The organism is Pseudoalteromonas sp. SANK 73390, from assembly GCF_054966645.1.
In genome coordinates this window covers 57,672-115,342 of record NZ_ARPN01000128.1, presented here as the reverse complement: position 1 = coordinate 115,342, position 57,671 = coordinate 57,672, and the positions used below count along the sequence as shown (strand labels likewise).

The window sequence follows — 57,671 nt, the reverse complement described above, 5'->3', positions numbered from 1 at the left end:
TAGCAGCAAAAAATAAGAAACGTTTGACTAAAAAGGCACCTAAGGGTGCTTTTTTTGTGCCTGAAATAGGCATGTATGGGTATTTTTCATAAAAAGTACACCGCCCTATGTTCTTGCTTTAACTAGATCAGTAAACCTTACAAAATAGCTTGATGTAGAGTTTTAACTCTAATTCTTTGTTTTTATCTCCACTATTCATTGTTTTGCATTTGTTAATCAATTTTATAGCGCTATATTTTAAGTCTGTGATAAGGCTATATTTGCTTATGAAGGTTGGTTTGATGCATAAAAATGCTAACTGAAAGAACATTATTTTCTTGTTGTAAATTGCAAACGTGTCTCTATTATTGTTAATTTAAGGGTTAATTTCGGTTATATATCGTTATTTTGTAGTTTTTTATGATTGGCTTTGGTGTTTAGCTAGGTTGCATATATTCCCCTCAAACAAACACCTTTAGTAGCACATTTTGGCTGCGTAAAATTGGTTAATATAGGTTAAATGTCGGTAAAAATGCAGCTATTTTCGGTTAAATTAGGCTTAAGTGGATCGACCTCAAATAGCTTGAATATATTTATAAACAAGGTATGGTTTAACTAATTTTGCGAATTTTATCTCACTCTCACTTTTAACTTCTTAGCAGGAAAAAATCGCGTCATGGCAAACTTTCGTGAACAAGCACTACATTATCATGCACACCCCGTTCCAGGTAAAATCAGCGTCGAGCTGACCAAGCCAGCGGAAACTGTAAAAGATTTAGCGTTGGCTTACAGTCCTGGTGTGGCAGAGCCAGTACGAGAAATTGCAGCTGACCCAACCGCAGCATATCAATATACAGGTAAGGGCAATATGGTGGCAGTGATCAGTAATGGTACTGCTATTTTAGGGCTCGGCAATTTAGGCCCTTTGGCGTCAAAGCCTGTTATGGAAGGTAAGGCGCTATTATTTAAACGCTTTGCAGGCCTTGATTCGATTGATATTGAAGTGAAGCATCGTACTACTGAAGATTTTATCAATACGGTGGCCAATATTGCTGATACGTTTGGTGGTATTAACCTTGAAGACATTAAAGCACCAGAGTGCTTTGAAATTGAAAAAGCGTTGATTGAGCGTTGTGATATTCCCGTTTTTCATGATGATCAACATGGTACTGCGATTGTCACTGCTGCAGGTATGCTCAATGCATTAGAGATCCAAGGTAAGGATATTCATGACGCTATTATCGTCTGCTTAGGCGCTGGTGCAGCAGCAATAGCTTGTATGGAACTACTCATTAAATGTGGCGCTCAGCGAGAGCATATTTATATGCTAGACCGAAAAGGTGTGATCCATACACGTCGTGATGACTTGAACGAATATAAAAAGCTATTTGCCAACAATACAGATAAACGTACCTTACAAGATGTGATAGCAGAAGCTGATGTGTTTGTTGGTGTGTCTGGACCTGACTTGCTTAAGCCAGAGGAGCTAAAATTAATGGCGAATAAGCCAGTGGTATTTGCGTGCTCAAATCCAGACCCGGAAATTAACCCAGAAGTTGCACATGGTGCGCGTCAAGACTTGATCATGGCAACAGGACGTTCGGATTATCCAAACCAAGTAAACAATGTACTGTGTTTCCCGTTTATTTTCCGAGGGGCGCTCGATGTGCGTGCAACGGCAATTAATGATGAGATGAAGATTGCAGCGGTAGAAGCGATTCGTAGCATTGCCAAAGAGCCTGTTCCTGCTGAGGTACTAAAAGCAGCTGATGTAGAGAGTTTGGAGTTTGGCCCACACTACATTATTCCCAAGCCAATGGACCCGCGTTTATTGCCTCGGATTGCTAAGGCAGTGGCAAACGCAGCAATTGAGTCGGGTGTGGCACAAGTTGATTTACCTGATAACTATATGGCTCATCATAAAGCACAGTAATTTTGATTCAGTATGTTACAAAAAAGGCAGCCCTATTTGGCTGCCTTTTTATTATAAACACACTTTGCTATAAAATATCAGTAAGTAAAATCCCCACGCCAAAGCGCTGAACATGCGCGTTATAATCAATCATGCTCTCACCATAGCCATTAAAATATTGCGCATAGCCGCGTAACCTTCCCCAAATAGGGAATGACCAATCAAGTTGAATTGCGCCTTTATTATCACTGTTCAGGTTGTTACGCGTCATGAAGCCAAACTCATGTTGTTCATGGCGATACACACCACTAAACTCAAAATAGCCCATGTATTTATAAATATCAGGGTTGTCATCGCCTTTTGCGATTAGCTGATCTTCTTTCTCATCTTCTGGGAGCCTATACCAGGGCTTGAAACTAAACACAAAGCCATTGTTTTCCCATATGAAATTAGCATATAAACGATTCCAAGAGCGAGAGTTTGGTTGGCTTCGCCCGTTAGACTGGTGTGATATACCTAATATGACGGCCATTTCATCGCCCCAGAGCACATTCTCATCATCTAAGAAGTTTATCCAAAATAATTCTGGTTCGTAGTTAGTTTCGCGAAATGGTGACGAGATGTCTTTGTTATAAAATTGCCAAAATGATTGCAAGGTAAAACCCATATATACGGCTTGATCTGGGTCAGAAAATCCGTTGTAAACAGGGACCTTTAGTGAGATTTGATATTTTACTTCAACATTGTCTAAAGGTTCACCTTGTTCATCATCAATTGCACGCAAGCCACTAAAGGGTCGATTGTTCGGGTTGCTGATATAAGATACAGGTAAAATATAATTACGATGATGTGGCGTGATCACATTGCGGTTTTTTTGTGTAATTTGTTCTCTAGCCACTCTTTTATCAAGTGCACTCAGCTTCTGTGCAGCCTCTAACTCGGCGCACTGTGTTTTAAGTTGGGCAATCGTTTTATTTTGATCGCCAGAGAGCACCCCATTTAAAATACACTGTTTGACTAAGTCAATTTCATCATCGTCTTGTGACTTGTTTGCCATCGTATGCGAAGAAGAAACAAAGAGTAAGGTACTAAGAATATAAAGGTGTAGCTTCATCAATTATTGTTCCATCAAATATTTTAACGCTAATTATACATAGCTTTACAGGTGTTGCGGAATAATTATACGTTGCGGTAAGGTTTAACAGGCAATGCATTATAGACCATGGTAATGTTTGGTTTCATATGCTTTGTATTTAAAAATATATTTATAACAGGAAAAGAAAAATGATAAAAAAGTTCAGCGCAATCATATTTTTGATGCTAATGACGTTCCCAAGTTACGCAAATATTGTAGGTTCTGCGATTGATATTCATCGTGCTTATCCCAGTGTCGATGTTGATTATGATGTGGCACCAGTGACAACCGTTGTAGCACAAGGGCCTGCTGATAACGTGGTCTTGCAATATGCAAATATAGATATTGAGCAGAATAAAATAATCATTGAATTTTTTGCTGGCAGTGCTTTTGAAGGGGTCAGTGGCAGCACATTTGATGGCTATGTATTTAGAGGATTTAATGGCAAATTATCTGATGCAAATTTAATTAGTAGTGATCTTGCACGAAGCCAAGTGATGTTTGATGCAGACTCAATTTATGTTGATCTGGGCGGGAGCTTTGCAGCTAATTTCAAAGTAGTTATTGGCTTTACTGCTGAGGTTGTTCAACCACAAGGTGCGCTAACAATCAGGTTCACACCAGAAGATAGCATTTTAAATCCTTCTGTTTCAGCACAGGGAGGGCAGCTCTTTTTTACTAAGTTTATTAAAAATCTCGCTACAGAGCCTGCATTGGTTGAATCTTTTGTTTACGTTACCTTTCCAAATGGTGAGGTGCGCAATATTGATATTCCTAAAACACATAAATTATTAGCAGGGCAAAGTCTTACGATGCAAAACTGGGCATTAGATGTTAAACCTTGGTTTCCTGCTGGTGAGTATCGAGCGGTGTTTACAGCTATTGATACGTTAAATGGTGCCGAATTTTACAATACAGTTAAATACTTTACGAAGCAGTAAGTGTGAGCACTTTGATACATAAAGATAAAAAAGGCTGGCGGCACATGCCGCCACACCTTAGTAAGCTTGCCATAGCTTGCTTACTCTCACGCAATTTTTTGTAACTATTACAACTCAAAGTAATGAGTAAAGAATTTATACAGCTCAGTGCCTTGATTGACCGAGGCGGATGCAAAGTGCAAAATAGCAATCGCATCTTGCTCAATAGTTAATGTATGTAGTGGCTCCTCAGCCAGATAGCGCTCCATTCTCAGAATATGTGCAATGGGTTCACCTGCTTTTAGGTGAGCACCCAGTTCAGCACTATATTCAACCATGCCGCCCATAGGGGCATAGTATGCTTTATAATCTTTAAGCATACAGGCAAAGCGTTTCATCGGTTTTGGTGTAAAAGGAGAGTTTAATAGTACTTCTTTGTGAGTCAGGTAGCTCAATATTCCTTGTGCATCTTCAGCTGCTTGAGCTAAATCAATTTTCTCTTGTGAGCCAAGTTCTACAGTAAAAGCTTCTACTAATACCGGTATTTCTCTGCCTCGTGCTTTGAATGCGTCACTCAAAGCCCACCAAGGGCAAAAGCTGGCTTCATCCAATGCCCCATCAAATTCATTGGGAATGAGCAGAGTGTGAGGTATATCGAAGTAACTTGCACTGCTTTGTGCATACTCAGGGCAATATAAATGTTGAGCAGAAATGGGGCCAGTATGTAAATCTAATACAATGTCAGCCTCATGGGCTAAACGTTGTAAGTTCAACGCAATACGCTTTCCAGTACTAATACTATGTGCAGGCCCATTAAGTAAACTTTGAGTTTGCTCAACCAACAGTGCATGAAACTGTTGCTTAATATTGCTAATAGGGCTTTCTAGATGCTGTTTTACAAAGTGTTCAATGAGTGCATTATGATTGTGGTACATGCGATTCCAATTAACACCTGTAATTGGGTCAAAGCGGCCTAAGGTAAATTCTCCCGATTTTTGGTTGCATCCAATAGGGTTTGCATAAGGCACTAAGGTGATCTCAGCAGCAAGAGGTTGCTGTTTTAGTTGTTCCAGCAATTGATAAATTACGGCATTGCCTTGTACTTCTGCACCGTGCATATTGGCTTGAATATACACTTTAGGACCAGTACCATTGCCTTTTATTCGATAGACGGGAATGGTCAGAGGCAGGCCGTTGGCGACTTCTCCAACTTGAATATTCTCTTGATATATTTGGTTCATAGTGCGCTACCTTAAATAAGTACTTGCGGGCTGTGACGTTCGAATGCAGTTAATGGCATTATTTTCAATCACATATTCGGCAGGCAACTCGTGACATAAGAAAAACGGCATACTCTCAGTAAAGCCGTACGCACCACACTGGCTAAATACTATCCAATCTCTATCATGCATATCATTGGGCAAATTATGGCGACCTAAATGGTCAAGTGCGGTGCATAAAGGCCCATGCAGCAAGTAACTGCTTGTTGGGGCGGTTGACTGCCTAAGTAACTCACATGGAAAATCTTGACTGGTTACTGCTGGGCGTAATATATGATTAATGCCGCCTGCGACAATCAGTTGGCGTTCACCATAGTTTTGTTTTTGCTCTATTACAGGGTCAACATAGTGGCCATATTCACCCACGGCATAGCGACCAAGCTCCATCCAAAGTTCATCAACCCCAGCAGCCGCTTTAATAGAGGCGAGCGCGTCCAGCAAATGTGGCCAGTTTAAACAAGCATCGTGTTCATGATATGGAATACCTAGCCCACCGCCTAAATCGAGTACCTTTAATTTAAAACCAAGGGTGCTTGCTAGTGCAACAAGTGGTTTTACCATTTGCGACCAAAGTGCTGCCAGCTTTTGGGTGCTCAGCATATTGCCCCACTGAAAGATATGAAGGCCGGTAAAGTGCAAAGCTGGAAAAGCAGTAATATCGAGTGCTTGCCATTGTTCAATGCCTAAACCAAATGGGGTCAGGCTATCGCCACCTAGTGGATTTTTTTCACCCTCAGGCCAGCGCAACTGTACGCGCAATAAAACTTGTAATTCAAGTTCTTGTTCGCAGGCAGTTTGGTTGAGTAAATTAACTTGGTTGAGACTTTCTGCCACAAAGGTTCGCACCCCTTGTGACAAAAAGTATTGGATCTGCCTTTTTGATTTAGCAGGTCCGGTGTTGAGCACCCGAGATGAACTAACGCCTTGTGTTAAGACTTGTTCAAGTTCGCCAGCGCTTGCAACGTCAAAGTCAAACCCTGCCTTGTCTAAAGTTTGGATCACTTTTGATAAGGGGTTAGCTTTAACGGCATACCACAATTTAACTACAGACTGTTCAGTCAATGGTTTTAAGTGTGATAGCAAGCCGTCTAAGTCGTAGACAAAAAACGGCGCTTGCTCAGTCTGTGTGATTTTTTCAATCACTTGGCGGTGTGCGGTGCTCAAAAACGGCATTATCGTAATACCTCTTCCAACTCTAATGACGCATCGCTTTGCTTATCACGGTATTTTACGATAAGTGCACAAGACATGCTTAAACCTTGCTCGCGGCCCCAAGCACTTGAAGATGGACGAGAGCCCGGGATCACGATGGCATTCTCAGGGATCGCTTCACCTTTATCTAGTACTCGTTCGTTGATGCAATCATAAACAGGGATCGTGGCTGATAAGCGCACACCTGGGGCAAGTACTGCGCCTTTTTTAACCACAACGCCTTCAACAATCACGCACCCTGCGCCAATAAATGCGTCATCTTCAATCACCACCGGACTTGCGCCAATAGGCTCAAGCACACCGCCTAATTGTACGGCTGCACTAAGGTGAACATTTTTGCCTACCTGAGCACAAGAGCCAACTAACGCATGACTATCAACCATAGTTCCTTCATCAATATAAGCGCCAATATTAACGTAAGCTGGTGGCATAATAATAGTGCCTGATGCGACATAAGCACCTCGACGCACACTCGTACCTCCTGGCACCATACGCACACCAGCATCGGCTGCAAAGCCTTGAGGCGCCAGATTATCTTTATCTACAAAGCCACCGGGGAACTCAGTATTGGTTCCGTTTTTAAATGCCTCTAATATGCCTTGTTTAACTTCTACATTGGCATGCCAATGGCCTTGTTCATCTTGTGTTGCTGCACGCACAGTGCCATTTTCTAAATTATTTAATAATTCTAACCAGCTCATGATAATTGCCTTAATTCCAAGATAAAATTGATTTGTTTGCGATGTTAAGAGCTTGGTTACATGACAGCTCTTGGTGCGTTAAGGGGGGGCGAAGATTAGGTGTTGAAAGCCTGCCTTGGGTATGCATTAGCACTTTAACGGGAATTGGGTTTGCAACAGTAAATAAACTATTCACCGCACCAGTCCAAGTGGTAAATAAGTTTGGAAAGGTACCAGCAAGAGAGCGCCTAACGAATTCGGCTGTTTGCTCTGGCCATGCATTGGCAGCGACAGACACTAAGCCAGCGGCACCCGCTTGAGCAAAATAAGGCATTAAGCCATCATCGCCACTGTAAATAGCAATATTGGGTGCGGCATCACGGAAAGATTCAAACGTTGCAATGTCGCCACTGGCTTCTTTAATAGCCCAGAAGTTATTGTAATGTGTTAAGTTTTTTATAACTTTTGCGGTAATGGAGACGGCACTTCTACCAGGGACATTATAAAGCATACAAGGGCGTTGAGTTGCGCTGAGTAGTGCTTCAAACCACTGGGTTTGACCTACCTCGCCGGGCTTGGCATACAAAGGGGAGCCTAGTAAGTAGGCATCAATGGGTTGCGTGTTACAAAACTCCAGCCAAGCTAATTGCTGCGTTAGATTAAAGCCACCAACCGCAACCATGATAGGTACGCAAAGGGACAGCGAGCAAACATATTCGACAATAGCGCGTTGTTCACTTATTTCAAGTGCTAAGCCTTCGCCCGTACTGCCTAAAAGCAAAATGCCATTATTTGCTTGTTGTTGCTCGTTAACGAGCGTTTTTAATGTGTCATAGTCAACTTGGTTAAGCGCATCAAAGGGCGTAACCAAAGCGGTCCATAACGGATAGTCAGATAAATCTAATTGTGATTTCATCTCTAGCGAACTTATAGCGTGTTCGTAGTAAGGAGTGAGCCCACACCTCGAACAGTTAAAATTCGAAGAGCAATGGACTTAAAAATGACAAGGCAAATGGCCTTATTATTTTAAGACCAGAAGCTCTCCACCAAAATTATGTGCTTGTTAATGTTAACAGCACTTGGTGACAGTCGCTGGGATTCAACCCAGTCGCCCGAAGTAACAGCTTAGCAAAGTGCTGTTGACTTCTCGGCGTTAATTCCCCTCACTCAGTTTCATCGGAGTTTGCTCTCCTCAACAAAGTTACCTGAATAACGCACCTCTTCCAGCCCTTGACCAAGGTAAAACCTTGACCACAAAATAGGGTGAGCGGGCATTGAAACACTTTAGCCTTCTAGGTGTCAAGTAATGAAACCCTATTCTTTATAAATTAGGCTACACTTTTTTAAGGCACTAAACTGCGGCAAAGCAAAGTGGGGTTGTATCAAATAATCTTATGTTAAAAATAATTAAAGCGGTGCGCGTACGTTACATTTTTGCGTTATTAGCTATGGCACTTTTGGTCTCTATGGCTGCCGGCTTGATGCAATTTTTATTGTTTGAAAAACAGCAAGATGCAAAGATTATCAACATTGCAGGCATGCAGCGGATGTTGTCGCAAAAAGTGCTGCTAAAAGCACATCGCTTAGCAAGTATTAGTGAGTCCACTGTTGCTATGCAAAGCGTGAATGGTGAGTTACAAACCAGTATTAATTTGTTCGCACAAAATCATGAATTTCTGGTTAATTTAAATGCCGAAGGTGATTTTTTTTCTGAGTCGTTGAGCGCGTGGTACTTTTCAAAACCAGCTATGCTGGACCAACGAAGTCGAGAATTTGTTCAGCGTATTCGTAACTTTCAGCCCACTGAACAAAGAGAATTAAATGAGCTTTACATGATATCTCAAGATTTGCTGGTTGATCTTGATAGGGCCGTACAGTTATTTGAACAACAATCTAATCAAGGGGTACAGCGTTTAAGGTATGTTGAAAGTGGCATTTGGTTACTGGCAATGTTGTTATTGATACTAGAAGCTAAGTTGATATTTCGTCCAATGGAAGCACAAATTTTGGCTGGTATTAATGAACTTAAGTTTCAAAAAAATGAAACTGAACAGGCATTAAGTATCAAGTCGCGTTTTTTGGCGAGGGCGAGTCATGAATTGCGTACTCCTTTGCAATCCATTTTAGGTTATCTGGACTTGTATCGACAAGAAAGGCAAGTTCATCAATTGGAACAAGCTGTTACATCTGCTAATCAATTAAATGTATTAATTAATGAGATGCATGACTTTAGCCGTTGGTCTAATGAAAAAATTAAAATTCAAAATAGTTATGCGAAGTTAAAGACAACGATTGAAATGGTTGCGGCTCCCTACAAACTCTCGGCACAAAAAAAAGGCTTAACGTTAACTGTGCAAATGGATGGTATAGGTAATACGCGGCTTCAGTGCGATCACCAACACCTTGCGTGGGTCTGCTCACAGTTAATTGACAATGCGATTAAATTTAATGATTCAGGAGAGATCCTGCTAGTCGTTAAAGTTCATACTTTGCAGATGCAGGCATATTTAAAGATACAAGTGATTGATCAAGGTTTTGGGTTTGATGAGGAACTACTAAGTACTTTGAATGATCATGAAAAAATCGACAACCATTTTCAAGGGATGCAATTGGGCTTGGTACGATGTCAGTGGTTGGTAAACGCTATGTCAGGGGAGTTTAAGTTTTTTAACCGTCCAAATGGTGGGGCGTGTGTTAGCTTTAATATTCCTGTAATTTTAGCTGAAAATGGCACGAGTGAGCGGCAAATAAATGCGCATGGGGCAAAGGCACTATTAGTAGAAGATAATGCTATTAATGCGGTGATACTTCAAAAGCAACTGCGTAATTTAGGCTTTGACGTACAGCACGTTAGTCATGGTAAAGCAGCAGTAGAGATATTAGCGTCGCGATCGTTCGATGTTATTTTTATGGACTTGAATATGCCCTACATGGATGGCTATGAAGCGATAGATCATATACGTACAAAGCTAACCCTTGATATCACTATCATTGTTGTGACAGCAAATGATGAGCCACAAGATATAGCCAAAGCACTCCGGTTGGGCGCAAATGAATATATTGTTAAGCCGCTGCAACAGGATAAACTCACTGACATGTTGCTACGTTTAGGGGTGATAAGCGCGAGTGAATGTACATAATTGTTATAATGGGGCAAAGCGCCCCATTTATTATAATTTAGTTAACCTCAGGTTTGAATAAGGGTTTTGGAATAGAGAATATTTTGCAAACAAACATTACGTACAATCCAATGAAGATATTTTTTTCAATATCAAGGCGCTTTTATGCAGTAATAGCGGGCTATTACAAATGAAAGCAACGCCGAGAGTGAGAAAAATAGCTTTATTGGGCAAATTCGCTTATCCAGAGCTGAGGTTAGTTACCTTAAAACCTGCTTTTTTAAACTGGTTTATTAAACCATATTGCTCTGGTAAGTGTAGTGCACCAACGGCAATGAATAGGGATTGTTGTGTTAGCAGCGGAGTGAGTGTTTGTACCCATTGATTGTTGCGGCTAGTTAACATTACTTGCTCTGAAAATTGACCATATTTAGAGTCATCAAAACTTAATTGATAGTAATGAGATAGCTTGTCCATATCTCCTGTTTTCCAAGCAGTTACTAAGTCAACAAAATAGAACTCAATGTCATTTAAGTGCTTAAAGGTTTCATTAAACATCTCGTTATTTAACGCTTCTAAAGCGCTGAGCATGGTGAGTTGTTGCTCGAGCGTTTCAAGCCCAAGTACTTGTTTATGCTTTTTTGAGGCGTAAGCGAGTACTTGTTTATCAATGCCGTATTGTTCACTGAACCCTAATTTTTGATATTCAAGTTGCAGTAAAGTGATCATAACAGCCCATGGTCGGTGAGAGCTAAAGTGAGTAATATTAATTCCCACTTGGGCAAAATAGTTTTTTAGTTTTTGGTAGTTCTCAAGACTTATCATATCAGCGAGTGTTTTACCCTTTGGTAGCTGCATATATGAATTTGATACTTTTTGGACCTGCATAGGCGAAAGCGCCTCAATATCAACTTCAACAACCACTTTTTCGCTGGCTTCAATCGCTTGCATGACGTTTTTTGGTAGTGCCTTCATATCTGGTGTACCGACATGAACAGTACCAAATAAATAAGAGGTGATACCATTTTTTTCGAGTTTAAATAACGCTGGGTTGGCATTAGAAAATTGGCTAAACAAACAAGCAATAAAAATTATGCTAGCAACACTTACGCGTAATAAAAGCAAGTACATAACAATCCTTAATAGGTGAAGAGCCCTATTTTAAGCACATAAGTGAATATTTCATAAAAACTCATGTCACTTTTTTTGAAATTAGCTCTGTTGAAAAATGAGCTTATACAATTAATTATTAAATGATTTTTGATAAATGTGAATTTTATTTTCAATAAAGCGGCCTTTACTGGTTTTTTAATTTTATTTTTAGTTTATTACATTTAAATTAAGCATAGATTTTAAGGTTGACTTAAAGTTACTCGCGGGTTACTAATAGAAAAAGGAATAGGGCGAGTGCACAATGACACTCCCTTAATAAAAAATTTATTTGGTGATACAAGCAATGCTAAAAACAGCACTTACTCTAGTCGTGATTATCAACGTGGTGATTATTATTACCGCGGGGGCCTGCTAGTGCTGTAAGAAAAGTATTAGTGAAAGCCCCCCGCACTGAAAAGTTCGGGGGGCTTTTTCGTTTTAGAGTCAAAATTTAACTAACAGCAAGCAATTGGCAATGGGGATGACAATGACAGGCGCACAACTATTAATCGATTTATTAGCCAAGCAGGGCATCAAAGAGGTATTTGGCTACCCAGGTGGCGCTATAATGCCAATTTATGATGCGTTGTACGGTGCGCCAGTTAAGCATTACCTAACACGGCATGAACAGGGAGCTGGCTTTGCGGCTGTAGGGTATGCTCGTAGTACAGGCAATCTAGGGGTTTGTTTTGCGACTTCAGGGCCAGGAGCGACAAACCTTGTTACTGCATTGGCTGATGCGATGATGGATTCAGTGCCATTACTAGCTATTACCGGTCAGGTGCCTACAGCGGCTATCGGTTCCGATGCTTTTCAAGAAATCGATGTACTTGGTATGTCGTTATCATGCACCAAACATAGTTATATGGTTGAGCGAGCTGAAGATTTAGCAGAGGTATTGCAAGAAGCTATGCACCTTGCACAATCAGGGCGGCCGGGGCCTGTATTAGTTGATATTCCTAAAGATATTCAGTTGGCTCAGGTGCCATTTCACCCTTGGTTAGCGCAAGATGAGGCTGCGCTTACAGTCTTGTCGAGTGAAGTGCAAAAGGCCGAAGTATTGTTATCGCAAGCTAAGCGCCCAGTGGCGTACGTTGGTGGCGGCGTGCAAAATGCGGATGCTCAAAATGAATTGATGCAATTTTTAAATAAAACCCAAATGCCAGCTGTTTCTACTTTAAAAGCATTAGGCAGCGTGTTACCAGATTATGAATATGAACTGGGTATGCTGGGCATGCATGGTGGTCAGGCCGCAAACATCGCAGTACAAGAATGTGATTTACTGGTGTGTATCGGTGCTCGATTTGATGACCGTGTTACTGGTAACTTAGCTAAATTTGCCTCTAAAGCGAATGTAATTCATTTAGACATAGACCCAGCTGAAGTAGGTAAACGCAAACCTGCACAAGCGTCTTTGATTGCAGACTTAAAGCAATCTATTCCACAGCTGAGCTGTTTTGTCACCGATAGTGAATGGCTTAATACAATTAAAGAGTTGAAAGTAAAACACGCGTGGCGTTATGACTACCCAGGTGAGCATGTATTTGCCCCTTATTTATTGAATCAACTTAGTTTAAAAATGCCTAATACTAGCGTGGTATGTTGTGATGTTGGCCAGCATCAGATGTGGGTTGCACAACATATGAAATTTAGCCATCCAACAAACCACTTAAGTAGTGGTGGCGCAGGTACCATGGGGTTTGGTTTGCCTGCAGCGATCGGTGCACAAATCGCAAGGCCCAATGACATGGTTGTGACTGTATCTGGAGATGGGTCGATCATGATGAATATTCAAGAGTTGGCAACTATTCGCCGTAACAATTTACCAGTCAAAATCGTGATTATAGATAATCAGCGTTTGGGTATGGTTCGTCAGTGGCAGCAATTGTTTTTTGAAGGGCGTTATAGTGAAACAAACCTATCTGATAACCCTGATTTTGTGGCATTAGCTGCGGTATTTGGTATTCCAGGACAAACCATTACCCGTGCCGATGAAGTTGATGAGGCAGTTGATGCTTTAGTGAGTTCACAAGGTCCTTATATTTTACATGCCTGTATTGATGATAAAGAAAACGTATGGCCTCTGGTTCCACCAGGTGCTGCAAATGATGAAATGATGACGGAGAAAGCACAATGAAACATCAATTAACAGTTGCTGTTAAAAACCAAGCCATCGCGGTAGAGCGTTTTTTAAGAGTTGCCCGTCATCGAGGTTTTCGTTTAACGCATATGGAACTTGAAGGTAAAGATGAGTTGTTTCATGTCAAAATGACAGTCGACAGTGACAAGCCTATCTATCTATTAACGTCACAACTGAGTAAGCTTGTGGAAGTGCAACATGTGAATTTGCACACGCTACAGCAACAGGCAATTTAAGAAATTAATTTAATAAAGAATAATCAAGGTATTACATAATGACAAAAACATCGGAACTGATTTGGCACAATGGCGACATGATCCCGTATGAGCAAGCGACAACGCATATTCTAAGCCATGCATTACACTATGGCAGCTCTGTGTTTGAAGGCGTGCGTGCTTATGAAACAGCAAAGGGTCCTGCCATCTTCCGTTTAAAAGATCATATAAAGCGTTTATTTGACTCGGCAAAAATCTATCGTATGGAAATCCCGTTTACTGAAGCCCAACTTATGCAGGCTTGCAAAGACGCAGTAAAAGCTAATGGTTTTACTAATGCGTATTTACGTCCTTTTGCTTTTTTAGGCAATGTTGGGTTGGGTGTTCATCCAAAGTCACATAAAGCAGATGTTAGCGTTGCGGCGATGGAATGGGGCACTTATCTAGGAGATGGAAGCTTGGAGCAAGGTGTTGATGCGTGTATTTCATCGTGGACACGTTTAGCGCCAAACACGATGCCTACAGGGGCAAAAGCAGGTGGTAACTATTTATCATCACAGCTCATCACAGCCGAAGCAAAACGCCACGGTTATGTTGAAGGCATTGCTTTGGATGTAAACGGCTACTTAAGCGAAGGCGCGGGTGAAAATCTATTTGTAATTAAAAATGGCGTGCTGTTTACGCCACCAACAACAGCTTGCATTTTACCAGGCTTAACGCGTGACACTATTATGAAGCTAGCGCGTGAACGTGGTTATGAGGTGCGCGAAGAGTCTATTGCACGTGAAGCATTATACTTAGCTGATGAGTTCTTTATGACAGGGACGGCTGCTGAAGTGACACCTGTTCGAAGTGTTGATCAAATTCAAATTGGCGATGGTAAGCGTGGACCTATCACGCAAGAGTTACAGCAAGCCTATTTTGATTTGGTTAAGGGCCAAAGCGAAGACAGCAATGGCTGGTTAGATTACATAAACGATTAATAAACAACTGCAGGCTACCTGAAGGTGGCCTATTTCGGGAATGAGGAAAGCCGCTGCAACCAAAAGCTGCATCGCAAATTATAAGGTGAACATTATGGCTAAGTTAAGAAGTAAGACAACCACAGAAGGTAGACAACAAGCAGGTGCAAGAGCCCTGTGGCGTGCAACAGGTATGACTGATAGTGACTTTGAGAAACCGATCATCGCTGTTGTTAACTCTTACACTCAATTTGTACCAGGTCATGTGCACTTAAATCAGCTTAGCGAACTTATGGCTGAAACGATCCGCGATGCCGGCGGCGTGCCTCGAGAGTTTAATACCATTGCTATTGATGATGGTATTGCGATGGGGCATGGTGGCATGTTGTACTCATTACCGTCAAGGGATCTCATTGCTGATTCTGTTGAATATATGGTTAATGCACATTGTGCCGATGCGATGGTGTGTATCTCTAACTGCGATAAAATTACCCCTGGGATGTTACTTGCTGCGCTGCGTTTAAATATTCCTGTGATATTTGTATCTGGTGGCCCAATGGAAGCGGGTAAAACCCGTTTAGCTGATATTGATATAAAATTAGACCTAGTTGATGCGATGGTTAAAGGCGCAGACCCTTCAGTAAGCGATGAAGAGTCTGAGCAAGTTGAGCGCTCCGCGTGTCCGACTTGCGGGTCTTGTTCAGGTATGTTTACCGCAAATTCAATGAATTGTTTGTTAGAAGCGCTGGGACTGGCATTGCCTGGTAATGGCACTACGCTTGCAACACACAAAGACAGACATCAGCTGTATGTTGCGGCGGGCAAACGTATTTTGGCATTGTGTGATGAGTATTATCGTAAAGATAATGAGTCTGCTTTACCTAGAAATATAGCCAATCAGGCTGCATTTACTAATGCAATGACATTAGATATTGCTATGGGTGGCTCATCAAATACAGTTCTTCATTTGTTAGCAGCAGCTCAAGAAGGTGGGGTTGACTTTGATATGGACGATATTGATCGCCTGTCTCGTAATACGCCATTTTTATGTAAAGTGGCACCTGCAACGCAACAATATCATATCGAAGATGTACACCGTGCGGGTGGTATCATGGCGCTGCTCAATGAACTTGCAAAGGGTGGCCGACTCGATTTAAATGCAGGCCATGTTGCGGGAGGCACTTTAGGCGAGGTAATAACACGTTGGGATGCAGCAGACAGCAACAATGAAAAAGCGCAGAAATTTTATCGTGCCGGGCCAGCTGGAATCCGTACAACTAAGGCAATGAGTCAAGAATGCCGATGGGATGAATTAGATTTAGACCGTGAAAATGGGTGCATTCGAAGCATTGAACATGCTTTTCGCCAAGATGGTGGTTTAGCTGTCTTGTCGGGAAATCTAACACCTGATGGATGTATTGTAAAAAGTGCCGGTGTTGTTGATGAAATGCTTGATTTTACTGGTCCAGCAGTTGTGTTTGAGTCACAAGATGACGCGGTTGAAGGCATTTTAAATGGCCGTGTTAAAAAGGGTGATGTGGTTGTTATACGCTATGAAGGGCCTAAAGGTGGTCCTGGTATGCAAGAGATGCTATATCCAACAAGTTACTTAAAGTCGATGGGGTTGGATAAAGACTGCGCCCTGCTTACTGATGGTCGCTTTTCTGGTGGTACGTCGGGGTTATCCATTGGCCATGCTTCACCCGAAGCTGGCAGTGGTGGTGCATTAGCATTAGTAGAAGATGGTGACTTAATACACATTGATATTCCTAATCGTGGTATCCATTTACTCATTGATGATGCACAAATGAGTGACCGTCATGCTAAGCAAGAAGCCAGAGGAAAAGACGCATATAAGCCACTAGATAGGCAGCGAGTTGTTACACCTGCGCTTAAAGCTTATGCCTTGTTGGCAACCAGTGCAGATAAAGGCGCTGTACGTGATCTTGCAAAGCTAGAGGAGCTTAGTTAGTTATGGTGTCGCAAGAGTTAGATTATTTTCGCGCCATAATACAGGCTGATATATCACCACTTGCCAAAATAACTGAAGTGAGCGAAATGAAAGGGCTGTCGGAACACTTAGGGCAAAATATATGGCTTAAGCGCGAGGATCAACAGCCTGTATATTCGTTTAAGTTACGTGGTGCTTATAATAAGTTACGCCAATTACCTAAAGGCAGTCTGGTGATCACCGCATCGGCAGGTAATCATGCGCAGGGGGTGGCATTAAGTGCCGCACATCTTGGGCACCGGGCTATTATTGTAATGCCTGTCACAACACCAGAGATAAAAGTGAGCTCAGTACGAAATTTTGGTGGAGAAGTGGTGTTACATGGTCACAATTTTGATGCAGCTAAAGCGCATGCATTTGAATTAACACAGCAGCATAACGCAGTATTTATTCCTCCATTTGATGATAAAGACGTCATTGTTGGTCAAGGGACGGTTGCCAGAGAACTAATGCAACAACTTAACGAACTTGATGCGGTGTTTATTCCGGTAGGAGGAGGAGGTTTGTTAGCGGGTATGGCTGTGTATATCAAATCACTTCGACCCGATATTCAAGTTATTGGTGTTGAAGCACAGGAAAGTGCCTGCTTGCAAGCAGCACTAGATGCAGGCGAACCAGTAGAGTTAGAGCAGGTTGGTGGGTTTGCTGATGGCGTTGCCGTAAAAATCATTGGCTCAGAAACTTTTCGCTTAGCACAAAAGTTTTGTGATCAGGTTGTTACGGTTAGCAGCGATGAAATATGCGCTGCAGTACAGGATATCTTTGTAGAAACTCGTGCTATTGCTGAGCCCTCTGGGGCTTTATCATTGGCGGGCTTAAAAAAATGGAGCCAACAAGCAAAGCGAACAGGTCTTAATGTTGCTGCTATTTTATCGGGCGCTAACCTGAATTTCGATAGGCTACGCTATATTGCTGAGCGCACAGCGCTGGGTGCCAAAAATGAAGCGCTTTTTGGTGTGACCATCCCAGAAGAAAAAGGTAGCTTTAAATGTTTTTGTCAGTCTTTGGGGGGGCGTGCCATAACTGAATTTAATTATCGTTATGCAGGTCAAGGTGATGCACAAATTTTTGTTGGCGTAGGCTTACGTGGTGGGCAAATTGAGTTAGATGAGTTGAAAGAGCAGCTATACAAAAATGGTTATACGTTTGAAGATTTTTCAGATAATGAACTAGCCAAATTGCATCTGCGCTATATGGTTGGCGGCAAACCACCTGTAGCAGTGCAAGAGCGTTTGCTACGCTTTGATTTTCCAGAGTATCCTGGGGCGCTTGCGAGATTTTTAGACACTTTGGGTAGTGAATGGAATATTACTCTATTTCATTATCGTAACCACGGTGCGGCTGAAGGTAATGTACTTGCTGCATTTGATATACCCAGTCATGATGCTGTGCGCTTTGATAGTCACTTAGCGCAATTGGGTTATCACTATTGTGAAGAAACACATAACCCATGTTTTGCGCAATATTTGCAAGCACCTATAACTGAGCAGCGTCACGCGAGTTAATTTGCAATTGCTGTTTGCTTTTCTATAGTTATGATTAATCACTCATAACGATGCAAGGAAGAGCATGCGCATTGTTGCGACTCTAATGATATTGGTAACAAGTAGCTTTGCTTATGCAACAGAAAGTGTCGTGTTGCAGCTCAAATGGACCCATCAGTTTCAATTTGCGGGCTATTACATGGCAAAAGAAAAAGGGTTTTATGAGCAAGCAGGGTTAGACGTAACTATTTTACCCGCAGACTCTAGTAATCCTGACACGCAATTTAAAGTGCTTGCTGGCCAAGCTCATTTTGGTGTGACGCACTCCGCTATTTTACAATCTAGAATGCAGGGTAAGCCTGTGGTAGCACTCGCAGCTATTTTACAGTCATCCCCTTATTGTTGGATGGTCAAAGAAGATTCTGACATTTATACACCTAAGGATTTCAAAGGAAAGCGTATTAGCTATTTAGGTAAAGCTGAGAATGCGGAGCTAATGGTGATGCTACAACAAGCGGGAGTTGATATAACGAAACTACCACTGTATTCAGGCTTATCGCCATTGCGAGACTTTCGTAAAGGTTTATATGATGCACTACAGGTGTATGTAACAAATGAGCCCTTTGAAATGCGACAAGCGGGTGTTGCGACTCGACAGATTTGCCCAAAGCAGTATGGCGTTAACGTGTATGGTGATATTTTGTTTACCAGTGAAAATACTCTTTCGCAAAAACCAGATATGGTTGAACATTTTCGTTCAGCGAGTTTAATGGGATGGCGATATGCAATGCTAAATATGAATGAGAGCATTGACGTTATTCGTAGTAAATATAACCCAGATAAAAGTAAAGCACAGCTTGCTTATGAGGCTGATACGCTACGGCCATTTATTACCCAGGCTGGGATCCCCATTGGTAGTATGTCTGAGAATCGCTGGCATTGGATTGCCCAGCTTTATGGTTATACATTCGATAAACAGCAAATTCCATTAGGTGATTTTGTTTATCACCCTAAAAATATTGAAGATTCTTATCAATGGTCGTGGATGTTAATTACAGCATCTATTTTGACTTTGCTATGTGTACCCCTTTACTTACATTTAATTTTCTCTCGTCATTTAAAGTACCGTATTATGCAATCAACACAACAGCATGAAAAAAAGGTAGAATAGCATTTTTCCCTAGTGTGCCTTACTCTGTTGAACATGCCGTTATTGAACCGATTTAATCACCTTGATGCCGTATTGACGCAAACCAAAGCTTATTGGCAGTTAGTTGCTTTTGAAGCCCGATGTTTGCCATGGAGTGATACGTTGAATGAGTGGTTAATGTCACTCAGTGATGAGCAAGTTACGGAACTTGATAATACTCCAGCAAAGTTGCTCCAAGCACTACAGCACTATATTCCACAATTACAAGAACTTGAGTTGCTATTAAAGCTCCCTTTTGACAAGCCAAATTCTGATACACTGCCATTTTGGTTGAGCAATGGCATTAAAGGCAGAAAACTATTACAGCTACAAGACTTTGTTGGTCACATTGATGAGCTGCATTTTCCCATCTTAGAGTGGTGTGCTGGCAAAGGACATTTAGGCCGTATTCTCGCTTTTAATGGCGCACCGCATGTGCACAGCATTGAATTACAACCAGCCTTGTGTGAACAAGGCCAATACAGTGCTAAACAGCAAAATTTGTCGATGTCGTTTAGTTGTGCTGATGTACTAAAAGATGACACGCAAGCTTACTTTGAACAGCAACAACATGCTGTGGCTTTGCATGCATGTGGTCGCTTACATCAAGTGTTTATGATTCAAGCGGTGAAAGCAGGCTGTGAAAAAATCAGCTTATCGCCTTGCTGTTATCATTTGTTTACTGATGTTCAATACCAAGCAATGAGTGATGCCGGGAAAAACAGTACATTAGCATTACAGCACAGCGATATGAAACTTGCCTTGCAAGAAACTGTTACAGCACCTGAGCGAATTGCCAAAGTTAGACGCAAAGAGGTGACTTGGCGTTTAGGGTTTGATGCATTACACAGAGATGTCACGGGAGTGGATGAATACATTAGTGTGCCTTCGGTTAATAAAGCTATTTTTTCACAATCGTTTGAACAATTTTGTGGCTGGGCAGCTGCGCAAAAAGGGATCACACTCCCCGTTAATTGTGATTATGACCGCTATTTACATCAAGGGCAGCAGCGAAAAAGAATCACAGATAGAATAGAGCTAGTTCGGCATGCATTTCGACGTGCTATTGAAATTTGGCTGGTTCTTGATAGGGCTTTATATTTACAGGCATATGGGTATGATGTTGTTCTTCGTGAATTTTGTGATAAACAGCTAACGCCGAGGAATATTTTGATCCAAGCGACGGCCAACCAAAGGAAGACACATGTGCTCGCTAGATCACCTGTTAGATAATAATCAGCAATGGGCTAAACGTACCCAACAACGTGACCCCGAGTTTTTTAAAAAACTATCGGGTCAGCAAAACCCAGACTACTTGTGGATCGGGTGTTCTGATTCTCGCGTGCCAGCCAATGAAATCGTTGATTTGATGCCAGGAGAGTTATTTGTTCACCGAAATGTGGCCAATGTAGTTGTGCATACTGATCATAACTGTTTATCTGTTATGCAATATGCTGTGGAAGTACTTAAAGTCGAACACATTATGGTTGTTGGGCATTATGGGTGTGGCGGTGTGCAAGCGGTATTAGATGAAGCTAGGTTGGGCCTAATCGACAATTGGTTACGTCATGTTGCTGATGTTAAAGAAAAACATCAAGCAATGTTGTCATCAATTGAGAAAAAAGCACGGTGTGCTGCGCTGTGTGAGCTGAATGTTATCGATCAAGTTCGTAATGTATGCTTAACCAATGTGGTGCAGGATGCATGGGCACGTAATCAAGTATTGACGATTCATGGTTGGGTATATGGTTTAGAGGATGGCTTATTGCACGAAGTACAAGCACAAACCTCACTACCAGAGCATATCAATGCGGGATACACTCAGGCAGTTGAGCAGGTAGCAAAACGCTATTTGTAGCGTATATTACTCTGTGTCTTCGGCTTGTTCTAATTTTGCCTCAAGAGCTGCTACTTTGGCTTCTAACTCGGCAAGTTTTTCGCGAGTACGAATAAGTACTTTACTCTGAATATCAAACTCTTCACGGCTGACAAAATCCATTTCAGTTAATTTGTTTTGGATCACCTGCTTGGTTTTTGCTTCAAACGTGTCTGCTAAGTTTTTGACACCTTGCGGCATGTTACTTGATATCTGTTTAGCGATTTCTTCTATCTTTGCTGGATTAATCATTTCAGATCCCTTTATCAAATGTGCTTGTATTCATATTAGCAAATGCTTTGTCTAGCGCCTAGGCGTGCAGTACGCTTTGAGTTAAAATATCATTTTGGTAGTACAGCAGACCCAAATAATGAAACTTAATCCCAAACAAGATGAAGCAGTAAAGTATATTAGTGGCCCTTGCTTAGTGTTAGCCGGTGCAGGTTCAGGCAAAACACGTGTAATCACCAATAAAATAGCCTACCTAGTGCAGCAATGTGAATACCAAGCTAAAAATATTGCGGCTGTTACATTTACCAATAAAGCAGCCAAAGAAATGCGTGAGCGTGTGGCACAAACACTGGGCAAACAAGAGTCAAAAGGGTTATGGGTATCGACATTTCATACTCTAGGCTTGGAGATAATTAAAAAAGAGCTAAAAACCTTAGGCTATAAAACCAATTTTTCATTATTAGATGACCAAGATACCAACCAATTACTCAGTGAGTTGACAGAAGCAGAACTTGAAAAAGACAAAGATTTACTGAATCTGTTGAAAATGCAAATTGGTAATTGGAAAAATGAACTTATATTGCCACAGCAGGCGGTCGCTCAAGCCCGAGAGCCACAAAAAGTACTGTTTGCTCAACTTTATGCGCGCTATCAAACTCAGTTGCGTGCCTATAATGCTTTTGATTTTGATGACTTAATTATGGTGCCAACTCTACTTTTATCACAAAATGCAGCGGTGAGAGAGCGTTGGCAGGCCCGTTTTCGTTATTTGCTGGTGGATGAGTATCAAGACACCAATACAAGTCAATATCAGTTAGTTAAATTACTAGTTGGTGAACGTGCGCGCTTTACGGTTGTAGGTGATGATGATCAATCAATTTACTCATGGCGTGGCGCTAAGCCACAAAACCTAGTACTACTTTCTAAGGATTTTCCCGGCTTACGCTTGATTAAGCTTGAACAAAACTATCGAAGTGCTAAGCGTATTTTAAAAGCAGCCAATATTTTGATTGCCAACAATCCACATGAATTTGAAAAGCAACTTTTTAGCGAGTTGGAAAATGGTGACCCAATCCGTGTGATTGCAACACGAGATGAAGAGCATGAAGCGGAGCGAGTCGTTGCAGAAATTATTTCTCATAAGTTTATGAAGCGCACTAGCTATCGAGATTATGCCATTTTATATCGTGGAAACCATCAAGCTCGAGTGTTTGAAAAGTCACTTATGAGTAACCGAATTCCTTATAAAATAAGTGGAGGTATGTCGTTTTTTTCCCGTAGTGAAATTAAAGATATGATGGCTTATTTGCGTATTTTGGTAAATCAAGATGATGACAATGCATTCTTGCGCATCGTCAACACTCCCAGACGAGAAATTGGGCCGGTTACTTTAGAAAAATTGGGCAGCTTAGCCAATGAAAAGCATATTAGCTTATTTGAAGCATGTTTTGACTCGCAACTAGCTCAACGCCTTACTGGTAGAGGGTTTAATGCATTAATGGGGTTTGCGCGTTGGGTTGTTGAACTTTCCGACAGAGCGTTGCGTGGAGACACCCTTGAAGCGGTTAAAGATATGGTACGTGAGACAAACTATGAAGCGTATTTATATGAATCCTCTCCCAGTGCTAAAGCGGCTGAAATGCGGATGAAAAATGTCTCAGAGCTGTATCGCTGGATCACCGACATGCTAACGGGAGATGTAGATAACCCAGCAATGACATTACCTGAGGTGGTGAGCAAATTAGCTTTAAGAGATATGTTAGAGCGCAATGAAGAAGAAGACGACTCGGACGCAGTGCAGTTATTAACGTTACATGCCTCTAAAGGTCTAGAATATCCGCATGTATTTATGGTTGGGATGGAAGAAGGTTTTTTACCGCATCAAACCAGTATTGATGAAGATAATGTGGAAGAAGAACGTCGGTTAGCTTATGTTGGAGTGACTCGTGCACAGCAAACGCTGACATTAACACATGCCAAAAATCGACGTCAATTTGGAGAGGTTGCCACGCCTGAAATAAGTCGCTTTGTACAAGAGTTGCCTCAAGATGACTTAAGTTACGAAGGACAGAAAAAAACTGTAGCCTCGCAATCTGAGCGTATGGAAAAAGGACAAGCAAGAGTGGCAAACTTAAGAGCAATGCTAAAAAGATAATGTTTCTTGACTTGCACTGCTAAGTTGACGCGATGAAAGTGCAGGTTCATGACCTATGGTGTGTTGTTTGCCAAAAAATAGCTCAATACCATGGTTTTCTAATAAGCCTCTAAAGTTCAGTATAGCAGGGCCTTTAGCAATAACTTGTGTTTGTTTTAACTTAGTTACTGCGAGTATCCCCTGAAGTTGTAAGTCATAGTTTTGTTGCTGTAACACGCGTTTGCTAAAGGTAGAACTAAGTAGTACATATTTAAAATCAAATTGGGTTAACATGGCTAAATCACAGCGATCTTTAGCAAAGTCATTTAGCCCGACAAATACGCCCTTATCTGCAAGCGTTTGCAAATTTTCAAGTTGCTGACCCGACGCATGGCGTAACTCTACTTCGCCAAATAATAAACATAACGGTTGTTTAGCACTTTTAAGTAATCGACATAACGGGCTAAATGCATGGTTGTCTAATATCGTTAACGAGCATGAAAACAATAGACTTTGTGATTGAGCATTACCAATGTGAATTACTTGCTGGATTAATTGCAATTCAATTTCTAATTGTTCTGCTTTTTCAGCGGTAAACTTTTTTAAAGTATCAAAGCTGGTACTTCCAAGTACGGGGTGTTCTCCAAATGCATCTAACAGGCTGATTGTTTTCGGCTCGTCAGTCATAGATATAACTTCTGTACGCCTAAAGTGCGTAGGTAGCGCACTTAAGTGATGATGTTCTATATGTTTATTATGCGTAGTACCGGCAGTAAGTAAAGGGTGGTAAAACTCATAACGACCACGCCCTGCATTTTTTGCATAATACATAGCGGCATCAGCATCGCGGATGATTTCATCAATATTATGGTAGCGTTTATTGCTATAGGTAATACCAATACTTGCGCCACTTTGTACACAAGTACCTTTCATACAAAAGGGTTGTTGCATCACTTTGATAATACGTTTGGCAACATCTTCAGCTTGTTGTTTATCACTCAAATGATCGAGCAACACAACAAATTCGTCACCGGCTAGGCGTGCTAAAAGGTCATGCTCTCTAATACAATCTGAAAATGCTTTACTCACCCAAATTAAGAACTGATCACCAGCTTGGTGACCAAGTTGGTCATTAATGGCTTTAAACTTATCTAAATCAATAAATAGAACCGCAAAGTGATGTTCTGGGTGACGTTGATATTTATGCAGTGTTTTTTCAAGTTGGGTCAAGAATAGACTACGATTTGGCAAGCTTGTAAGTGGGTCGTGATGCGCATCATGATAAAGCTGTTGTTCTATTTTTTTACGCTCTTCAATTTGCATTTGTAGATGCAAATTGGTCTGTTGTAGCGCTTTGGTTTTTTCTGCAACACGATGCTCTAGCTGTTGGTGACTGCTTTTTAAAGCTTGATTAGCGAGATGTGTTTGTAATACTGATGCGATTTGATTAGATACAAATGAAATCAACTCAACATCATCATAATCAAACTCATATTTGTGATCATATGCCTGACAGGCGATCAGTCCAATAACCCCATTCGCCGTTTTAAGTGGTGCTCCCATCCAACTCGTTGCCAGTTGTATTTTATTATAGTCTTTGGAGCGCTCTACTGTACCTTGTGAAATCAATGTGTTAGCACGACAGATATCAATGAGCTGGCTTTGCTCTGTACTAATCACTAATTCACTGTAGCCTTTTGCAAATGGCCGAGGCTTATATTGTGTGACCTCATCAACACTATAAGGAAAACTCAACCAACCTGCGTGTTTGTCATATAATGCAATATATAAGTTATCGGCAAAGGTAATTGAGCGAATGATGTGATGGACTTGTTGGTATACATCGTCAATGTCGTTAAATTGCGTTGCTAATTCAGAAATTTTAAATAAAATTTGTTGCCGCTCTAGCGCCTTTTTACGTTGTTCAATTTCTTTGTTTAATGCTTCGTTACTTTGCATTAATGCACGAGTACGAATTTTTACTTCAGATTCGAGAAGCTCACGTTTTTTTACTCGTTCTATTGCCGTGGCAAGGTATAGAGACATCACCTCTAGCAATTCGATTTGCTGCTCGCTATATCCTTGTTCTACCTGATAACTTTGTGACACCATTACGCCGATAATGATGCTATCTCGGTATATAGGCACACCTACCCAATGTTCAGCCTGACTGCCCAATGCTTTGAAACTTCCTTTTTGGGTTTGTTCCAGCATACTCTCTTTGGTGAGATAAATTGTATTTCCGGTGCGAAATACATGACCTGTTACTCCTTCAGAAAAATGGCTTTTTTCATTAAGAGGGACAGCGATTCCGTCTTTCTCATCAACAAAATAAGAGAGCTCTAATGCTTGAGTAAATTGATTTTGTAAAACCACATAAAAACTGCGGCTAGGCAGGTATTGTACCAAAATGTCATGAATTGCAGGATAAAGTAAAGTCAGCTCAGCAACCGTACTTGCACGCTCTGATAGTAAAATTAGAGCATGTTGTAAGTGGTTGTTCTGTTTATGCTTTTTTAGTAAAAACTTAAGGCGCTTGTTGTTGCGTTCTAGTTTTCGAAGCAAAGAAGAGGGATCTTCCAATGATTAAACCCGTCGTTATTATTATTTGCTTAATTATTACTCGTATATTTTCACTTTTCTTGTCAGGGGTCAAGTGCAATATCAAAGGCTTTAGCTGAGGTTTTTTAAAGTTATGAATTAAATTGAAGGAGAATAAAGTACCTCCTCCAATTTATAATGATTACTTCGATGTCATAAAATCGATTGCCGCAGAAATTTCGTCATCTGAACAATCCATACAGGTACCACGAGGTGGCATCGCATTGAAACCATTGATGGCATGATCAAGCAGTACATCACTGCCTTTGGCCATTCTGATAGCCCAATCATCAGTACTTTTTGGGGCACCTAGTGCGCCAGTACCGTGACATGCAAAACATGAAGCTTGATATACTTGCTCACCTGAACGAGGCCCAGTTGGCACCGCTTCGGCTACGCTATCTGCGCCAGCTAAATAAACGTCGCCAACGGGTGCGATGCGTTTTTGGATTGCTTCTTCAGTTAAAGCATTGTCATAAGGCTGCGCCACTGCGGCCGTTGATAGCAATAAAAGTGCTGCCGAAAGTTTTTTCATTTGTCTAGCTCACTTCATTTGGACGTGATCATTCACGATAAGATGACGGAATTTCTAGCGATTATAACGCTACCGAGTAATTTATAAAACTAATCTTGCTTATATTAAAGATAAAAATACCAATTTATTGCGTTAGCACAAACTCTTGGATTGTATTTTTAGCTTATGTCATTTCAACGAGCGCTGTTAGGGCCTTGTGAATACCCACTGATGCCTCACTAATCGACTCGGCCAGCATATAAGCAGGTGTACTTATTACTTTGTGTGTGCTGTCGAGCACAATATCTTCAACAGTACATTCAACATGTTGGGCGCCTAGTTGGTTGATTGCAGCTGCTGTTTGTTCATCGTTACCAATACTTGCAAGTGTACCATGTGGATGAATATGTCCAATTAGCGCAGGTGCAATGCACAGATAGGCAATAGGCTTTTGCTGCTGTACAAATGCTTGGCAAGCATGTTTTAGTTGATCAAGAATCTGTGATTTTGCGCCTTCAAAAGCAAAGTTACTGAGGTTTTTAGCAACACCAAATCCTCCAGGCAGTACTAGCGCGTCAAAATCATTACAGTTTAGTTGTGATAGCTCTTTAATATTACCACGCGCAATCCGAGCTGACTCCTCTAAAACATTTCTCTGTTGTTGTAGTTCTTCACCAGTTAAATGGTTGATAACATGGTGCTGTTGAATATTAGGGGCAAAGCATTGGTAACTAGCACCTAGCTGCTCTAAGTGCAACATAGTAAGCACAGACTCATGGATCTCTGCGCCATCAAACACGCCGCAGCCACTTAAGATTATTGCGATTTTTTTCATGTAAAATTCCTCGTGTACTTTGTGATTCGCAATTTATCATAACCTATCTTAAAGCATTGCTCATTTTGAGTATTAAAAGCCTTTTATTTGAACAAAATTTATACCTCAAAGATCAACACGGCCAAGCTTTGACAGGCTTATACTTTATTGTAATGAGACCAAGATAAAAATATTATAAAGGATCTTATTTGATCTTTGATCAAATATGTTAGTATACCCGTCCACTCAAAAAAGAGCGCTTGATTTTTGTACAGAGTGTTCTAGTCTTTGAGGGCAAGAAAATGTTTTTCCACATTTTGCACTTTAAATAACAATAAATAAGATAGCTTTTTTCTTTTTATTATCAGTGGTTTATTTTTTACTGTGTTCATTTTAAATAATGTTCGCTGCGATAGAGTGTGTTTATCTACAAAGTTATCCACAAGTTGTTCGGTGTAAGAAGTATAAGCTGCGTTATTATTATCTCTCGTTTTATCTGCGCCCTTATGGCATGCTTATGTCGTTTTTTTAAAGCTCACTTAGGATCCCCTTTATTATGTCTTTGATCCCCGAAAACCCTTTGATTTTGGTCGATGGTTCTTCTTATTTGTTTCGCGCCTATCATTCGCCACCGCACCTGACTAATTCAAAAGGAGAAGCTACAGGTGCAATTTATGGTGTGATCAACATGCTTAAGAGTTTATTAAAGCAGTATCAGCCAAGTCATATGGTCGTTGTCTTTGATGCAAAAGGGCCAACTTTTAGAAATGAAATGTACAGTGAGTACAAAGCTCACCGTCCGCCGATGCCTGATGACTTGCGAACTCAAATCAAACCGATCCACGATATTATTGAAGCAATGGGTTTGCCTTTAGTCAGTATTAGTGGTGTTGAGGCTGACGATGTTATTGGTACCTTTGCACGAATTGCGTCTGAGCAAAAACGACATGTTCTGATCAGTACGGGCGATAAAGATATGGCGCAGCTGGTGAATGAGCATGTGACTTTAATTAATACGATGACAAATACCGTTTTAAACCCACAAGGTGTGGTAGATAAGTTTGGTATTGGCCCTGAACTTATTATTGATTATCTGGCATTGATGGGTGATAAAGTTGATAACATACCCGGCGTACCTGGTGTTGGTGAGAAAACAGCATTAGCGATGCTACAAGGTCTAGGGTCTATTAAATCATTGTACGAGAACCTTGATCAAGTTGCTCCTCTAGGCTTTCGCGGCTCTAAAACTATGGCCAAAAAGTTACAAGAGCACAAAGAGCAATTAGAGCTATCTTATGAGCTTGCCACCATAAAGCTGGATGTTGAAGTTGAGCAAGACCTAGAGCGATTTGCCATATCGACTATAGACAAAGATAAATTAATCGAATTATATGCTGAGTGCGAATTTAAACGTTGGTTAAGTGAGCTGTTAGATGGCACTGCATCTAGTAAAAAGCCAGACATTACAGATGTTGAAAGTACTGGTAGTGCGCCAATAGTTGAACAGCTTAAAACTCATTATGAAACTATTTTAACGGTTGAGCAGTTAGATCAATGGTTGGAAAAGCTGCAATCTGCACCGTTGATTGCATTTGATACTGAAACCACTAGTTTGGATTATATGCAGGCTGATTTAGTTGGAGTGAGTTTTGCTGTAAAACCTGGAGAGGCTGCATATTTACCAATTGCCCATGATTATGTGGGAGCACCTGAACAGTTGTCAAAAGAGTTTGTATTTGAAAAATTAAGCTCTTTGTTAGCAGATGATAACGTTAAAAAAGTAGGGCAGAATTTAAAGTATGATAAGAGTGTACTTGCGCGTGCTGGGTTAGAACTCAAAGGGATTGCTTTTGATACTATGCTTGAGTCTTATGTGTTTAATAGTGTGGGTACACGCCATGATATGGACTCTTTAGCGCTTAAGTTTTTAGGCCATAAAAATATTAGTTTTGAAGAAATAGCTGGTAAAGGTAAGTCACAGCTAACCTTCAACCAAATAGAGCTTGAAAAGGCAGCGCCTTATGCTGCAGAAGATGCTGACATTACGCTACGTTTACATCAACACCTTTGGCCGTTACTCCAGCAGCACAATGAGTTGCTAAGCGTATTTAACGATATTGAATTACCTCTATTATCTATATTATCGGAAATAGAACGAACAGGGGTAAAAATTGACTCTGCTATGTTAGCGCAACAAAGTATTGAGTTAAGCGAACGTTTAGAGCAAATCGAAAAAGAAGCGTTTGAACTGGCTGGAGAAGAATTTAATTTAAGCTCACCTAAGCAGCTTCAAGCAATTTTGTTTGATAAGCAGGGTCTACCTGTTATTAAAAAAACACCAAAAGGTGCGCCATCAACTGCAGAAGAAGTTCTGCAAGAGTTGGCACATGATTATCCTTTACCTAAGTTGATAATTGAGCATCGGGGTTTGGCAAAGTTGAAGTCAACATATACTGATAAGTTACCAAAGCTTGTTAACCCAAATACAGGCCGTGTACACACTTCCTATCATCAGGCGGTGACTGCAACTGGGCGACTTAGCTCAAGTGATCCAAACCTGCAAAATATTCCAATCAGAAATGAAGCTGGGCGTCGTATCCGCCAAGCATTTGTTGCTGACGAAGGTAAGTTAATTTTGGCAGCAGACTACAGCCAGATTGAGCTGCGCATTATGGCACACCTTTCTCAAGATGAAGGGTTATTAAATGCCTTTGCTCAAGGAAAGGATGTACACAGTGCAACTGCGTCTGAAGTTTTTTCTGTAGCACTTGAAGAGGTCACATCAGACATGCGCCGTAAAGCTAAAGCAGTTAACTTTGGTTTGATTTATGGCATGAGTGCATTTGGCTTATCTCGTCAGTTAGATATTCCACGTCATGAAGCGCAGCATTATATGGATAAGTATTTTGAGCGTTTTCCTGGTGTACTTGAGTATATGGAACGTACTCGAGAAAATGCCGCTGACAAAGGATACGTAGAGACGCTATTTGGACGTAGGTTACATTTGCCAGATATTAATGCACGCAATGGAGCACGTCGTAAAGCCGCAGAGCGAGCCGCTATCAATGCACCAATGCAAGGAACAGCCGCTGATATTATAAAAAAAGCGATGTTAACGGTGAATGATTGGCTGCATACCCAATCACAGGATGATATTAAATTATTGATGCAGGTGCATGATGAACTAGTATTTGAAGTTGCCAAAGATAAAGTGGCGCAGTTTAGTGAAAAAATCTGTGACCTAATGAGTGCAGCAGCTTCACTTGATGTACCGTTATTGGTAGAAGCCGATCATGGTGAAAACTGGGACCAAGCCCATTAATGACAAATTAATATATTTATTAAAGGGCGTGCAGTGTCCTTCTTTATAGGCTATGAGAAAATAAAATGTAAATAGGGGCAATGAGATGTTTAAAAAACATCAAATTGGCCTAATTTTTGCTTTGTGGTGTTTATTTCTATCTAGGGTTTTGTTAAAGTGCGCGCGTCCTCATCCTGTAGGACATCCTGTTGATGATGTATCTCTCGCAAGAGGATACAACGTATTGATAGCTTCTCCCCAGATTGCTATAACGGCCCGCATTTTTAGTGGGCCGTGTTTTTCTCTCATTCCTATGTTTGTGTAAAAAATGCGTGTTAATATGCGAGCCTCATTATTTCAAAGGATTTCGTCATGCTTAAACCCTTTTTACTTTGCGCTAGTTTACTCTCTTTTTCGGCTTTTGCTGATTGGCAATTGGATAATAGCCAAAGTGACCTAAGTATCACTTCTATCAAACAAAATAGCATTGCTGAAAATCATCACTTTACTCAATTAAATGGCACACTTTCTGATGATGGTCAGCTTAGTTTTTCGATTGATTTAAAAAGTATCGAAACGTTGATCCCTATCCGAAATCAACGTATGCAAGCGCTCTTGTTTAATGTTGCAAATTTTCCGAAGGCAATAGTTAAAGCAGACCTTTCATCGTACTTAAATAAACTAACTAATGGTACTCAAGTAATTAAATCTGTACCGGTTAAATTGTCGCTGCATGGCCATGAGCAAATACTTAAAGTTGACTTGGTTGTTAATAAAAAAAGCCAACAATTACAAGTAACGCCGTTACGTGTTGTATTGGTTCGCGCGAGTGATTTTAATCTTGTTGCTGGGATTGAGTCACTGAGAAAAGTTGCTGGGTTAGACAGTATAGCTACGACTGTACCTGTGACATTTAGTTTGGTATTTAATGAGCAAGTTAACTGACTCGATAGCTCAGTTAGCCACTGAGCTTGTCACACCACATGCCCCGACTGAAAAATGGACGGGGCAAGTTTGCGGTATGATTGATATGTATATTGATGAGCAAGGGCGTTGGTTTCACCAAGGCGGAGAAATAAAGCGGCTTGGGTTATTGAAGTTATTTGCTAGTGTGCTTAGTTGTGAGCAAAATCGGCATTGGTTGACTACACCGACTGAGCGTTGTGAAATGCGTGTGATAGACGTTGCATTCTTAATTGACAGTTGGTACAGCCAATTTGTAGCAGGTGAAAAGGTTTTAGTTGCGGTCGATAATTTAGGCAGGAATTGGCCCATATACAAACAGTTTCCATTGAAGTTAAGGCGCTTTCACGATGTGAAGTTACCTTATCTGAGTTTAGGAAATGGCTTACAAGCACGTATATCAAGGAATGTTTATTATCAATGGATAGAAGAGCTTGCTGAGCAAGACGAACAAGGGGTCTATATTTGCTCAGCAGGTATAAAGTTTTATTTAACTTAGCTATAACGCGTCTTGTTACAGGTCAACATTGTCATTTTCAAGTGTGTCTGGTTTAACAAATGGACCTAAATACCAATCATCGAGTTTCCAAGCCAACTCATTTAAACCAATGCCTTTCAATGATGAAAATGCATGCACTGTAATATCTGCATTTAGCTCCGCTAGCGCTTTGCGCACTTGGAGTACTTCTGCCTTACGCTTGCCTTGTTTTAGTTTATCTGCCTTAGTCAGAAGAGCTAATATTGGAATTTCACTATCAACAGCCCAATTAATTAAATCCATATCAAGGTCTTTAAGAGGGTGGCGGATATCCATCAATACGACTAAACCTTTAAGGCTTTTTCTTTTTTGTAGATATTCGCCCAGTGAGCGTTGCCATTTCTTTTTCATTTCGATAGGAACTTTGGCAAAACCATAGCCGGGAAGGTCGATTAATCTTTTTTCTTCGTCGAGTTCAAAGGTATTGATTAATTGTGTTCGACCAGGTGTTTTACTGGTACGAGCTAGTTTTTGATCTGTTAGGGTGTTTAAGGCACTCGATTTACCAGCATTAGAACGACCAGCAAAAGCAACCTCTATACCTTCATCAGCAGGTAATTTAGAAATATCTGGGGCACTGGTGATAAAGCTTGCAGTATGGTATTTAATACGAGATTTGAGCACTGGCTCTCCTAACAATAAGACAAATGGTTAAAACAAGCGTAGTTTATAACACTTCATGGCATTGCAAAAGCAAGCATTGCTTTATCTTAGCGCTTGAAAAATTGATTTTTATGGGTACTAGCACTTAATCTATGTCAAAACCCCATAATTTATAAGCCTAATATGGGCAGAAAACGTGCCAGAAAATTTAATATCGTGTAGAATGTAAAAATTGCAACGTAAAGATACAGATCGTCAACTCAAGTTACGCTAAAAATTTATGATGCAGTGTCTTGAGATAAATATTACAGGGTCGAAACAGAGAATTTACCATGAAAAAAATAGCATTAACTTTAACAGTGTTGCTTGGTACGTTGTCAGCAAGCAACGCAACAGCATTTGATGGCGACGCAGAAGCGGGTAAAGTAAAGTCTGCAACTTGTGCAGCATGTCACGGCCCGGATGGCAACGCACCTGTAACGATATACCCTAAAATTGCAGGTCAGCATGCTGATTACATTTATAAGCAATTAAAAGAATTTAAACTTGGTATGACTTCAGGTGGTAGTGAAGGTCGTATGGATCCAGTGATGAGTGCGATGGCAATGCCATTATCTGATCAGGATATGAAAGACGTAGCGGCTTACTTCTCTACATTGAACATGAGTGCAGGTACAACTCCCGAAGATGTTGTTGAAGTGGGGCAGAAATTATTTAGAGCTGGAGACGCTGAGCGTGGTATTCCATCTTGTGCAGCATGTCACGGACCTCGTGGCAATGGTACATCATTAGCTCAATTTCCAAAGATTTCGTTTCAGCACCCTGAATATATCAAGTCTCAGCTTGAAAAGTTTCGTGATGGCACACGTGCAAATGACTTAAACGGTATGATGCAGGATATTGCGAAAAAGCTCACAGATAAAGATATCGAAGTACTGTCAAAATATATCGGTGGCTTACACTAAAGTCTGATAGGCAGTTTGTTCAGAAGACTATAAACTCATCACATTGAGCAAAAAGGCAGCGCAAGCTGCCTTTTTTGATCCTAGAGGTTTGTTACGAGATCCCCCTTTATTTTTGTGAGACATTTGCCATAGCATTTTGTAAGATTTTTCCTATTTTTGTTTTTTTGGAATTGTAAGTAATTGTAATACGTGTATTTACATTGTTTTCATTAAAGAATTTAAGTGAAAATTACTATTAACCAGTTGTAACTATTTCATTAAGGCGTAGATTAACTGGTGTCGCCAAGACAACATAACAAAATGGACATTTCGCGATGGAAGCGTAGGTGACAAGCTTAGTACTAATTTTGGTGCTTACTATTATGGAAATAACAATAAAGTGTCAGGATTGACCGAAAATAATAAAAGCCTCATGGAAGTTTTATAATAAAAACAATATGGAAAGGCTCATGGAAGTTATAATAAAAACAAAATGGATAACAGCATAATAAAAATAATAATGACTTAAAGTCGAAGGGAGAAGTGTCCAGTTTGTGACGCTCAGATTAGTAGACGGTAGGGAGCAATCTCTACCGTCTTTTTATTTATGCCTACTAATAGACCTGCTACAATACCCCCTTAATTCATTTTCTTTAAGTTTGTTGTGCAATTGAACTCATCGTGTGGTTTATGTGCGAGTGAGGACATCACTCCCTACCACCAAGATAAATTTAGACGTTATTGGCAATGCGAGCGATGCGAACTTGTGTTCGTAGGCGCCTGTGAACGGTTAACTGCGCAACAAGAAAAAGCAATATATGACAGTCATGAAAATGATTTAACTGATTTGGGATATCGTCGTTTTTTATCTCGGGTGAGTGAACCATTATTGGATCGTCTTGAAAAACACAGTAATGGTTTAGACTTTGGTTGTGGCCCAGGACCTTTGTTGGCTCTGATGCTCACCGAGGCTGGGCATCAGGTGGCACTATATGACCTATACTATGCTAATGACCAAAAGGTGTTAGCAGGACAGTATGATTTTATTACTTGTACAGAAGTAATAGAGCATATTGCTCAACCAGCCAAGGTGTTATCACAACTATTTAGTTTGTTAAAACCTGGAGCACCTTTAGTGTTCATGACCAAGCTGATTATCGACAAAGCGCGATTTAGCACTTGGCATTATAAAAATGATTTAACACACATTGCGTTTTTTAGCCGCAAAACATTTGCCTACGTGGCACAAATTTATGGCAGCGAAGCTGAGTTTATTGGTAACGATGTCATTATCTTAACAAAACCTGAGGTGCCAACTGCACCGAGTGAAGAAGCCTTATGACTAGAAAGAAGAAAACCCGTAAAGTTGCCAGCAATGGTACTCCAAGATTAAGCAAAGATAAGTTACGTGAATTAAGAGCGGTAAAAGAGCAGCGTAGCAAGAATTCTAAAGGAGCAAAACCTGGCTCGCGTAATGCGCAAGAAGCAAAAGTGACTCAAGAGACGAGCAGTAATGAGCAGTCGAAAGACCAGCGAGTTGGTAGCAAAAAGGCTGTGCCATTACAGGTGCAATCGCAAGAGCAAAAGCAGCAGCAAGAGCCGGTCATGCAGCGTCACTTGAAACCACAAGTTGAACTTAAAAAAGTGCAACCACAACTTACGCCTGAGCAAGAACTCGAGCAGCTTGAAAATGATGAGCGCTTAATGGCTTTACTTGAGCGTCATGAAAGAGGTGAATTGCTAACTGGAAAAGATGCTAAATACTTCAATCGTTCGGTTGCCCGCCATCAAGCGTTGTGTGAATTATTAGGTCTTGATGATGAATTTGAAGAACAAGATATAATAGAAGATGATCCACTTGCCAATTTTATGAGTAATGACTTGGCAAATGAGTGGTTATCTGAAGAAGACGACGAGGTCAAATAATGTCAGTTTGGTTGGTGGTTGCGATGATTATCGGTGCTTTGATTATTGCTGGGTTATCGTTTTATGCAGGTCAGCTTTTATGGCAGTTAAAGGAACAGAAGGCGAGACTTGAAAAGCACCAAAGTGAACGAAGTGAAAAGCTCTTACAAGCCCGCCAGAAAAGAAATGCAAAGCTTGCAGATAGCATTAATTTGTTAGCAAGAGCGATGAAAGAAAAGCAATGTGAATATTCAGAAGGGTGCTTACGTGTGTGGGTATTAATCTCGCAATATAGCTTTGCTGAAGAGGTTGAGCTGCAAGCGGTATATCCGGGTGTGCATCAAATGTATGAGGTAGTCAAGGATATGCCAACTCACGATGCCCGTAAAAAGTACTCAAAAAAAGAAGTGTTTAAAATGGACAGTGAACGCTGGCGTGCAGAGCAGCGCTTAGAGGAAGATATACTTAGTGATTGCGAAAAATTGGTAAAAGTATTTCAGCCCTTACCTGGCAGTGCAAATGTTGTATTCCAATAGGCATTATCAACTGAATTAGATAAACAAAGCGACCAAACGGTCGCTTTGTTGTTTATTACCCACGATTTTATAAGCTAGCCCGCCGAGTGTGTTTGATGACACATGCACCGAGTTTAGCGTACTTATTGTGTTGCAATTTCCCGCTTGGCATCGACGGTAACCTATGTGACACTGATAGTGGGAATTCTATTAACCAAGTTAGTTAATCAAACGGTGACATGAATGTCGAAAATAAAAGCATGGGAACTTATCTGTTTGTTCAGTGTGTTTTGCTTTTTAAGTGGTTGCTCATCAAAAGAAGAGCAGCTGCAGCAATCTATTACACAAGCAACTCAAAATGCAGAACAAGAACTCAACGAACTAAAAAATGCACTTGCTCTAGGGCACATTCGTAATGCCAACTTATTAAAAGAGTACAGTAGGGTATTACAAAGTCAGCGCCCGGATTTAGCTCAAATAAGTGCGCTCATCGGGCAAGATGCAACCAGTAAAGGTCCGCTTTTTCAAGGACTAGCTCAACGCCTTGAGGAAATAAAAAGTTTACCGTCTACACCTCCTAACGTACAAACTTTGCAACTTTTAGATGTGTTACGTGATGCGATGAAGCCAAGCTTGTTTGGTGATGCTTTAACAGATCCAATCAATATGCTTGCTGATATGTCAAATGGCACGTTGGCAAGAGTTGGTGCAATTAGCAAAAATGCTGAAGGAGATGGAGAGGGTAATCAATTAGTAGGAAACCCTAACTATGGTCAATGGCAAACTAATAGTAGTGGTATTAGCTTTTGGCAATGGTACGGCATGTACCGAATATTAGGTGATGTATTTGATGCGGTTGAATATGGTCGCTGGAGTAAGCGTCGTAAATATAGTTATTATAATGATTATGGTCGCTACCGCTATTCAAGCCCAAAACAAATTAAAACACAAACCGCGTTGGAAACGCGTACTCGGCAGTCCTATCAACGTCAGGGTAAACAATTTACTAGTCCATATGCTAAAAAGCGCAGTGGTGCATCAGGTTTAAGTCGAAGTAGTTATACCCCCACTAGCACCCGAAGCAGTTATGCAAAAAGTAGCTCGTATAGTAAGCGCAGTGCAGGCAGTGTGCGAAATAGCAGCAGCCGCACATCCCGTGGTGTGAGTCGTGGCAAATAGTACCTTGTGTAAAGAATAACTGTTGGAGTTTAAAAAATGTATGAATTTAATGGAATAACGATGTGGACTTTGCAAGCTTTGGCCATAGATTTTGTGATTATTATAGCCTTGTTTGTCAGTATGAAGTTTATAAAGGGCTGGGTGTCGAACCTGCACGCTAATGATGAGATCACAAAACGAGATAACTTTGCTTTTGGTATTAGCTTTGCTGGCGGCCTAGTGGCGTTAGCTATTGTATTAACCGGAATTAGTAGTGGTGCATTTGCGCCTACACTGCTGCAAGAAGCATTACAAATGGGGGGATATGGCTTATTAGCAATTGCGCTAATCAAATTTGGCCATTTTTTCCAAGATAAAGTTGCACTTCGAAAAGTGAGCTTACACAACGAGATAGTAAAAGGGAATACAACGGCGTCATTGATAGACTTTGGTCATGTGGTAAGCGTCGCTATTGTGATCCGTTCCGCATTGTTTTGGGTTGCAACTGAAGGCTGGCATGGCCTGCCAATTGTAATAGCCTCTTTTATTATTGCAAACTTAGCGTTATTGCTAGTCAGTCAGTATCGCGTGCAATTATTTAAGCGCACTAACCGTAGTGGCGATTGTTTGCAACAGGCTATTTTAGACGACAATTTAGCCGTGGGTATCCGCTATGCTGGATTCTTAGTTGGAAGTGCACTAGCAATAACTGCAGCGTCTGGCTTAGCACCCTATGCAGCAGACAATTTAGGCGCAAGCTTAGCTTATTGGGCGTTGAGTGCACTATTGAGCTTAGTGGCATTTACTCTATTGCATTTAATTACAATCAAGATCATTTTATCTGGTTGCGATATTTCGGATGAGGTTAATCGACAGAAAAATGTGGGCGTTGCAACAATATCTGCAGCTACTTCATTTGCGATTGGTATCAGTATGGCGACGCTTTTAGGTGCATAATCTTGTCTGAATCTATAACCCGCCCGAGTCAACGAGGCTTACTTGGGCATGATATTTTATTGATATCAGTCATGGCAGTGCTTGCTGGATGCGGCCTGATTTATGAATATTTACTGTCTCATTATGCAGGACGCGTGCTGGGCTCTGTAGAAAGTGCTATTTACGCCATGATAGGCACCATGATTGTTGCCATGGGTATTGGTGCATTTTTGGCGCGTTGGTTTAAAGATGCTTTTACTGCGTTTGCATGGTTGGAAAGCATTATTGCACTAGTGGGGATGGGTTGTATTCTTGCAATCGCTAGCATGATTGCAATTAGTTACTCATTGCCTCACATGTTTTCCGCTATTTTTAATCTTCCTCCTGATATTGTCTTAAATGGTTATGTGTTCGAGAAACTACAAAGCGCAGCGCGCTTTTTACCCTATGTATTTGGTTTATTATTAGGCATGTTGATAGGAATGGAAATTCCATTAATTGCACGTATTCGCCAGCATGTGTACGGACGGTTTTTAGAAAATAATGCAGGTACAATTTATGGGGCTGACTATATTGGTGCGGGCATTGGCGCTGCTATTTGGGTGAGTGTGATGCTGTCGATGCCAATTATGCAAGCCGCAGCATGGACTGCACTTTTTAACATCGTCGCTGGGCTGGTATTTTTATGGCGTTATCACCAACATGTTCGCTTAGCTCGCTTGCTCGTTTTTTGTCATGTATTACTGTTGGGGTTATTTGTCATTTTGCTGCTGTTCGGTAGTCATTGGATGAAAGACTTAAGCAATGTATTGTATAAAGATAAGGTCATTTACTCACAAGCAACTAAATATCAGCATATTGTGCTAACCGAACGTTTGAGGCGTAACCAACCAGAGCCTATTACTGACCTTTATCTAAACGGCCGATTACAGTTCTCCAGTATTGATGAGCAAATATATCATACCATGCTGGTATACCCCGCGATGTTAGCATCTAATCGCCATGAAAAGGTATTGATCATAGGCGGTGGTGATGGCTTAGCATTGCGTGATGTACTGAAATGGCCCGTTGAACATGTAACGTTAGTTGACTTAGACGGTCAGCTATTGAGCTTATTTGGGTATCAAACTGAACGTTATAACGCGCCGGAGGCCATCTCAGAGCGGCTAAGCAGCCTTAATAATCAAGCATTGGTAGATGCGAGAGTAACCGTTAAGATAGCAGATGCATTTTTAGAAGTAGAGCAACTACTGGCTGCTGGAGATTACTTTGATACTATCATTGTGGACTTACCAGACCCCAATCACCCTGATTTGAATAAAATGTATAGTGACTATTTCTATAACCACTTGCGTCAACTGTTATCTGCCGATGGCGCAATGGTAGTGCAATCAACATCGCCTTATCATGCTAAAAAAGCATTTGTTAGTATTGCTAAAACCATCAAAGCGGCAGGTTTTGATTTTGTTGAGCAATATCAACAAAATGTACCTTCATTTGGACAGTGGGGATGGACAATTGCAACTAAAAAAGGTGCCTCTGCTAGCAACAGAATAGCGAGAGTTTCGCAATTACCAGTGCCTTCCCGCTGGGCTAGTAGAGACTATTTGTTAGCCGCTTTTATATTTCCAAATCGATTTTTTGAATTTCATGAAACTATCGATGTCAATCAGTTAGGCACAGGTACTTTATATGATTATTATCGCCAAGCTTGGCAAACAGAAAACGAATTGTATAAAAACTAGTTTAAAGGTTGACATATTATGTCAGCTATGCAAATCTTAACTAAGACATAATATGTCAAATTTAAAAGGCAATAAAATGGAATTAAATGAACTTTCAATAAAACTAGCAACTTTTGAAACTGAAGGGGTAGGCTTCGAGTCTTTCATGATAGCGAACCCAGGTGAGCAAGATGTATTACAAGTAATAGTTGATGGAAATGATGAGTTACCTATTTTTGTTACACAAACTCAAGAACAACTGTTATGTATTAGTTACTTGTTTTCAGAAGAGGAAGTTAAAGCTGATCTTAAAGATGAGTTAAATGACACTTTATTACGTTTGAATGTACCAATCCCATTGAGCGCGTTTGCAAAAGTAGATAATCGCTACGCAATATTTGGTGCACTATCGGTCAGCTCTTCGTTTGATGATATTACCCATGAATTAGTGACGCTTGCTGATAATGCAATTGAAGCACTAGAAGCCATCACACCTTATTTAAATGATTAAATAAGTATTTTAGGAGTTAAGATTATGAGTATTTTAAAAAAATTATTCACAGCCGTGCGTGGTGGCGCGCGTGAAGCTGGCGAGGCAATTGTTGATGCCAATGGTATTCGTATTTTTGAGCAAGAAATAGCAGACGCTAAGAATGCTTTGCAAAAAGCCAAGCGTAATCTCACTGAAGTGATGGCTAAAGAGATGCAAACCACGCGTAAGATCAGTGCATTGAACGACTCTATTTCTGAACATGAAGGGTATGCGGGTCAAGCATTGGAGAAAGGTAACGAAGCATTAGCATTGGAAATTGCAGAAAAAATTGGTGATTTTGAGAGGGAAAAAGCGGAACACGAGGAAGTGTTGGGTGGTTTTAGTCAACACATTGTTGCGCTAAAGCAACAAATTAAAGAAGCTGAAAAGTCGATTAAAGAAAACCAGCGTCAGCTAAGTATGGTTAAAACGACCGAGAGTGTGCAACAGGCAACGATGGCAGTAAATAGTACGCTCAATACGAATAGTTCAGCAATGACCTCAGCACGTGCATCACTAGATCGCATTAAACAACGCCAGCAGGACCGTCAAGATCAATTAGGTGCAGCCAAAGCTCTAGAATCTGAAACAAATGGTGACGGCCTTAAAGCAAAAATGGCTGAAGCGGGCATTGGAGGTACTGATACAAATAGTGCTGACATTTTGGCACGCATTAAAGCCAAAAAAGGTAATTAGTTGATAGTTATAAGAAGGGGTAATTTGTTTACCCTTTTTTGTTTTAGGTGAAATATGTTTAATTTCTTTAAAAAAAATAAAGCACCAGCACGTCAGTTAAGCGAACCTACAGAGCTCATCGTGGGTGATATGCTTACGTTGATAGACTCATTTGCATACCCACAATGGCTCAAAGGCCAAACATTGAAAGTTGTGGCTGTAAACACGTATCAATATCAGCATAGTGCTGAGTATGAAATGGTGCTTGAAAGTAACTCAGGGCAAGTCGTATTTTTGCAAATAGGGCAAGAAGATGGTGAGCAATGGGCTAATTTTTCGATAAAAATACAACGAGAAGATGTGGATGACATTTTTACATTAGATGAATTTTCACTCATTTTTGATGAAGAGTCATTAACAGAAGTTACTGTTGCGAATATACCTGAGCGTTTTAGTCAATTTCTCGCGACCAGCTATACACAAACACAAGCCCCTTTTATTTGTTATTTTCATGAAAAAGATTATCGAGGGCAATCACTGCCGCAGTATGAACAGTCGGGCACTGAGGCATGTGAAATGATTTGTCTTGCATCGAATGATGGGAGTCAAAGTTTAAATATTGAAATATGGGACGGTGGTGAAACTGATGTCTCATTGACACTGACGAGACCGCTATCAGATATTGTGGAACTGTTTCCTGGGAGTGACTAAGTGAGTGATGCAAAAGCGAAATGGCAGCGTCAAGAGCAGGCAGTTAGAGCGACGCAAATGGCGTTTGATCTTAGTAGTGAAGTGCAAAAGTCAATTAAGAAACAGGCGATAGATCAAGAGTTGACGCCATCAGATATGATCCGAAAAATTCTGGGCTTGGAGGTTAAATCAAAAAAAACTCGGCAACGTCTATCGTTCAATTTGAGTGATGAGGAGATTGTCCTGCTCGCGGCGCGTTTTGATGTACCCGCTAATGATAAGCGTGCAGTTAAACAACAAGTGGCAGATTTACTCATTGCTCAAGCAATAGAAAAATAACCATAGACTGAAATTTTTGCCTAGTTACTAAGTCATTTATCTATCGCAATATTTGATCATTTATTTAATGCAATTGGTATAAGTTTTAATTCCATGAGATCCATACACTCTTAACATGAGAATGATTCCTACTTACTAAATATTCATGAAAATATACTTGTTTGCATTGTGCTATTCATAGTATTTATAGTCATTATTTAAAGCTGTTTCAGTTGTAAGATTTTCATCTATACTCAAAGGCTTTATAATTAGTCACCGGAATTTATTGGTATCTGTTGTGTAGGCAATTACATAGGCAGGCCAATTCACGTCACCAAGAGGGCAAAATTGTGCTTCAAGATTATCGTAAACATGTAGAAGAGCGCGCAGAGCAAGGTATTGTACCTAAGCCGTTAGACGCACAACAAACTGCAGATCTGATCGAATTAGTAAAGTCGCCTGTAGCAGGTGAAGAAGAGTTTATTCTAGACCTTTTAGTTAACCGTGTACCACCAGGCGTGGATGATGCGGCTTATATTAAAGCGGGTTTTTTAGCGGCTGTAGCAAAAGGCGAGACTGAGTCTCCATTAGTAAGCAAAGAGTATGCAGCTGAGCTGCTAGGCACTATGCTAGGTGGTTATAATATCGCACCTATGGTTGACTTACTGGATGATGCGGCATTGGCACCTATCGTAGTAAAAGGTTTATCAAACACATTATTAATGTTTGATGCATTTTATGACGTTGAAGAAAAAGCCAAAGCAGGCAATGAGTTTGCAAAGCAAATTATTGAATCATGGGCTAATGCTCAGTGGTTCTTGAACAAGCCAGCAGTAGCTGAAAAAATCTCTGTTACTGTGTTTAAAGTAACGGGCGAAACTAATACCGATGACTTGTCACCTGCACCTGATGCATGGTCTCGTCCAGATATTCCACTACACGCATTAGCAATGTTGAAAAATTCGCGTGATGGCATTAACCCAGAAAAAGACGGTGAAGTTGGTCCAATTTCACAACTTGAAGAACTAAAAACCAAAGGTTTGCCACTTGCGTATGTAGGTGATGTTGTTGGTACGGGTTCTTCACGTAAATCAGCGACTAACTCTGTACTTTGGTTTATGGGTGATGATATTCCATTCGTACCAAACAAACGTGTTGGTGGTGTGTGTTTAGGTAACAAAATTGCACCTATCTTTTTCAACACAATGGAAGATTCAGGGGCATTACCAATAGAGCTTAATGTTGATGAATTCAACATGGGCGACCAAATTGACATTTATCCATATGAAGGTGTTGTTAAGCGTCACGGAACTGATGAGGTTATCTCAACTTTCGCACTTAAATCAGATGTTATTTTAGATGAAGTGCGTGCTGGTGGCCGTATTCCATTAATCATTGGTCGTGGTTTAACTGACAAAGCACGCACATCGTTGGGTTTAGGTGCTACTGATGTATTTAAAGTACCAGCGGTGACTGAAGCGTCTGATAAGGGCTTTACCCTTGCACAGAAAATGGTTGGTAAAGCTTGTAATGTTGCTGGTATTCGCCCAGGTCAATACTGTGAACCGAAGATGACAACTGTTGGCTCTCAAGATACGACTGGCCCTATGACTCGTGATGAACTTAAAGACCTTGCATGTTTAGGTTTCTCTGCCGATTTAACGATGCAGTCATTTTGTCACACGTCAGCTTATCCTAAGCCAATTGATGTAAACACGCACCACACGCTGCCGGATTTCATCATGAACCGTGGCGGTGTGTCACTTCGCCCAGGAGATGGTGTAATTCACTCGTGGCTAAACCGTATGTTATTACCTGATACTGTTGGTACAGGTGGTGATTCTCATACGCGTTTCCCATTAGGTATTTCATTCCCTGCTGGCTCGGGTGCGGTTGCATTTGCAGCGGCAACCGGTGTAATGCCACTAGATATGCCTGAATCAATTTTGGTTCGCTTTAAAGGTGAAATGCAGCCGGGTATCACATTACGTGACCTAGTACATGCTATTCCTTACTATGGCATTAAAGAAGGCCTATTAACGGTTGAGAAAAAAGGCAAAATCAATGAATTCTCTGGTCGTGTACTAGAGATTGAAGGGGTTGAGCACTTAACTGTTGAACAAGCATTTGAGTTATCTGATGCATCAGCAGAGCGCTCTGCTGCAGGTTGTACTGTTAAGCTTTCTAAAGAGTCTATCTCTGAGTATCTAGAATCAAACATCGTGATGCTTAAGTGGATGATCTCTGAAGGTTACGGTGATGTGCGTACGATTGAACGCCGTATCACTGCGATGCAAGAGTGGCTAGCAAACCCTGAGCTGATGGAAGCGGACGCGGATGCTGAGTATAAGCACATCATTGAAATTGACTTGGCAGAAATCAAAGAGCCAATTCTTTGCGCTCCAAATGACCCAGATGATGCGCGTTTACTCTCTGATGTTACGGGCGAGAAAATTGATGAAGTATTCATCGGTTCTTGTATGACAAACATTGGTCACTTCCGTGCTGCTGGTAAACTACTGGATGGTTTTTCTGGTCGTATTCCAACTCAGCTATGGGTTGCACCACCAACGAAGATGGACAAAGACCAGCTTACTGATGAAGGTTACTACGGTATCTTTGGTCGCGTTGGTGCGCGTATTGAAACACCAGGGTGTTCATTATGTATGGGTAACCAAGCACGTGTTGCTGACAAAGCGACCGTTGTGTCTACCTCAACACGTAATTTCCCTAACCGTTTAGGTACAGGTGCAAATGTATTCTTAGCATCTGCTGAGCTTGCTGCAGTAGCGGCAATTTTAGGTAAACTACCAACAGCAGCTGAGTATCATGAATATGCAGCGAAGATCAATGCAACGGCAGCAGATACCTACCGTTACTTGAACTTCCATAAAATGCCTCAGTACACGAAAAAGGCTGATGGTGTGATCATTCAGCAAGCAGTTTAGTACCGCTCTTACTGAGAAAAGCCGGTGTTTACACCGGCTTTTTTGTGCTGATTGAGTGGTTAAATTTTACTCTTCACAAATTGAATAAAATAGCTGTAATTGTGTTTTTGGTTGGTTTGTTAATTCAATAATTTAGCTAATTGATAGGTAAATTAAACAGATTTTATTTTCAATTCGATTAGAATTGTCGCAAAATTTACATTAATAGGCGACAGCGAAATGACAGCAGTAAACAACCAGAATCTGCTTCAATTGCGTTTTATCCAGCAAGCGCATATCGAAGCAGTTAAGCCCTCATTTAATCAACTTCCTGATAATCCATATGCAGATGGTGCATTTCGCAAGCGCCGTTACTCGGTACTTCAGTTTGCAGATGACAAAGTGAGTGTGCAGCCTACGAAGGCGTTTGTTCAGGATGATTCAATAAATACATTTCAAGGTAATATTGAGCGTGTATACGAGGATTTAGACGCAGATTTATTGCACACTGAAGGTTTTAAACACTTGTTGAGAGAGTTTAAGTTGATGACTGGTATAGACGATACTCGTGATATTGAAGTACATCAGTTTCGCATGTTAGCAATTGAGTCTGATACACCACCTGCACCAGAAGGTATTCATCAAGACGGTTTTGACCATGTCTGCGTGTGTGGCGTGTCTCATGAAAATATTGCAGGCGGTGAGCTGTTAGTGTATGAAAATAAAGAATCAGAGCCGTGCTTTAAAATGGAGATTAAAGATGGCTTATTTGCGTTGATCAATGACCGCCAAGTGTGGCATAACGCGACGCCAATGAATAAGCTAGATGCCAACAAAGTGGGTTATCTAGACTGTTTTGTATTTACTGCGTAAGGGCAACTAATGGAACTTACACAACTACGACGTCAGTTTCCTGCTCTGATGCAACAAGTTAATGGTCAGGCTCCGATCTTTTTAGATGGACCGGGTGGCTCTCAAGTACCGCAACCTGTTCTCAGTGCAATGTCGGCCTATCTGGGGTATTTTAACTCCAACCTAGGCGGTGCCTTTTTCTCAAGTGATAAAACCGTCGCATTGATGGATGAAGCACGTCAAGCCGTCGCTGATTTTTTAAATGCACCTAGCAAAGAGCAGATTGTGTTCGGTGCGAATATGACGAGCTTAACTTTTAGTTTTAGCCGAGCTATTTCGCGCGATTGGAAAGCCGGTGATGAAGTGATAGTAACAAATGCTGATCACTACTCTAACGTATCGTCATGGCGTTTGGCAGCTGAAGATAAGGGCGCGAGTGTTCATGCTGTGCGTATTAACGAGCAAGATTGCACACTGGATTTAGCGCATTTTAAAAGCTTACTGAATGAGAATACTAAACTGGTTGCTGTTACGTATGCCTCTAATACAACTGGCTCAATAAATGATATTAAACAGATTGTCGAGCTGGCGCACCAAGTTGGTGCGTTAGTGTATGTTGATGCTGTGCATTATGCGCCTCACGAGTTAATTGATGTGCAGGCATTAGGTTGTGACTTCTTAGCGTGTTCGGCCTATAAATTTTTTGGTCCACATGTAGGCATAGTATATGGCAAGCGTGAGTATTTAGAAGGCTTTACACCTTATAAAGTGGAGCCTGCAAAAGATGTGATCCCCGGTCGTTGGGAGACGGGTACGCAAAGCTTTGAAGGTTTAGCGGGTGTTATAGCTGCAATTGATTATATTGCGTCGCTCAGTGGTATGACACAAGATACGCCGCGCCGTGAGTGTTTAGCTGCTGCATTTGCAAAAACCAAACAGCATGAAATGATGTTGAGCGAGTACTTTTTGACTCGCCTTACACAGTTCCCACAAATCTCGTTATTTGGCATTGCTGATAAGTTACGCTTAAGCGAGCGTACTCCCACTTTTGCACTTACTTTTGAAGGTTTAGAGCCTCGCCAAGTGTCTGAGTTCTTGGGTAAACAACATATCTGTGTGTGGGATGGTAATTTTTATGCGCAAGGGCTATGTGAGCAACTTGGAGTCATGGATAAAGGGGGAGTTGTGCGCATCGGCTGTATGCATTACAACACGGCTGAGGAACTAGAAACTCTATTTATAGCTTTTGAGCAGTTGCTGACAGCCTAATAGTAATGTTATTTATTAAAGCAAAAGTGCTACCTACTAGGCTTTTGCTTTTGCAATAACACCTTTAGGTTCAGTTGTTAGTATTGAAGCAGTTAAGCTAGAAGTTGCTTATATTGAGTAAATTACATGTTATCCTCAATAAAGCTACTGAGTTTATTAATACGCATACTCATACCTTCAATAATCTTGTCTTTGACTTTTTCTCTGATCACATTGGGTAGACGTGTCATTGCATCAGGAGTTATTGCTAGCAAAATACTGTCTTTAATGGCTTTAGCACTGGTTGAGTGCTCACGATGGCAGATAAATGCCCCTTCTCCAATAAACTCGCCCGGACGAATACGGCCAAGCTCAAGTAGTTCATTGCTTTTAAATATAATTAACTCACCACTTAATACTATGAATAAGCGGTTGTCTAGTTCATACCGTTTAAAGGCGTGGCGTCCACTATGCACCAAATACAAGTGGCTGAATGATTCGAGTAAGACTTGCCGTTCTGATATTGTAAAATCTTTAAAGAAGTTAAGTCGATTTATGATTTCAAGCTGTTTAAATAAAGGTACACTCTCAAGAAGTTTCATAAGCTTAGATTGATGAAGGCTTTATACTAGATAGTGGCTAGTTTTAACAGTGGGGTCAATGATCTTTTGCTGACCGCTAATACTTCGTGCGGCCAGCCAGATTTTTACATTAGCATGCAGCATCGTATGGAGAAGTGGGGCAGGTCAAACCTTGATAACTCATACACCCTTTGTTATAAGGTGACGAAGCGTACATACCGCCTGCTGCTTGTGGCGTTAATTCAGCTGCTAATGTTTTATCGTTATTTAGTTTTTTAAGTGGCTTTTTATTCAATTTGATTTTCATTTTATGTCCTTTACAAAGTATTAATTAAACCGATGTATCTCGGTAAATATAAAACTACAAGTGAGTAGGTGGTTTTTCAATCAAAAATTATTCACTTTGGGGACGGAAAGGCACAAATAACAAGCAGAGTTAAGCTACTCTGCTACTAAACCAATCCGCAATAATGATTAATTATTTTTAGGGAGTAAACCTGACGCTAGCCGCGTGCGAGAGCTTTGCTATCGACAAGGTTTCATTGCCTCAAAATAGACCTCTTAATTAACCGAATAGGTATTACTGCTTAATCTTGAATATTTCTCTCTTTTAGTTTTCGAGTCAGGGTGTTGCGGCCCCAGCCAATTTTTAGAGCTGCATCTTGTTTATGACCATGGCAAGCACTGAGTGCGGTTTTAATGAGGCGCGCTTCAAGTTGTGCCTGAACTGCTGGCCAGATATTGTTTTTACCTTGTTTAAGCTCTTGGTTAAGCCATTGTTGGAAAGCATCTAACCAATCCCCTGTGGTTTCATTAATTGGTGTATTTTGGCTAAGTTCGTCGGGTAAATCATGCGGGCCAATTAATTCACCCGGTGCCATCACTGTTAGCCATCGGCAGGTATTTTCAAGTTGGCGCACATTACCAGGCCAATGATATAAGCGCATAATATTGATAGCCTCATCGCTGAGTATTTTACATTCAACTTGTAGCTCTTTTGCACTACAGCTTAAAAAGTGCTGCGCCAGCTTGGCTATATCTTCAGTACGCTCCCTTAGAGCTGGAAGTTTTAGTCTAACTACATTCAAACGATGAAATAAATCTTCTCTAAACTGACCTTTTTTTACTAGGGTTTCTAAATCTTGGTGTGTGGCAGCAATAATACGTACATCCACTTTGACACTTTGATGGCCACCAACGCGATAAAACTCGCCATCTGCAAGCACTCTTAAAAGCCGAGTTTGTACATCAAGTGGCATATCTCCAATTTCATCTAAAAATAGTGTGCCACCATCGGCTTGTTCAAACCGACCTCGACGCATGCTGTCGGCACCTGTAAAGGCCCCTTTTTTCATGGCCAAATAATTCTGATTCAACGAGATCTTTGGGAATTGCAGCCATATTTAGCGCAATAAATGAGTTTGCTTTACGTGGGCTATGATTATGTAAAGCACCAGCTACCAACTCTTTACCTGTGCCTGACTCACCATTAATTAGCACGCTCATGCTAGATGCAGATAGTTTTCCTATCGCGCGAAAGACTTCTTGCATAGCCGGTGCTTCACCGATGATATCTGGGTGATTTTGTTCTTTCACTTGGCGTTTTGTTTTACGTGCTTGCTGACTGGCTTGATAAGCCCGTTCTACGAGGGCGGTAGCATCATTTAAATCAAATGGTTTGGCAAGATATTCAAAAGCGCCTTTTTGAAATGCATTAACGGCAGAGTCTAAGTCAGAGTGTGCGGTCATAATGATCACCGGCAGGCTAGGGTGTTTTGCGGATATTTCTTCTAGCAGCGCCATGCCATCCATACCGGGCATGCGGACATCTGAGATTAACACAGCAGGTTGACTATATGATAAAGCGGTTAGCACATCTTGGGCATTGGCAAAGCTCTCTGTAGTAAAACCCGCACGCGATAGTGCTTTGTCTAAAACAAATCGTATAGAGGCATCATCATCAACTAGCCAAACTGTTTTCATTTGTTGCTCCCATGCCGTTGTTGTCAAACGGCAAGTAAATATTAAATTCGGTGTGTCCTGGCCAACTATCACAATCGATCAACCCACCATGTTGCTCAACAATTGTTTGCGCAATTGAAAGGCCCAAGCCAGAACCACCGTCTTTATTAGTGATCATTGGGTAGAACAAAGTATCTTTTAACTCTTCGGCAATCCCTGGACCATTATCGATAATCTGTATTAGCAATGCTTTTTTCATGAGTCTTTTACCCTGTCGCATTCGATGCTTGATACGCGTCGTTAGGGTAATGTTGCCTTCATCATTGCCTTCTAAAGCTTGCAGAGCATTTCTTACTATGTTCAATACCACTTGTTGTATTTTTGCTTGGTCAATCACAATATCGGGTATGCTAGGGTCATAGTCCTTTCGTAACGATATTTGACTGGCGTTATCTAACATACTGAGTTTGACCACCGACTCGAGTGTTTGATGAATATTGCACGGTGCTTTGTTAGGTAATTGACTGGGCCCAAGTAACCTATCCACCAATTCTGTCAGTCGGTCAGCTTGTTCAATAATTAATTGCGCGCATTGATCTCGTTCTTGCTGACAACTCTCATACTGCAATAATTGCGCCGCTCCTCTTATTCCCCCTAACGGATTTTTTATTTCGTGTGCCAAACCTCTAATGAGAGTTCGCGCAGCATGGTATTGATGCATTTGATTTGAGGCTTGGTCAAAGCGCACTTCATCATCTATACGGCGACATTCTAGTAAAATAAAAGCACTGCTTTGATGATGAATACGTCTGGCATGTAAGTTTAAAGTAGCAGCTCGGCTATCGATAAATACAACGTCTACTCGGTGTTGCTGGCAATCTACGCCATCCTCTAGGGCATATTGAGCTAGACGTTCAAAGTCAATGTGGTGGTGGCTAAAAATGTCATTAATAGGTTGGCCTATTAAGCGCTTTAAACCCAAGCCAAATAATTCACTGCAACTATTATTGGCATATTGAATGGTAAACTTATCGTCTAATAGCAATATGCAAGTTGCTAAGTTATGCCATAAGGCATTTAAAAAAGGGTGAGTACTTTGTGCCATGATGGATCGCCTATCGTTTCTTTGCACCAAGATGGTGCACTATATCATGCCGTTTTTCTATGAGCTATGGATTAATGCGGTTGGCTCGGTATAGGTAAAATGTGCTTTTAGGGCTTGAAGCAATTTTTACGCCGTGTTCATTGAATAGGAATATAACTAACCTGATGCCCATCTTGGGCAACGTTTCTAAGAGCAAATGTAGTTTTTGTACTGACCAACTTAATATTTAAGGATAACAGCACTATCAAACCCCCAGAGAAGCTGGCTTTTACTTGTCAAATAAAGGAAATGCTACCTGTATCTTTTCATATTGTCTGTAAATTACTGGACGAGGAAATTTTAAGGCTTTTTAGTTTTTTAAAAGCAAGAGTGCAGGGTTGCGCTTTGATTGTTTTAAGGGGTTATTGAGGTTTATTTTTCAAAATTTTGATGTGATATATCTGAATATATCCGATGACCATTTTCACGACATGCCATTGGCTGAGAAGCTGCAACGTAAAGCATTTGTAATAAGCAATATACAGAATACGTATAATCTATGGCTTCCTATGTTGGTGTTATACTACTTTGTTTGAGTACGTAAAAGTCGCTTTACCAAAAAAAGCCCGCATAGCGGGCTTGAGAACACATATGATTTAACTGCGTAATTAAACGCTGTAGTACATTTCAAACTCAATTGGATGAGTTGTCATGTTCAGTTTTTCCACTTCTTGTGACTTAAGTGAGATATAAGCATCGATTAAGTCGTCAGTGAATACGCCACCTTGAATTAAAAATTCACGGTCAGCATCAAGACATGCCAATGCTTCGTCTAGTGATGCTGCAACAGTTGGGATCTCAGCTGCTTCTTCAGCTGGAAGGTCGTATAAATCTTTATCCATTGCATCGCCAGGGTGGATCTTGTTCTTAATACCGTCAAGGCCCGCCATTAACATTGCTGAGAATGCAAGGTAAGGGTTAGCAGTTGGATCAGGGAAGCGAACTTCAATGCGACGCCCTTTTTCAGATGGAACCACTGGAATACGGATTGATGCAGAACGGTTACGTGCAGAGTAAGCAAGCATAACAGGTGCTTCAAAACCAGGTACTAAACGCTTGTACGAGTTAGTTGATGCGTTAGCAAATGCATTAATAGCTTTAGCGTGCTTGATGATACCACCAATATAGTAAAGCGCCTCTTCAGAAAGACCGCCGTACTTGTCGCCCGCGAAGATGTTTTTACCATCTTTACCAAGTGATTGGTGGCAATGCATACCTGATCCGTTGTCACCCACTACTGGCTTAGGCATGAAAGTCGCCGTTTTGCCGTAAAGGTGTGCCATATTGTGGATAACGTATTTCATTTCTTGGATTTCGTCAGCTTTTAACACCATGGTATTAAAGCGAGTCGCAATCTCATTTTGACCTGCAGTGGCAACTTCATGGTGATGTGCTTCTACTACTTGCCCCATTTCTTCAAGTACCAAGCAGGTTGCTGAGCGCCAATCTTGTGATGAGTCTACTGGTGCAACTGGGAAGTATCCGCCTTTCACGCCTGGACGGTGACCGGTGTTACCGCCTTCGTAATCTTTGTCTGAGTTCCAAGATGCCTCTTGTGCGTCGATTTTGTACATAGAGCCAGACATGTCAGTTTTGTACTTCACGTCATCAAATAAGAAAAACTCTGGTTCTGGGCCAAATAAAACTGTATCTGCGATACCTGTTGAACGCATATATTCTTCAGCGCGTTTTGCTACAGAGCGAGGATCACGTTCGTAACCTTGTAATGTTGAAGGCTCAACAACGTCACAACGTACAATGAGAGTTGTCTCTTCAGCGAATGGGTCTAATTTAGCTGATGCTGCATCAGGCATTAATACCATGTCAGACTCGTTAATGCCTTTCCAACCTGCAATTGAAGAACCATCAAACATTTTACCGTCTTCAAAAAAGTCTTCATCGGCTTGGTGATGAGGAATAGATACGTGTTGCTCTTTACCTTTTGTATCTGTAAAGCGTAAATCTACAAATTTAACGTCATGTTCTTTAATAAAATCTAAAACCGATTGTGACATGTGTCCTCCAACTCGTTGGTTTTTTTATGCTTGCTGCATTAACTTAATGCGATTGCGCTTTTTTAAGCTTAATATGTGCCAGTTTTATCAAGTTAATGATTGTAGACGGTTTTTTATATTTTTCCATGGTGTGAACATACATTTTGCACCAACTTGGTGCTAGGGTGCATTGCTTTGGTGCGTTTAATATTGGCGCTAGGTGCATGTATTTTTAATCACTTAATACTCTTAATAGTACGCTTTTTCTGCAAAAAAAGGTTGTAAATCATTGCTGTCATCACAAAGTAACAAAATTTATGCTGGATAAACTTTCTTCTATCGTCGGAATAAGGGATAATGTGCGCCCTTTAAATCCTATAATGGGACATCTCTGGCGCGCCGGACCCTTCATTTTAAAATGAAGCGAAACCGCGTAGATCGACTAGGATCACTGAGATTCAACTTCTTTGAGTAAGAATATGAACATCGAAAAGTTAAGAAATATCGCGATTATCGCACACGTTGACCACGGTAAAACAACCCTAGTTGATAAGTTGCTAGAGCAATCAGGCACACTAGAAACACGCGGCGGCAATGAAGAGCGTGTAATGGATTCAAATGATATCGAGAAAGAACGTGGTATCACAATCCTAGCTAAAAATACGGCAATTGGCTGGAATGATTACCATATCAATATCGTAGACACTCCTGGACACGCTGATTTCGGTGGTGAAGTAGAACGTGTTCTTTCAATGGTTGATTCTGTATTATTACTCGTTGATGCACAAGAAGGCCCGATGCCACAAACGCGTTTCGTAACGCAAAAAGCATTTGCATTAGGTCTTAAGCCAATTGTTGTTATTAACAAAATCGATAAGCCAGGTGCGCGTCCTGATTGGGTTATGGACCAAGTATTCGATTTATTCGATAACTTAGGTGCATCTGATGACCAGTTGGATTTCCAAGTTATTTATGCATCAGCAATCAACGGCTGGGCTACACTAGATTTAGACAGCCCTTCAGACAACATGCAACCTATGTTTGAAGCAATTGTTGATCAAGTAGCAGCACCAGATGCAGACGCTGATGGTGGACTGCAAATGCAGATATCACAGCTTGATTACAACTCATATATTGGTGTTATCGGTGTTGGCCGTATCAAGCGTGGTACAGTTAAATTAAACCAACAAGTAACAATCGTTGGTGCAGATGGTAATAAACGCAACGGTAAAGTAGGTCAGGTGCTAACTTATTTAGGCCTTGACCGTCACGAAGCTCAAGAGGCATCGGCTGGTGATATCATCGCAATCACGGGATTAGGCGAGTTAAAAATCTCTGATACTATCTGTGATGTGAATACAGTAGAAGCACTACCTGCATTATCTGTAGATGAACCAACAGTAACAATGACGTTCTCTGTAAATACTTCACCATTTGCAGGTCAAGAAGGTAAATTCGTAACGTCACGTAACATTCTTGAGCGTTTAGAAAACGAATTAGTTCATAACGTAGCACTTCGTGTAGAAGAAACTGACAATCCAGATAGCTTCCGTGTATCAGGTCGTGGTGAATTGCATTTAGGTATTTTGATTGAGAATATGCGTCGTGAAGGTTACGAGCTTGCTGTATCACGTCCAGAAGTAATTCTACGTGAAGTAGACGGTCAATTAGAAGAACCGTTTGAAACAGTGACTGTTGACGTTCAAGAAGAGCATCAAGGTTCTATCATGGAGCAACTTGGCTTGCGTAAAGCTGAAATGACAGACATGGCACCAGATGGTAAAGGCCGTGTACGGTTAGACTTTATGATGCCAAGCCGTGGCTTAATCGGTTTCCAAACTGATTTCATGACGCTAACGTCTGGTTCTGGTTTGATGTACCACACTTTTGACCATTATGGTCCTCACAAAGGTGGTTCAATCGGCAAGCGTAAGAACGGTGTCTTGATTGCAAATGCAACGGGTAAAGCATTAACTAACGCACTCTTTAACTTACAAGAGCGTGGTAAGCTATTTATTGGCCACGGTGTTGAAGTGTACGAAGGTATGGTTATCGGTATTCACAGCCGTGATAATGACTTGACGGTTAACGCGCTTAAAGGTAAGCAGTTAACGAACGTACGTGCATCAGGTACTGATGAAGCACAAACACTTGTGCCACCTATCAGAATGTCACTTGAGCAAGCACTAGAGTTCATCGATGATGACGAGTTAGTAGAAGTAACACCTGTGAATATTCGTATTCGTAAGAAGTTACTAACGGAAAGTGAGCGTAAGCGTGCAAGCCGTCAATCGAAAGATTAATTTGATTATATATTGATAAAAACGCCGCGACTAAGCGGCGTTTTTTATTTTAAAATAAACCATAACTCTCGGTTTCTTCTGGTTCATAACCTTGTAAATGTTCAGGCCTAAAAATAGCACTGGGGTCAATGAGTACTGTGTGTGTGTCGCCCCGCTTAATTAACCCTTGCATCATTTTTTTTGTCTGAGGGTCAATGTCAAAGCCGATGTTGGTTATTTCACTGAGCGATTTTATTTCGCTTTCTTCACAGTGCATATTATCTTCAACTTGATCGACTAATAAGCCAATATGCGGCTTATGTCCGTCTTGTGTGGTAAATACAATAATGGGCTTGTGGTCTAGACTTATTTGTTCCTGAGCGGATTCAAATAGACGCATAAGCTTTAAAAACGTTGTGGCTTTTTCTTTATCTAACATTGATAAAGCTTGCTGTTTTTTATCATCGGCACATAAACTGAGCAATGTATCAGCAAGGGCATGCAAACGGTTATGAGGCTCTTCAAAGCGGCTTAATATGGCTTTGAGATCGTCGTTTTCGGTTTTAAAGTTGTAAAACCATTGGCCAAATTCACATTGTTTTGGGTCTCTGGCTTTGTCAAAGTCGTGCCCATGTACCACGCTTTTTTCTAGTGCCTGTAACCAGCTACGGTGCTCATCTTCGCGAGCCCTTAATAATTCAACCAGTGCATTATTTATATCGTAGGATGATTGGTTATTTAAAATGATGCCAAGATCGAATATTGGTGTAGGTGTGCCCATGTAGTCCTTTACCCCCAAAAAGCTCGGGTTGCCATTAGGCAGTGACGTTAAATTTCCTTCGTAACGCTCTGTGAGCAGAATATCTAAAATCTTTAGTGAAATAGTTTTTTGTCCGACTCGGAAGTTGATTAAATCCATATTTTCCTCAACAAGCACTTTGGTTTTGTTTAAGGATAGAACATTATGATGAATATGAACGGTACACAGGCAATTTCTTTTGTTGATCAGAGAGTTCAAAAAGTGCTTTTAAATCACGGTCATGCTCAAGTACCCATGGTAACTTTCTAAGTAGACATTGCTGCGAATATTTTGCTGCGCATTGTTGCGCGGCACGACTGAATACCAGCGCATTAAGATAACCTTCAAATAGGATATGATCGATTTTCAAGTTTGTTTCTCGCTGAACAAGGCGCCGAAATTGCTCACACAGCTTTGCTTGGCATAAAATAGGGTTAGGTACTACTTCTGTGACCATAATTGTTTGTTCAGGCTTTACTCTTGCAAACAGCGCTTTACTTGAGACAAACGAGACACTAGTAAACTCTAAATTTTGTTGACTATCAGCCGCCAACTTAACAAATACGGCCAATGGTTCATACGTACCGATCATGACTACGGCGGTTGCTTTGGTTTTGTTGATTTGTACATATGCTTTTTCAACATCATTGGTGTTACGTTTAAAGCGAGATATAACAGTGGGTTGCAAGCTTTGTTGAGCTAGTGCTTTAGTTAAACTTTTCTCTAGCGTAATACCAAATTCATCCGCTTGAATTAAAAGCGCGATTTTCTGATGTCTTTGTTCTTTAACCAAATATTTGATCTGTTCGTTAGCTTCATCTTGATAGCTAGCTCGTAGGTTAAATATATGATAATTGCCGATGCTATGTAAAAAATCAGCACCTGTAAAAGGCATAAGTAGTGGTGTTTTACTGTGTTCTAATAGTGGGCGTATTGCTGATGTTGTGGGTGTACCCATAAAGCCAAAAAGGGCGTCAACATTTTGCTCATAGATAAAAAACCGCGTGTTGTGGACGGTACGATTAGGCTCATAACCATCATCTCGGACAATAAGCTGTATAGCTCTGCCTTTTATCCCTCCTTGCTGGTTAACACGATTAAAGTGCAACATTGCGCCAGCATGAAGTTGCTTGCCAATTTCTTGAGCGGGACCACTTAACGCAATTGACATACCCAGTTTTATTGGCGCAGATTCGTTACACACACTGTGTTCACTCACTAAAAAGAGTAAGATGATGAAAAGTGTTTTAGTGTAGCGAGTTAAGCTGTCCATGTATTTCTGATACCAAGGTATTAAAAGCATGAGAAAACTGCTTTTTTGAGTCTAGGGATAAGTCGCTTTTAAGCAACTCTTTAGTATTATTTTGTAATAATAGTCTAATCCCCAGCTGTTGTGAAACATCTGATAACTCAAGTAATAATTTTGGACACGTGATTAGTACTTTCCAGATGGTGGCACTGTCTTGCTCAAGCATCGTTGCTTTGTTCACCATAAAGTTTAGCTGTTCAGTTACTTGTTT

49 protein-coding genes, 1 pseudogene and 1 riboswitch (2 of these 51 cut by a window edge) are annotated in these 57,671 nt (G+C 40.9%); of the genes and pseudogenes, 31 read left to right on the top strand and 19 right to left on the bottom strand.

From position 1 onward, the window contains the following. Positions 1–16, top strand: partial view of a 50S ribosomal protein L31 gene (gene rpmE, locus SANK73390_RS18085; protein ID WP_261594116.1) — the final stretch only. It extends 200 nt beyond the left edge of the window; the window shows 16 of its 216 coding nt (coding positions 201–216); its start codon lies beyond the left edge, outside the window; it ends in the stop codon at positions 14–16. Between the two features lie 639 nt (positions 17–655). Next, positions 656–1,912 (top strand): malic enzyme-like NAD(P)-binding protein, encoded by a 1,257-nt coding sequence (locus SANK73390_RS18080; protein ID WP_462767802.1) that lies wholly within the window; start codon positions 656–658, stop codon positions 1,910–1,912. Positions 1,913–1,979: 67 nt separating this feature from the next. On the opposite strand, the gene SANK73390_RS18075 is transcribed toward SANK73390_RS18080, so the two are convergent. After that, positions 1,980–3,005, bottom strand: a complete 1,026-nt coding sequence (locus SANK73390_RS18075) for a phospholipase A (protein WP_462767816.1) — start codon at positions 3,003–3,005, stop codon at positions 1,980–1,982. 170 nt (positions 3,006–3,175) lie between these two features. Here SANK73390_RS18075 and SANK73390_RS18070 point away from each other — a divergent pair, with 170 nt between their 5' ends. After that, a complete protein-coding gene (locus SANK73390_RS18070) occupies positions 3,176–3,967 on the top strand; it encodes a hypothetical protein (RefSeq protein ID WP_462767801.1) in 792 nt (263 codons plus the stop codon). A 107-nt stretch (positions 3,968–4,074) separates the two neighbouring features. Here the strand turns inward: SANK73390_RS18070 and SANK73390_RS18065 are convergent, their stop codons facing one another. Genes SANK73390_RS18065 through dapA form a run of 4 tightly spaced genes read right to left on the bottom strand, consistent with a single transcriptional unit; the run spans position 4,075 to position 8,034 of the window. Further along, a complete protein-coding gene (locus tag SANK73390_RS18065; protein WP_462767800.1) occupies positions 4,075–5,187 on the bottom strand; it encodes a succinylglutamate desuccinylase/aspartoacylase family protein in 1,113 nt (370 codons plus the stop codon). Between the two features lie 6 nt (positions 5,188–5,193). Then, positions 5,194–6,399 carry a PLP-dependent decarboxylase gene (locus SANK73390_RS18060; RefSeq protein ID WP_462767799.1) on the bottom strand — a complete coding sequence of 402 codons (1,206 nt, stop codon included), beginning with the start codon at positions 6,397–6,399 and terminating at the stop codon, positions 5,194–5,196. After that, positions 6,399–7,139, bottom strand: coding sequence for a 2,3,4,5-tetrahydropyridine-2,6-dicarboxylate N-succinyltransferase (locus SANK73390_RS18055; protein WP_462767798.1), 741 nt, complete (start codon positions 7,137–7,139; stop codon positions 6,399–6,401). Before SANK73390_RS18055 ends, SANK73390_RS18060 begins: the two co-directional genes overlap by 1 nt. A gap of 10 nt (positions 7,140–7,149) precedes the next feature. Further along, complete coding sequence (gene dapA / locus SANK73390_RS18050) at positions 7,150–8,034, bottom strand: 4-hydroxy-tetrahydrodipicolinate synthase (RefSeq protein ID WP_261594110.1); 885 nt, start codon at positions 8,032–8,034, stop codon at positions 7,150–7,152. A gap of 112 nt (positions 8,035–8,146) precedes the next feature. Then, positions 8,147–8,349: riboswitch (Lysine riboswitch) on the bottom strand. A gap of 163 nt (positions 8,350–8,512) precedes the next feature. Here dapA and SANK73390_RS18045 point away from each other — a divergent pair. Then, positions 8,513–10,258 carry a response regulator gene (locus tag SANK73390_RS18045; RefSeq protein ID WP_462767797.1) on the top strand — a complete coding sequence of 582 codons (1,746 nt, stop codon included), beginning with the start codon at positions 8,513–8,515 and terminating at the stop codon, positions 10,256–10,258. Positions 10,259–10,477: 219 nt separating this feature from the next. Here the strand turns inward: SANK73390_RS18045 and SANK73390_RS18040 are convergent, their stop codons facing one another. Beyond that, positions 10,478–11,368 carry a TraB/GumN family protein gene (locus tag SANK73390_RS18040; RefSeq protein ID WP_462767796.1) on the bottom strand — a complete coding sequence of 297 codons (891 nt, stop codon included), beginning with the start codon at positions 11,366–11,368 and terminating at the stop codon, positions 10,478–10,480. 508 nt (positions 11,369–11,876) lie between these two features. Here SANK73390_RS18040 and ilvG point away from each other — a divergent pair. The 8 genes from ilvG to can all read left to right on the top strand — a co-directional run bounded on the left by ilvG (position 11,877) and on the right by can (position 21,248). Beyond that, positions 11,877–13,526, top strand: coding sequence for an acetolactate synthase 2 catalytic subunit (gene ilvG / locus SANK73390_RS18035; protein WP_462767795.1), 1,650 nt, complete (start codon positions 11,877–11,879; stop codon positions 13,524–13,526). After that, positions 13,523–13,765: an acetolactate synthase 2 small subunit gene (ilvM, locus tag SANK73390_RS18030; protein WP_261594106.1), complete on the top strand. Its 243-nt coding sequence runs from the start codon at positions 13,523–13,525 to the stop codon at positions 13,763–13,765. The genes ilvG and ilvM overlap by 4 nt, the downstream gene beginning before the upstream one ends. Before the next feature lie 38 nt (positions 13,766–13,803). After that, positions 13,804–14,727: a branched-chain amino acid transaminase gene (locus SANK73390_RS18025; RefSeq protein WP_261594105.1), complete on the top strand. Its 924-nt coding sequence runs from the start codon at positions 13,804–13,806 to the stop codon at positions 14,725–14,727. Between the two features lie 94 nt (positions 14,728–14,821). After that, entirely contained in the window at positions 14,822–16,678 is a 1,857-nt protein-coding gene (ilvD, locus tag SANK73390_RS18020) for a dihydroxy-acid dehydratase (protein WP_462767794.1), read from the top strand. A gap of 2 nt (positions 16,679–16,680) precedes the next feature. Continuing rightward, complete coding sequence (ilvA, locus tag SANK73390_RS18015; RefSeq protein WP_462767793.1) at positions 16,681–18,222, top strand: threonine ammonia-lyase, biosynthetic; 1,542 nt, start codon at positions 16,681–16,683, stop codon at positions 18,220–18,222. A 64-nt stretch (positions 18,223–18,286) separates the two neighbouring features. Next, positions 18,287–19,372 carry an ABC transporter substrate-binding protein gene (locus SANK73390_RS18010; RefSeq protein ID WP_462767792.1) on the top strand — a complete coding sequence of 362 codons (1,086 nt, stop codon included), beginning with the start codon at positions 18,287–18,289 and terminating at the stop codon, positions 19,370–19,372. Between the two features lie 33 nt (positions 19,373–19,405). Beyond that, entirely contained in the window at positions 19,406–20,623 is a 1,218-nt protein-coding gene (locus SANK73390_RS18005) for a methyltransferase (RefSeq protein WP_462767791.1), read from the top strand. Continuing rightward, positions 20,595–21,248, top strand: coding sequence for a carbonate dehydratase (gene can, locus SANK73390_RS18000; RefSeq protein WP_462767790.1), 654 nt, complete (start codon positions 20,595–20,597; stop codon positions 21,246–21,248). Before SANK73390_RS18005 ends, can begins: the two co-directional genes overlap by 29 nt. A gap of 6 nt (positions 21,249–21,254) precedes the next feature. Here the strand turns inward: can and ubiK are convergent, their stop codons facing one another. Then, complete coding sequence (ubiK, locus tag SANK73390_RS17995) at positions 21,255–21,518, bottom strand: ubiquinone biosynthesis accessory factor UbiK (RefSeq protein ID WP_261594099.1); 264 nt, start codon at positions 21,516–21,518, stop codon at positions 21,255–21,257. 118 nt (positions 21,519–21,636) lie between these two features. On the opposite strand from ubiK, the gene rep reads away from it, so the two are divergent. Further along, a complete protein-coding gene (gene rep / locus SANK73390_RS17990; protein WP_462767789.1) occupies positions 21,637–23,652 on the top strand; it encodes a DNA helicase Rep in 2,016 nt (671 codons plus the stop codon). Here rep and SANK73390_RS17985 read toward each other — a convergent pair. The 3 genes from SANK73390_RS17985 to elbB form a co-directional block, all read right to left on the bottom strand. Beyond that, positions 23,641–26,214 (bottom strand): diguanylate cyclase domain-containing protein, encoded by a 2,574-nt coding sequence (locus SANK73390_RS17985; protein WP_462767788.1) that lies wholly within the window; start codon positions 26,212–26,214, stop codon positions 23,641–23,643. The two genes, rep and SANK73390_RS17985, sit on opposite strands and share 12 nt — an antisense overlap. A 160-nt stretch (positions 26,215–26,374) precedes the next feature. Further along, positions 26,375–26,767 (bottom strand): c-type cytochrome, encoded by a 393-nt coding sequence (locus tag SANK73390_RS17980; protein ID WP_462767787.1) that lies wholly within the window; start codon positions 26,765–26,767, stop codon positions 26,375–26,377. Between the two features lie 163 nt (positions 26,768–26,930). Then, the gene (elbB, locus tag SANK73390_RS17975) at positions 26,931–27,581 is read right to left on the bottom strand and encodes an isoprenoid biosynthesis glyoxalase ElbB (protein ID WP_462767786.1); all 651 of its coding nucleotides are present in this window, start codon (positions 27,579–27,581) and stop codon (positions 26,931–26,933) included. Positions 27,582–28,116: 535 nt separating this feature from the next. On the opposite strand from elbB, the gene polA reads away from it, so the two are divergent. The 3 genes from polA to SANK73390_RS17960 all read left to right on the top strand — a co-directional run bounded on the left by polA (position 28,117) and on the right by SANK73390_RS17960 (position 32,323). Beyond that, a complete protein-coding gene (gene polA, locus SANK73390_RS17970) occupies positions 28,117–30,882 on the top strand; it encodes a DNA polymerase I (RefSeq protein ID WP_462767785.1) in 2,766 nt (921 codons plus the stop codon). A gap of 351 nt (positions 30,883–31,233) precedes the next feature. Continuing rightward, entirely contained in the window at positions 31,234–31,806 is a 573-nt protein-coding gene (locus tag SANK73390_RS17965) for a YceI family protein (protein ID WP_462767784.1), read from the top strand. Then, positions 31,790–32,323 carry a DUF1285 domain-containing protein gene (locus tag SANK73390_RS17960; protein WP_462767783.1) on the top strand — a complete coding sequence of 178 codons (534 nt, stop codon included), beginning with the start codon at positions 31,790–31,792 and terminating at the stop codon, positions 32,321–32,323. The genes SANK73390_RS17965 and SANK73390_RS17960 overlap by 17 nt, the downstream gene beginning before the upstream one ends. Positions 32,324–32,338: 15 nt before the next feature. Here the strand turns inward: SANK73390_RS17960 and yihA are convergent, their stop codons facing one another. Next, complete coding sequence (gene yihA / locus SANK73390_RS17955) at positions 32,339–32,986, bottom strand: ribosome biogenesis GTP-binding protein YihA/YsxC (RefSeq protein WP_462767782.1); 648 nt, start codon at positions 32,984–32,986, stop codon at positions 32,339–32,341. A 311-nt stretch (positions 32,987–33,297) separates the two neighbouring features. Between yihA and SANK73390_RS17950 the strand changes: the two genes are divergently transcribed. The 14 genes from SANK73390_RS17950 to SANK73390_RS17885 all read left to right on the top strand — a co-directional run bounded on the left by SANK73390_RS17950 (position 33,298) and on the right by SANK73390_RS17885 (position 47,410). Continuing rightward, positions 33,298–33,930 (top strand): c-type cytochrome, encoded by a 633-nt coding sequence (locus SANK73390_RS17950; protein WP_261594090.1) that lies wholly within the window; start codon positions 33,298–33,300, stop codon positions 33,928–33,930. Between the two features lie 649 nt (positions 33,931–34,579). Then, positions 34,580–35,251: a class I SAM-dependent methyltransferase gene (locus tag SANK73390_RS17945; RefSeq protein WP_462767815.1), complete on the top strand. Its 672-nt coding sequence runs from the start codon at positions 34,580–34,582 to the stop codon at positions 35,249–35,251. Beyond that, positions 35,248–35,835, top strand: coding sequence for a Der GTPase-activating protein YihI (yihI, locus tag SANK73390_RS17940; RefSeq protein WP_462767781.1), 588 nt, complete (start codon positions 35,248–35,250; stop codon positions 35,833–35,835). Before SANK73390_RS17945 ends, yihI begins: the two co-directional genes overlap by 4 nt. Beyond that, complete coding sequence (locus SANK73390_RS17935) at positions 35,835–36,350, top strand: DUF2489 domain-containing protein (protein ID WP_462767780.1); 516 nt, start codon at positions 35,835–35,837, stop codon at positions 36,348–36,350. Before yihI ends, SANK73390_RS17935 begins: the two co-directional genes overlap by 1 nt. Before the next feature lie 222 nt (positions 36,351–36,572). Next, the gene (locus SANK73390_RS17930; RefSeq protein ID WP_462767779.1) at positions 36,573–37,508 is read left to right on the top strand and encodes a CHAD domain-containing protein; all 936 of its coding nucleotides are present in this window, start codon (positions 36,573–36,575) and stop codon (positions 37,506–37,508) included. 36 nt (positions 37,509–37,544) lie between these two features. Continuing rightward, a complete protein-coding gene (locus SANK73390_RS17925; protein WP_261594085.1) occupies positions 37,545–38,444 on the top strand; it encodes a DUF350 domain-containing protein in 900 nt (299 codons plus the stop codon). Positions 38,445–38,446: 2 nt separating this feature from the next. Next, complete coding sequence (locus SANK73390_RS17920) at positions 38,447–40,168, top strand: polyamine aminopropyltransferase (RefSeq protein WP_462767778.1); 1,722 nt, start codon at positions 38,447–38,449, stop codon at positions 40,166–40,168. A 76-nt stretch (positions 40,169–40,244) separates the two neighbouring features. Further along, positions 40,245–40,658 carry a YjfI family protein gene (locus tag SANK73390_RS17915; protein ID WP_261594083.1) on the top strand — a complete coding sequence of 138 codons (414 nt, stop codon included), beginning with the start codon at positions 40,245–40,247 and terminating at the stop codon, positions 40,656–40,658. A gap of 24 nt (positions 40,659–40,682) precedes the next feature. Further along, positions 40,683–41,375, top strand: a complete 693-nt coding sequence (locus SANK73390_RS17910) for a PspA/IM30 family protein (RefSeq protein WP_462767777.1) — start codon at positions 40,683–40,685, stop codon at positions 41,373–41,375. 54 nt (positions 41,376–41,429) lie between these two features. Beyond that, on the top strand, positions 41,430–42,065 hold the full coding sequence (locus SANK73390_RS17905; RefSeq protein ID WP_462767776.1) for a hypothetical protein: 636 nt from the start codon (positions 41,430–41,432) through the stop codon (positions 42,063–42,065). Further along, on the top strand, positions 42,066–42,383 hold the full coding sequence (locus SANK73390_RS17900) for a hypothetical protein (protein ID WP_462767775.1): 318 nt from the start codon (positions 42,066–42,068) through the stop codon (positions 42,381–42,383). A gap of 329 nt (positions 42,384–42,712) precedes the next feature. Then, entirely contained in the window at positions 42,713–45,310 is a 2,598-nt protein-coding gene (gene acnB, locus SANK73390_RS17895) for a bifunctional aconitate hydratase 2/2-methylisocitrate dehydratase (protein ID WP_261594079.1), read from the top strand. A gap of 219 nt (positions 45,311–45,529) precedes the next feature. Further along, positions 45,530–46,162, top strand: a complete 633-nt coding sequence (locus SANK73390_RS17890) for a 2OG-Fe dioxygenase family protein (RefSeq protein ID WP_462767774.1) — start codon at positions 45,530–45,532, stop codon at positions 46,160–46,162. Positions 46,163–46,171: 9 nt separating this feature from the next. After that, positions 46,172–47,410 carry a cysteine desulfurase-like protein gene (locus SANK73390_RS17885; protein WP_462767773.1) on the top strand — a complete coding sequence of 413 codons (1,239 nt, stop codon included), beginning with the start codon at positions 46,172–46,174 and terminating at the stop codon, positions 47,408–47,410. A gap of 122 nt (positions 47,411–47,532) precedes the next feature. Here the strand turns inward: SANK73390_RS17885 and SANK73390_RS17880 are convergent, their stop codons facing one another. The 5 genes and pseudogenes from SANK73390_RS17880 to glnA form a co-directional block, all read right to left on the bottom strand. Further along, complete coding sequence (locus SANK73390_RS17880) at positions 47,533–47,991, bottom strand: cyclic nucleotide-binding domain-containing protein (RefSeq protein WP_462767772.1); 459 nt, start codon at positions 47,989–47,991, stop codon at positions 47,533–47,535. 109 nt (positions 47,992–48,100) lie between these two features. Continuing rightward, a complete protein-coding gene (locus tag SANK73390_RS17875) occupies positions 48,101–48,277 on the bottom strand; it encodes a hypothetical protein (RefSeq protein ID WP_462767771.1) in 177 nt (58 codons plus the stop codon). Positions 48,278–48,557: 280 nt separating this feature from the next. Further along, a pseudogene (gene ntrC, locus SANK73390_RS17870) lies at positions 48,558–49,953 on the bottom strand (nitrogen regulation protein NR(I)). Then, positions 49,931–51,037 (bottom strand): nitrogen regulation protein NR(II), encoded by a 1,107-nt coding sequence (glnL, locus tag SANK73390_RS17865; RefSeq protein WP_462767770.1) that lies wholly within the window; start codon positions 51,035–51,037, stop codon positions 49,931–49,933. The pseudogene ntrC and the gene glnL overlap by 23 nt, the downstream one beginning before the upstream one ends. A gap of 647 nt (positions 51,038–51,684) precedes the next feature. Continuing rightward, positions 51,685–53,091, bottom strand: coding sequence for a glutamate--ammonia ligase (gene glnA, locus SANK73390_RS17860; RefSeq protein WP_261594072.1), 1,407 nt, complete (start codon positions 53,089–53,091; stop codon positions 51,685–51,687). A 458-nt stretch (positions 53,092–53,549) separates the two neighbouring features. On the opposite strand from glnA, the gene typA reads away from it, so the two are divergent. Further along, complete coding sequence (gene typA, locus SANK73390_RS17855) at positions 53,550–55,373, top strand: translational GTPase TypA (RefSeq protein ID WP_462767769.1); 1,824 nt, start codon at positions 53,550–53,552, stop codon at positions 55,371–55,373. Between the two features lie 49 nt (positions 55,374–55,422). Here the strand turns inward: typA and SANK73390_RS17850 are convergent, their stop codons facing one another. The 3 genes in view from SANK73390_RS17850 to SANK73390_RS17840 are tightly spaced (at most 43 nt apart) and all read right to left on the bottom strand, a layout consistent with a single transcriptional unit that may run on beyond the window. Further along, positions 55,423–56,271 (bottom strand): CZB domain-containing protein, encoded by an 849-nt coding sequence (locus SANK73390_RS17850; protein ID WP_462767768.1) that lies wholly within the window; start codon positions 56,269–56,271, stop codon positions 55,423–55,425. A 43-nt stretch (positions 56,272–56,314) separates the two neighbouring features. Continuing rightward, the gene (locus tag SANK73390_RS17845) at positions 56,315–57,454 is read right to left on the bottom strand and encodes an ABC transporter substrate-binding protein (protein ID WP_462767767.1); all 1,140 of its coding nucleotides are present in this window, start codon (positions 57,452–57,454) and stop codon (positions 56,315–56,317) included. Then, positions 57,399–57,671, bottom strand: partial view of a tRNA(Met) cytidine acetyltransferase TmcA domain-containing protein gene (locus tag SANK73390_RS17840; RefSeq protein ID WP_462767766.1) — the end only. The gene runs 1,803 nt beyond the window's last position; only the last 273 of its 2,076 coding nucleotides appear in the window; its start codon lies beyond the right edge, outside the window — the gene reads right to left on this strand; its stop codon occupies positions 57,399–57,401. Before SANK73390_RS17840 ends, SANK73390_RS17845 begins: the two co-directional genes overlap by 56 nt.

Bases quoted from the DNA above. Each gene is read 5' to 3' on its own strand.
- SANK73390_RS18055 (WP_462767798.1), bottom strand. From the start codon at position 7,139: ATGAGCTGGTTAGAATTATTAAATAATTTAGAAAATGGCACTGTGCGT.
- SANK73390_RS17925 (WP_261594085.1), top strand. From the start codon at position 37,545: ATGTATGAATTTAATGGAATAACGATGTGGACTTTGCAAGCTTTGGCC.
- SANK73390_RS18005 (WP_462767791.1), top strand. From the start codon at position 19,406: ATGCCGTTATTGAACCGATTTAATCACCTTGATGCCGTATTGACGCAA.
- SANK73390_RS18010 (WP_462767792.1), top strand. From the start codon at position 18,287: ATGCGCATTGTTGCGACTCTAATGATATTGGTAACAAGTAGCTTTGCT.
- SANK73390_RS17875 (WP_462767771.1), bottom strand. From the start codon at position 48,277: ATGAAAATCAAATTGAATAAAAAGCCACTTAAAAAACTAAATAACGAT.
- SANK73390_RS17850 (WP_462767768.1), bottom strand. From the start codon at position 56,271: ATGGATTTAATCAACTTCCGAGTCGGACAAAAAACTATTTCACTAAAG.
- typA (WP_462767769.1), top strand. From the start codon at position 53,550: ATGAACATCGAAAAGTTAAGAAATATCGCGATTATCGCACACGTTGAC.
- SANK73390_RS17885 (WP_462767773.1), top strand. From the start codon at position 46,172: ATGGAACTTACACAACTACGACGTCAGTTTCCTGCTCTGATGCAACAA.
- SANK73390_RS18075 (WP_462767816.1), bottom strand. From the start codon at position 3,005: ATGAAGCTACACCTTTATATTCTTAGTACCTTACTCTTTGTTTCTTCT.
- SANK73390_RS17915 (WP_261594083.1), top strand. From the start codon at position 40,245: ATGGAATTAAATGAACTTTCAATAAAACTAGCAACTTTTGAAACTGAA.
- ubiK (WP_261594099.1), bottom strand. From the start codon at position 21,518: ATGATTAATCCAGCAAAGATAGAAGAAATCGCTAAACAGATATCAAGT.
- SANK73390_RS18070 (WP_462767801.1), top strand. From the start codon at position 3,176: ATGATAAAAAAGTTCAGCGCAATCATATTTTTGATGCTAATGACGTTC.
- ilvM (WP_261594106.1), top strand. From the start codon at position 13,523: ATGAAACATCAATTAACAGTTGCTGTTAAAAACCAAGCCATCGCGGTA.
- SANK73390_RS17960 (WP_462767783.1), top strand. From the start codon at position 31,790: ATGAGCAAGTTAACTGACTCGATAGCTCAGTTAGCCACTGAGCTTGTC.
- can (WP_462767790.1), top strand. From the start codon at position 20,595: ATGTGCTCGCTAGATCACCTGTTAGATAATAATCAGCAATGGGCTAAA.
- glnA (WP_261594072.1), bottom strand. From the start codon at position 53,091: ATGTCACAATCGGTTTTAGATTTTATTAAAGAACATGACGTTAAATTT.
- SANK73390_RS17910 (WP_462767777.1), top strand. From the start codon at position 40,683: ATGAGTATTTTAAAAAAATTATTCACAGCCGTGCGTGGTGGCGCGCGT.
- ilvG (WP_462767795.1), top strand. From the start codon at position 11,877: ATGACAGGCGCACAACTATTAATCGATTTATTAGCCAAGCAGGGCATC.
- SANK73390_RS18045 (WP_462767797.1), top strand. From the start codon at position 8,513: ATGTTAAAAATAATTAAAGCGGTGCGCGTACGTTACATTTTTGCGTTA.
- glnL (WP_462767770.1), bottom strand. From the start codon at position 51,037: ATGGCACAAAGTACTCACCCTTTTTTAAATGCCTTATGGCATAACTTA.
- SANK73390_RS17890 (WP_462767774.1), top strand. From the start codon at position 45,530: ATGACAGCAGTAAACAACCAGAATCTGCTTCAATTGCGTTTTATCCAG.
- SANK73390_RS18080 (WP_462767802.1), top strand. From the start codon at position 656: ATGGCAAACTTTCGTGAACAAGCACTACATTATCATGCACACCCCGTT.
- yihI (WP_462767781.1), top strand. From the start codon at position 35,248: ATGACTAGAAAGAAGAAAACCCGTAAAGTTGCCAGCAATGGTACTCCA.
- SANK73390_RS18040 (WP_462767796.1), bottom strand. From the start codon at position 11,368: ATGTACTTGCTTTTATTACGCGTAAGTGTTGCTAGCATAATTTTTATT.
- SANK73390_RS18025 (WP_261594105.1), top strand. From the start codon at position 13,804: ATGACAAAAACATCGGAACTGATTTGGCACAATGGCGACATGATCCCG.
- SANK73390_RS18065 (WP_462767800.1), bottom strand. From the start codon at position 5,187: ATGAACCAAATATATCAAGAGAATATTCAAGTTGGAGAAGTCGCCAAC.
- polA (WP_462767785.1), top strand. From the start codon at position 28,117: ATGTCTTTGATCCCCGAAAACCCTTTGATTTTGGTCGATGGTTCTTCT.
- SANK73390_RS17950 (WP_261594090.1), top strand. From the start codon at position 33,298: ATGAAAAAAATAGCATTAACTTTAACAGTGTTGCTTGGTACGTTGTCA.
- SANK73390_RS17880 (WP_462767772.1), bottom strand. From the start codon at position 47,991: ATGAAACTTCTTGAGAGTGTACCTTTATTTAAACAGCTTGAAATCATA.
- SANK73390_RS17965 (WP_462767784.1), top strand. From the start codon at position 31,234: ATGCTTAAACCCTTTTTACTTTGCGCTAGTTTACTCTCTTTTTCGGCT.
- elbB (WP_462767786.1), bottom strand. From the start codon at position 27,581: ATGAAAAAAATCGCAATAATCTTAAGTGGCTGCGGCGTGTTTGATGGC.
- SANK73390_RS17845 (WP_462767767.1), bottom strand. From the start codon at position 57,454: ATGCTTTTAATACCTTGGTATCAGAAATACATGGACAGCTTAACTCGC.
- SANK73390_RS17905 (WP_462767776.1), top strand. From the start codon at position 41,430: ATGTTTAATTTCTTTAAAAAAAATAAAGCACCAGCACGTCAGTTAAGC.
- rep (WP_462767789.1), top strand. From the start codon at position 21,637: ATGAAACTTAATCCCAAACAAGATGAAGCAGTAAAGTATATTAGTGGC.
- SANK73390_RS17935 (WP_462767780.1), top strand. From the start codon at position 35,835: ATGTCAGTTTGGTTGGTGGTTGCGATGATTATCGGTGCTTTGATTATT.
- ilvA (WP_462767793.1), top strand. From the start codon at position 16,681: ATGGTGTCGCAAGAGTTAGATTATTTTCGCGCCATAATACAGGCTGAT.
- SANK73390_RS17930 (WP_462767779.1), top strand. From the start codon at position 36,573: ATGTCGAAAATAAAAGCATGGGAACTTATCTGTTTGTTCAGTGTGTTT.
- SANK73390_RS17980 (WP_462767787.1), bottom strand. From the start codon at position 26,767: ATGAAAAAACTTTCGGCAGCACTTTTATTGCTATCAACGGCCGCAGTG.
- dapA (WP_261594110.1), bottom strand. From the start codon at position 8,034: ATGAAATCACAATTAGATTTATCTGACTATCCGTTATGGACCGCTTTG.
- SANK73390_RS18060 (WP_462767799.1), bottom strand. From the start codon at position 6,399: ATGCCGTTTTTGAGCACCGCACACCGCCAAGTGATTGAAAAAATCACA.
- ilvD (WP_462767794.1), top strand. From the start codon at position 14,822: ATGGCTAAGTTAAGAAGTAAGACAACCACAGAAGGTAGACAACAAGCA.